Below are 57,671 nucleotides of genomic sequence, written 5' to 3' on the forward strand. Positions count from 1 at the left end.
CTTGTAATAACCGCTGATGATCGACCGACACCTCAACGTCGTGGGTAGGGGCAATCAATTCGTAGCTCACTCCATATTGCTGCGCAAAAGCGGCATTAGCTTCAACAGCTTGCTGAAGCAAAGGCAACAACAGTTGTGGCTGCAGATCAAAATGCATTTTACCGGCGACTAATTTTTCCATGTCGAGCAAATCGTTGACTAAATAAATCAACCGCTGGGCATTATTGTGTGCAATTTGAATCATGCGCGCCGATGACTCCGGCAGACTACCGGCAAAACCATTTACTAGAATACCCAAGGCTCCGCTAATAGCCGTGAGCGGTGTGCGCAGCTCGTGGCTGACGGTGGAAATAAATTCTGTTTTCATTTGGTCGATACGTTTTATTTCGCTGATATCACGCGCTATTCCCAAATAACCTGTGACATCGCCCTCGGCGTCGCGCAGCGCTGATACGGTGAGCAGTACCGGAAATTGACTGCCATCTTTGCGCACATAGTGCCATTCATTTTCATCAATCCCCCCTTCGCGAGCTTTGGCAATAAACGCTTCAAAGCCGGGCTGCACCTCATAACCCAATTCCCGTGTTAGCTGCTGCGCACGCGCAGTAACTTCATCAGGCAGATGAATCAGCGCGGGCGTTTGTTTATCGATCAGTTCATCGGCGCTGTACTCCAACATCATCTCTGCACCGTGATTGAAGGTTTTGATTGTGCCGTCTTTGTCGGTCGAGATAATCGCCACACTGGCCGCATCGAGAATGGCTTTGCGCAGCGCATTGGTTTCTTTGAGCTGCTGTTCGGTTTGTTTTAATGCGGTGATATCTGACACATAGCCATTCCATAACACGCTACCGTCATCCAGTTTTTCTGGCGTGGATTCTATGTGAGTCCAGATCATGCCGCGCAGGGGATTATTGACTCGCACCGTGGCTACCCAAGGCGTGAGGTGGGCGGCCGAGTAGGAGACACTTTCGCCTACCCAACCGGCATCTTCTGGGTGAATCACTGCAAATACCTTATCGGCACTGAGCGCAGCATCTTCCTGACTGACATCGTAAATATTTTTTATGCCGGGGCTGGCATAGGGGAAAAACGAACTGCCATCAGGGCGCAACTGAAACTGATACAAAAACCCTGGCAGACGCTCACTGAGTTTTTGGAAGCGCTGCAGAATAATTTTTTTCTCGGTGTCTTGCTGCCAGCGCTCCACAACGGAGCTGATCCAACGCGCCAATAGACGAACAAAATCCCGGTCGAGCGAATCGTATTGGTGATGCCGGCTTTTACGTGAATTAAAACTGAGCGTGCCGTAAATTTCCCCGCCGATCCACAGCGGGACACCTATGTAAGTCTCTATCTGGCTGAGCAGATAAGCGGGATGCTGGCGATATTGGCTGGCGGGAATATCATCTTCTGCTACTACTTCCTGACGCTTGAGGGTGAGGCTGCAATAGGTTTTGCTCAGCGGGCTGACGCTGGCCGCAGTGTGCTGCCCCTGAGCGGAAAATTGCACATGAACCCTGTACTCCTCGCCGTTGATCTGACTGATGACACCATTACTCAAACCGAGATAGCGGGCACCCAAACTGAGCGCGCGGTGCAATTGATCATCTGGATCGACCGCAGAGAGCGAGGCAATTTCATTGAGCGAGTGCAGTGCAGCCTGCTGGCGAATACTGATCAGCTCGGTATTTTTGCGCTCGGTGATATCGGTATACACCCCCACCATCAACGCCGCTTTACCCTCCGCCGTCCACTCCACCACCTTGCCGCGGGTAAGTATCCACTTGTAGCTACCATCGTGGATTTTGAGCCGGTATTCGTTTTCGTACATGAGGGTTTCGCCTTTGATATGGCGAATAATGTCGCTGTAGCTGGTGCGTTTATCGGCGGGGTGGACGCGGCTCATCCATTCATCCAAATCGAGTGAGCTGGGCGACTCTGCACCTATGCCGCAGAGTTGGCGCCATTCAGGTGAAAAACTGGCTTTGTCGTGGGCTATATCCCACTCCCAAAAACCGGAATCACTGGAGCGCAGTGCCAGCGCTAACCGCTGCAACGCCTGTTCACTCACCGCGTGCTCTTCACGCATCTGCTCGCCGTGTTGTTCGATCAGGCTGCGCAAGTAAGCGCGATAAAGACGGATAAACACCAGCAATAATAGCTGCGCGCATATCAGGGCAGTCAGCCATTTGGCAATGACCCGCTGGCGAATGGATACATAGTCTTTGTAGACCGGGGTTATATCGGTCCATACCAGCATTGCCAAGCTCGATTCCTGCAAAGGCAAGTCCCACTGTTGCAACGGCCACCATGAGGCTATGTAGGTCTTTCCCTCGGTGTGCACCAATTGCCCCTGCTGGTTGATTGGCACCAGACCCTGCTTCCACCAGCTATGCAGCTGAGGATCAGTTGTATTCTCCAGTCGCCAGTCATCCACCGTTGTTGGATTTTGCTGATTAAGCTGTTGCCGGGTTTGCTCCCACAGTATTTGTTCAACCGCCGCCTTGCGTAAAAACACCGCCATCTGCATAGACGCCACTTGCTCATCCGCTTGTTGTGGCAGTGTTGACATGCCGACTTCCAAAACGGCTATTACGCCACCAGTTTGGTTGTCGTTAGCGGTGATAGGTAGCAGGGCACGATAACCACTCCCTTGACGAGCAACATCGATGCCCCAAGTGGGCACGCCCGAACTGAAGGCATTGGCGAGCAGAGGGCGCAAACCGCTGAGGCTATCGCCATAGCGATCCGGGCGGTGCATGCGCAGAAAGTTAACTGCACCCGGGGCGAAATACACACTTAAATAGCGCCCTCCCAGCACTTCCATACCGCCCCAATAGTCTTGTAATTGCGCCTGTAATGCTTGACGCTGCGCCCGCAAGTGCTCAGCTCCGCCCGTGCCATCCTCTGCGATAAATACCTTATGTGCGGCACGTACCCTATCCAGCACTGCATGATCGCGGCCAATCAATTGCGCCAACAGCATAGCCTGCTGGGTCAGGTCGCGGGCTGAATCATCAAGCTCGTTTTTTTGCGTCTGGGTATTCCAGCTCAGGCGTTCATGCCATACCTGCTCGTGCACCTTTAAATCGGCACACATAAACAACACAAATACTACCGCCAGCACCATGGCGGAAAGCCAGGGCAACCAGCGGTAAAGGCGTTTGTAATTCAGCGACATGCAGTCTCTCGGGCGTGTTGTTATAGCGCTTGCCGACAACCAGCAAAAACACAGTATTACCCCAGTGTAGTGCAAATTTTTAGCGGAGTAGGTTCGCGGTGTTACTGGGCATGATTGAACTGCAACACCGCGCGACAATAAGAGAGATGAAGGGAGAGGATCAGACTATTGCCAAGTGCCTGTTAAGCAGCGGCGCTAGGCTAGCTCGTGGCATCGGGTTTGGCGCTCTCGGTTTTTTCCGCGCGTTTGCGCCGCGCGTCTTTAGGGTCTGCCGCAAGTGGGCGATAGATTTCGACGCGATCGCCGGCGTGCAGGATGTGTTTGTCGGCACTCTCCATGCCCTTGGTGCCGAGCGATTGGCCAAAGATCCCCATTTTGGCACTGGCGATATCCAGATCGGGAAAGTGATCGGTAATTTTGGAGCGCTGTACCGCGGCGAGCGCGGTAGTGCCCGGCTCGACCAAGAGTGCGATGATTTTTTGTTTTTGCGGCAATGCGTAAGCGACTTCTACGCGGATTAAATCAAAATCGGCCATGCTATTTTTCCACCAAAAATAAATGAGCTATCAACGTCATCCCCGCGTGCGGGGATCCATAGGTTTTAACCTCAAGAGCTGGACTCCCGCAGGCGGGAGTGACGAGAAAAATTTTAGTTTCCTACAAAAATGCTACTGATAAATCTGTTTGGCACGTGCGCAGAGCGCATCCACCTGTTTGTTACTCACCGCTTCAAACAACTTGCCCACCGCCATGCCCAGCAAGCGGTTTTGCAATTCAAACTCCAGTTCGAAGGTCACTTTGCAGGCCTGTTCGCTCAGCGCCGTAAAGCGCCACACACCGCGCAGGTAGTTAAACGGACCATCGACCAGATTCATACTCATGCTGTGCGGCGGCTGCAGTTGGTTGCGGGTGACAAAACTCTGGCTCACCCCCGCTTTGCTCAACTCCAGCCGCGCCTCCAGCCAGTCATCGCCGCGGGCGAGAATTTTCGCCCCACTGCAGCCATCCATAAACTGCGGATAGGCTTCAATATCGTTAATCAAATCAAACATTTGCGCCGCCGAATAATGTACCAGCGCCGATCTCTCTACTCGATGAGCCACGTTTTACTCCACAAACACCTTGCGCAATACCGGAAAAATCCCGTTGATCAAGATCACCAACACCGCCACGGGGGAGATATAACGCAAAATCGGCCGCCAGACTTTTAACAGCAGCGAGGATTCAAATTTTAATTCATGCAGCAAGTGTTCATCGCGCAGTTTCCAGCCGACAAACAGCGCGATCAACATGCCACCGAGGGGCAACATAATATTGGTGGCGATAAAATCCATGCTGTCGAAATAGGATTTGCCCCACAGGAATTGTTTATCGGACCAATCATTAAACGACCAGACCGAACCCAGCCCCAGCAGCCAAGCAATCACACCCAGCAGCACACTCGCACCTATCCGGCTCAGACCAAAACGCTCGTTGAGATAGGCTACCCCAGGCTCCAGCAGCGAAATCGTTGAGGTCCACGCGGCGAGCATTACCATCACAAAAAATACCGAGCCAATCACCAAACCCGCGCTCATATTGCCAAAAGCAACTGGCAGGGTGACAAACATCAAACCCGGGCCACTGCCGACTGCGATGCCCGGAGTGGCAAATACCAAGGCAAAAATCGCGACCCCCGCGACCAGTGCAACTAGAGTGTCGAGCAGCGCGACCAACATCACCGTCTTGCCCACCGATTGAGTACTCGGCATATAAGCGCCGTAGGCCATGATCGCACCCATGCCCAAACTCAGGGTAAAAAACGAGTGCCCCATGGCGGTCAGCGCGGATTCCCAGGAGACATCCTCAATGTTAAAACTGAACATAAAACGCAGCGAGGTTACGAACTCGCCCTCAACCATCGCATAACCGAGCAGTATCAACAGCAGCACAAACAACAGCGGCATCATCCAGCGCACCGAGGCCTCCAGCCCGCGTGTCACACCCAAGGCCAGAATGGTCACGGTCATCAAGGTGAAAATGGTGTGCCATTGCAGCATTTTGCTATTGTCGGCCAGCAGGCCATCAAACAGCGCTTGCGATGTCTCGCCGGTCAGCCCGGCAAATTTACCGCTCAGGGCAGATTGCACATACTCCAGCGTCCAACCGGCGATCACGGTGTAGAACGACAAAATCACCAAACCGGCGAGTGCACCCATCCAGCCAATCACCGTCCAACCTTTGCTGGCGCCCGAGGTTTCGCACAATTCAGCGGTCGCCATAATCGGATTGGCGCGGGCGCGGCGCCCCATCAAAATTTCCGCCATCATGATCGGAATACCAATCACCGCAATCCACAGCAGATACATCAACACAAACGCACCGCCGCCGTTCTCGCCGGTGATGTAGGGAAACTTCCAAATATTGCCCAGCCCTACCGCCGAGCCGGTCGCGGCCAGAATAAAACTGCCGCGCAATCCCCAAATAGTATGTTGCTTCAGTGGCTTCACGCGCTGCTCCTCTGTTGAGCCTCAATAGCGAGGTAATTATTCTTAGCCAAGCACAGATCGCACCAAACATAGCGCGCAACAATGACTTACAAAATGACGTTCAAGATTGACCAAATGGCCGTTGATATTGAATTGTACCTAGATTGCCCCAAGGGTATAAGCCCACACACCACCCTATATCAAGACAGGGCGTGGACTTTGCCGATATAATGCCCGCCCGTTTGATGACACACCCTGAGTAGCTACAAGTTCATGGCCAAAAAAGCGCAAAAAAACCAAGGCAATACCATTGCCCTCAATAAAAAAGCCAAATTCGATTACGAATTACACGATCGTTTTGAAGCGGGCGTAGCCTTTCTCGGCTGGGAAATTAAGAGCATGCGCGCCGGCAAAGCCAATATCACCGATTGCTACGTGATCTTCAAAAACAATGAAGCCTGGCTGCAAGCTGCACAGATTCAACCGCTGGTGAGCGCTTCAACGCATTTTGTCACCGACCCTTTCCGCAACCGCAAATTGCTGCTCAACCGCCGCGAAATTAATCGCCTGCAAGAAGCAGTCAATCAAAAAGGCTACACCGTGGTGCCCACCGCACTCTATTGGAAAGATCATTTGATCAAATTAGAGATCGCCATCGCCAAGGGTAAGCAATTACACGACAAACGCGAAACCGAAAAAGAGCGCGACTGGGCGCGGGACAAACAGCGCTTGTTTCAAACCGCAAGCAAACGCGATTAATATTTCGCCTTTCTTATCGATAAAAAAAATGCCGGTACTTTTCAGCACCGGCATTTTTTTATGCGGCAAGAAACTAACGAATTAGCCTTTTGCGCGCTCTTCCAAAATCGCAACTGCAGGCAATACTTTGCCTTCTACGAATTCAAGGAAGGCACCACCGCCGGTAGATACGTAAGAAATTTGATCGGCCAAATTCCACTTGTCGATTGCGGCCAATGTATCGCCACCACCGGCAACCGAGAAAGCTTCGCTCGCAGCGATTGCGCGGGAAATCACTTCAGTGCCCTGTGCAAACGCATCAAATTCAAACACGCCACATGGGCCGTTCCACAACACGGTTTTTGCGTTTTTGATGATCTCGGCAACACGCGCAGCCGTTTCCGGGCCGTAGTCGATAATTTCTTCGTCAGCCGCAATTTCGCTTGGCTTTTTCACCGTCGCAACGGAATTGTGACTCCACTCTTTGAAACCTTCTTTGGTCACACGTACATCGGTTGCGTAAACCACTTCAGTGGTTTTGCACAAGCGCTGCGCTTCGGGGATCAAATCTTTTTCGTACAGCGAGTTGCCTACTTCAAAACCGGCAGCAGCTACGAAAGTGTTGGAGATACCACCACCAACAACCAGAATATCAGCGATTTTTGACAATGCGTCCAACACGCTCAACTTGGTCGATACTTTTGAACCACCAACGATAGCCACCAGCGGGCGCGCTGGGTTATCCAATACTTTTGCCAAGGCATCCAACTCACCTGCCAGCAATGGGCCAGCGCAAGCGATAGGAGCAAATTTCGCAACACCGTGAGTCGATGCCTGCGCGCGGTGCGCGGTGCCAAATGCGTCCATTACAAACACATCGCACAAGGCTGCCATTTTTTTGCTCAGCTCATCAGAATTCTTGCCTTCGCCCACATTAAAGCGCACATTTTCCAGCAACACCAAATCGCCTTGGTCGGCAAAACCATCCACCCAATCTTTCACCAGCGGTACATTGCGACCCAATTTCTCGCTCAAGTATTTTGCAACCGGCGCCAGCGAAGCCGCCTCGTCATAAACACCTTCATCAGGGCGACCAAGATGCGACATCACCATTACTTTTGCACCAGCAGCTAATGCCGCTTGAATGGTGGGAATAGATGCGTCGATACGCACCGCAGACGTGATGCGGCCATCCTCCAACGGCACGTTCAGATCCTGACGAATCAATACACGTTTGCCAGCGAGATCCTGGTCTTTCATTAATTTTACAGTCATGGCTTTACTCCGAATAAAAACCTAATGCCTTTAGTGAATTCTCCAGCTCTGCTTTTTGTCTTTTTAAAACCGATAAAAGTGCAAAGCGATAAAACAAAACACCCGACTCGCGCCGGGTGTTTTTGCTGAACTTAGTCTTCCAACAATTCTTCAACAGTGCTGACGATGTTATCAACAGTGAAGCCGAAGTGTTCGAGCAGTTTGTTGCCTGGCGCTGATTCACCGAAGGTGGTCATGCCGATGATGCGGCCATCAAAGCCTACGTATTTGTACCAGTAATCAGCGTGTGCAGTTTCTACTGCAACGCGCGCGGTAACATTGCTTGGCAATACGGATTCTTTGTAGGCGGCGTCTTGTTGATCAAACACAGAAGTAGAAGGCATAGATACAACACGCACGTTTTTACCTTTTGCTTTCAGCGCTTCAGCGGCTTTCACAGTCACGCCAACTTCTGAACCTGTGGCGATCAAAATTGCTTCTGGCTCGCCCACTGAATCAACCAACACATAACCACCTTTGGCGATGTCGGCGACTTGTGCTTCGCTACGCGCGAAGAAATCCAGATTTTGACGGCTGAATACCAAGGCCGCAGGGCCATCTTTACGCTCAACCGCAGACTTCCACGCAACAACAGATTCGGTGCTGTCCGCCGGGCGCCAGGTTTCCAAGTTTGGAGTCAAACGCAGAGTGCCGAGCACTTCGATTGGTTGGTGAGTCGGGCCGTCTTCGCCTTGACCGATTGAGTCGTGGGTGTACACAAACACGTTGCGCAATTTCATCAGCGCCGACATACGCACCGCGTTTGCCGCATATTGTTGGAACATCAGGAAGGTTGCACCGTAGGGGATGAAACCGCCGTGTGCCGATACACCGTTCATGATCGCGCTCATACCAAATTCGCGCACACCGTAGTACACATAGTTACCGCTTGCATCGCCCGCTTCAACGCCTTTGGATTTTTTCACCAGCGTGAGGTTGGAACCAGCGAGGTCAGCGGAGCCGCCAAGAATTTCTGGCAACCACTCAACAAACGATGCGATGGTGTTTTGCGATGCTTTACGGCTCGCAATTTTTTCGCCTTTAGCTTGAGTCTCAGCAATCAAAGCTTCTGCTTTTGCAGCGAAGTCTGCAGGCAAATCGCCTTTCACTACGCGGCGATCAAATTCAGCGGCGAGTTCTGGATAAGCAGCTTGATAAGCGGCAAATTTTTCGCCCCAGGATTTTTCTGCCGCAGCGCCTTTGGCTTTAGCATCCCAACCTTCGTACACATCAGCTGGAACCACAAATGGCTCGTATTCCCAGTTCAGGGTTTTACGCACCAATGCCACTTCTTCCAGGCCGAGTGGTGAGCCGTGGCAATCGTGCGACGCTTGTTTGTTAGGTGAACCGAAACCAATGATGGTTTTGGTGATGATCAGCGTCGGTCTGCTGGTTTCAGCGCGTGCGGTTTCGATGGCAGTTTTGATCTCTACTGCATCATGACCATCAACTGAACGAATCACTTGCCAGCCGTAGGCTTCAAAACGCTTAGCGGTGTCATCGGTAAACCAGCCTTCAACATGGCCGTCGATTGAAATGCCGTTGTCATCGTAGAAAGCAATCAGCTTGCCCAAGCCCAAGGTACCGGCCAGAGAACAAGCTTCGTGTGAAACACCTTCCATCATGCAGCCATCACCGAGGAAGCAGTAAGTGAAGTGATCAACCAAATCATGGCCGTCGCGGTTGAATTGCGCCGCAAGAACTTTTTCTGCCAGCGCCATACCGACGGCGTTAGCGATACCCTGGCCTAATGGGCCAGTGGTGGTTTCAACACCTGGGGTATAACCGCGCTCCGGGTGGCCCGGGGTGTTGGAATGCAATTGACGGAATTGCTGCAGGTCTTCCATTGAAACCGCATAGCCGCTCAGGTGCAGCAAGGAGTAAATCAGCATGGAGCCGTGGCCGTTAGACAATACAAAACGGTCGCGGTCAGCCCAGTTGGGATTTTGTGGGTTGTGTTTTAAAAAGTCATTCCACAGAACTTCGGCGATATCCGCCATGCCCATAGGGGCGCCCGGGTGGCCTGAGTTAGCTTTTTGAACGGCGTCCATGGAGAGGACACGGATTGCATTGGCAAGATGTTGACGAGTTGGCATGAAACTCAAGGCTCCTTACGTATAAGTTGATTGCTGTTGTAGGTGGGCGCTTTCGCACCTGAACCGATTAAAGTCAGGGCGCCCTGGGGTTGCAAAGCACTAATGGGCAATTGCCACTTATTTACCGGCCTCTGATGGGCTTTTGTGTCGTTGGGTTCCAGCCGCCGTCGCTGGGAGTGAATACATTCACGATCACAATCAAATGCATCCACTGACAAAATGGGCAGGCATTTTCGCCCAGCAGGCGCTGGCCGTAAAGAAATAACCGTCTGAATCGCCAGATTTAGCGAGATTTGATCAATAAAGCTGGCGCTACAGAGCGAAAAAACACCCATTCAGAACAAATCCTAACAAAAAAGCCTAAAACCTATATCAAAATATTTTGATATAGGTTTTTTTGGCTGCTAGACTGCACACCACTCACAGCCAATTGATTAAACAATGAACCAATCCCTGCAAGACCACTCCGATGCACTGCCAGTCCTGACCGATATGGTCGAACTGGAAACGCCGCTCAGCCCACTGGCCAACCTGCTAAAAGCGGCTGGTGATCCGCTGCGGCTGGAGATATTGCGGGTGCTCAGCCAGGATTCGTTTGGCGTGCTGGAGCTGTGCCGCATCTTCAATGCCAAACAATCGGGCATGAGCCATCACCTGAAAGTGTTAACCAGCGCTGGCTTGTTGAGTTCACGCCGCGAAGCGAATTCGATTTTTTATCGCCGCGCCTATTTAGCGCCCGATCATGCACTCGCCGCATTACAGCAACAATTATTTGCGACGGTGGATACATTGCCGATTGCCGAGCACTTGCGCGAGCCGATCCGCGAATTGCAATTGGAGCGCAGCCAAGCCGCACAAGCATTTTTTAGCGAGAACGCCGATAAATTTCGCGCGCAGCAAGATTTAATCGCCAGCTATCCGGTGTACGCCGAGCAGATGACCCAACTACTCAACAACACAGTGCTGCGCGATAAAAATCTCGCGTTGGAAATCGGCCCAGGTGAAGGTGAATTTTTAGCAGTGCTTGCGCAGCAATTTAATCAAGTGATCGCACTCGATAACGCCGCCAATATGCTCGACAAAGCGCGCGCCTTTGCCAGCGAAAAAAGTCTGCGCAATATCGAATTTATTTTGGGCGATACCCAAAGCCTGCCCGAACACAAAGTATTGGCCGATTGTATTTTGGTGAATATGGTGTTGCACCACACCCCCTCACCCGCCGATATTTTTCAGGATTTAAGCAATGCCTTAGCACCGGGCGGTGCGTTGCTGATCTGCGATCTCTGTCGCCACGAACAAGCTTGGGCACGCGAGGCTTGCGGCGATTTATGGCAAGGCTTTGAACCACAGGATTTTTCCCGCTGGGCGCAAGCAGCAAAACTCGACGAAGGCCAGAGTGTGTATTTCGCTTTGCGCAACGGCTTCCAAATTCAATTGCGACAATTTTTTAAACCAACGAATTTTTAATTTTTATTTGCAAGGAAAAAACCATGTCTGAATATTCCGTTTTTACCTCTGAGTCGGTTTCCGAAGGTCACCCGGATAAACTCGCCGATCAGATTTCTGATGCCGTGCTCGATGCAATTATAAAAGATGACCCCAACGCACGTGTTGCGGTTGAGACGCTAGTAAAAACCGGCATGGCAATTGTCGCCGGTGAAGTGCGCACCTCTACTTATGTTGATCTGGAAGATTTGATCCGCCAGGTTATTCTCGACATTGGTTATGACTCAAGTGATGTCGGTTTTGATGGCGCTAGCTGCGCAGTATTAAATGCAATCGGCAAACAATCGTCCGACATCGCCATGGGTGTGGATGAAGGTGATGAAAAAGATTTAGGCGCGGGCGACCAAGGTTTGATGTTTGGTTTTGCTACTAACGAAACCTCCGTATTAATGCCCGCTCCGATTTTTTATGCACACCGTTTGGTAGAAAAACAAGCTGAGCTGCGCAAAAACGGCGCTCTGCCCTGGTTGCGCCCTGATGCAAAAAGCCAAGTCACTCTGCGCTACGAAAACGGCAAGCCAGTGGCGGTAGATGCGGTGGTACTCTCAACCCAACACAGCCCTAGCGTTCACCAAAGTGAAATTCACGATGCAGTGCGCGAGCTGATTATTAAACAAGTTTTACCAGCGGAGTGGCTGCACAAAGACACCAAGTACCACATCAACCCCACCGGCCAATTTATTATCGGCGGCCCAGTGGGCGATTGCGGCTTAACCGGCCGCAAAATTATCGTGGACACCTACGGCGGTATGGCGCGTCACGGCGGCGGCGCCTTCTCTGGTAAAGATCCATCTAAAGTAGACCGCTCTGCCGCTTACGCTGGCCGTTACGTTGCCAAAAATATTGTCGCAGCGGGTTTGGCGGACAAATGTGAAATTCAAGTGAGCTACGCGATTGGCGTTGCTGAACCCACATCAATTTCAATCAACACTTTTGGCACCGGCAAAATTTCTGACGATGCGATCATTAATTTAGTGCGCGAGAATTTTGATTTGCGCCCACGCGGCCTGATTCAAATGCTGGATTTGAAACGCCCGATCTATCGCCAAACTGCGGCCTACGGTCACTTTGGTCGCGAGCTTCCCGATTTCACTTGGGAAAAAACCGATAAGGCTGATGCGCTGAAAAAAGTGCTTTAATTTTTATACACTGATTAAAATTAGTTACATATCCGTCGTCATCCTCGCGTAGCGGGGATCCAGCAGTTGATTAGATTTTTATAAGAGCTGGATTCCCGCTGCGCGAGAATGACGTAAATAAAAACAACGAAAAATTTCGTTGAATGAAAGGAAAAAATTATGAGCTTCACCGACTATAAAGTTGCCGATATGTCCCTCGCTAACTGGGGCCGCAAAGAAATTGAAATCGCCGAAGGTGAAATGCCTGCACTCATGGCGCTGCGTCGCAAATATGCCGCGAGTAAACCACTGGCCGATGCAAAAATTATCGGTTGCATTCACATGACCATTCAAACTGCGGTATTGATTGAAACGCTGGTGGATTTGGGCGCAGAAGTGCGCTGGTCATCGTGCAATATTTTCTCTACGCAAGATCACGCCGCTGCCGCTATCGCCGCTGCGGGCATTCCAGTTTTTGCCTGGAAAGGTGAAACCGAAGAAGAATTCTGGTGGTGTATCGAGCAGACCATCAATAAAGATGGCAAGCCTTGGGATGCCAATATGATTCTCGATGACGGCGGCGATGTAACCCAAATCGTGCACGAAAAATATCCACAGATGCTCGACAAAATTCACGGCATCTCTGAAGAAACCACCACCGGTGTGCATCGCCTGCTCGACATGTTGAAAAAAGGCCAATTAAAAGTGCCAGCAATCAACGTAAACGATGCGGTAACCAAAAGTAAAAACGACAACAAATACGGTTGCCGTCACAGCCTGAGCGATGCGATCAAGCGCGGTACTGACCATTTGTTAATGGGCAAAAAAGCCTTGGTTGTCGGTTACGGTGATGTGGGTAAAGGCTCCGCAGCATCACTGCGCCAAGAGGGTATGATTGTAAAAATTACCGAGATAGATCCAATCTGCGCCATGCAAGCCTGTATGGATGGTTTTGAAGTAGTGTCGCCTTACAATGACGGCATCAACACCGGCAAATACGAAGACATCAATCACATCGTATTGGGCACTACTGATTTGGTGGTCACCACCACCGGTAACGTCAACGTGTGTGACTCCGCTATGTTGCGCGCATTAAAGAAAAGCGCCGTGGTATGTAACATCGGCCACTTCGATAGCGAAATCGACACTGCATTTATGCGCAAAAATTGGGAGTGGGAAGAAGTTAAACCACAAGTGCATAAAATCTATCGCGACAAAGCGACCAATGATCATTTGATTCTGTTGTCAGAAGGTCGCCTGGTAAACCTCGGCAATGCAACTGGTCACCCATCACGCATTATGGATGGCTCCTTCGCCAACCAAGTACTGGCACAAATGTATTTGTACGAACGCAAATTTGCCGATTTGCCTGCGGAACAAAAAGCCGAGCATTTGTATGTGCGTGTACTGCCGAAAAAACTCGACGAAGAAGTCGCTAAAGATATGGTGGAAGGTTTTGGTGGTGTAATCACCAAACTCACCGCGCAACAGGCAGAATATATTGGTGTGGAAGTAGAAGGCCCATTTAAACCAGAATCTTACAAGTATTAATTGATGCGGATTGTGGCAGCTCATGTAGGTTGGGGTGAGGAACGAACCCCAACATGCCAAACTCTCCACACACGATAAAGTCAATTCAAATAACCGAATCGACCTTATCGTTTTAACCGTATTTATTCTCGTTAATTGTGTTGGGGTTCGTTCCTCACCCCAACCTACTAGAGCACTTTTTTTGAGATAAAAAGATGAACGACTCACAACCGCGTTTAAGTTTTGAATTCTTTCCGCCTAAAACGCCGGAAGGAAAAGAAAAACTCATCAAAGTACGCAACGAATTAAATCAGTTTGCGCCGGACTTTTTTTCGGTCACCTATGGCGCTGGCGGCTCAACTCGCGACAACACCAAAGGCATAGTCACCCAATTTAAAAACGATGGCATCAGCATAGCGCCGCACCTGTCTTTTGGTGGTGATGATGAAGACACCATCAAAACCTTAATTCAGGAATACAAAGATGCGGGCGTCGATCGCATTGTTGCATTGCGCGGCGATATGCCCTCTGGTGTGGGCGGCTCTTATCAATTGGTGTACGCCAATGAGCTAGTGGCGTTTATTCGCAAACATTTTGGCGAGCATTTTCATTTGGAAGTAGCAGCCTATCCGGAAATTCATCCGCAAGCAAAAAGCTACAGCGATGATATTCGCTATTTGAAAGGCAAGTTTGATGCGGGCGCTAACAGCGCGATCACGCAATACTTTTTCAATCCGGATTCGTATTTTTATTTTGTCGATCAATGCCAAAAAGCGGGCATCACCCAACCGATTTACCCCGGCATTATGCCGATCATTAACTACAAAAATTTAACCCGTTTTTCCGATGCCTGCGGCGCCGAAATTCCGCGCTGGTTGCGCAAAGCGCTGGAAAATTACGGCGATGATGAAGCCAGCTTAAAAGCCTTCGGCGTAGAGTTGGTGACAGAACTGTGTGAAGTCATGCTGGATAATGAAGCGCCCGGTTTGCATTTTTACACCATGAACCAAACCGAGCCGACCGCACAGATTGTGAAAAATTTGGGGTTGATTCCAAACGAATAAATTCCGTTTTGAATCCCTCCCCAGCCCTCCCTTTTTCAAAGGGAGGGAGTTGAAATTCACTCCGCAAATAGTTCTGGGTGAATTTAATTCCCCCCTTTGAAAAAGGGGGCCAGGGGGATTAAAAATTATTCAGCCAACGCCTGCTGCTGCAATTCATTCAACTGGACAATACCCTTCTTCGCCAAACTCAACATGGCTGCAAATTCTGCTTCGGTAAATGGCTCAGCTTCGGCAGTGCCTTGAATTTCGATAATGCCGCCGTCATTGCCCATCACCACATTCATATCGGTATCGGCAGAAGAGTCTTCGGGATAATCCAAATCCAATACCGGTACGCCTTGATAAATGCCCACCGAGATAGACGCAATCGCACGCTTAAGCGGTTCACCCGTAACCTTACCTTGCGCCTTCAAAAAGCTAATCGCATCCGCCAGCGCAACCCATGCACCGGTGATAGATGCGGTGCGAGTGCCGCCATCGGCCTGAATAACGTCACAATCGATATGTATGGTGTTTTCGCCTAACGCGGTCAAATCAACCGCGGCGCGCAGTGAGCGGCCAATTAAACGCTGAATCTCCACCGTGCGACCTTGCTGTTTGCCGCGCGCGGCTTCACGATCCATACGGGTGCCCGTGGAGCGCGGTAGCATGCCGTATTCGGCGGTGAGCCAGCCCTGCCCTTGGCCACGCAAAAAAGGTGGAACAGAATTGACCACACTCGCGGTGCAGATGACTTTGGTGTCGCCAAACTCTACCAACACCGAACCTTCGGCGTGTTTGGTATAGCGACGAGTGATACGAATAGGACGTAATTGATCGGGGTTGCGACCGCTGGGACGTTGCATAAAAGGAATCCTTACTGCTGGAAATGGATCTGCGGGAAGGTGTGATACCATCCCAATCTATTGATAAATGTTAATTTGCGAGGGAACTCTACCAGCTCTAGCGCGTAGACGTAACCGCCAATATTGAGGAGTATTTATGCCACGTAGTATGACTGGATTTGCCCGTCGTGAAGCCAAACTCCCCTGGGGGACACTGGTGTGGGAAATCCGCAGTGTGAACCATCGCTACCTCGAACCCAGTTTCCGCCTGCCGGAAGACTTCCGCGAAATTGAACCCCACCTGCGCGACGCCATGCGCAAAGCCCTGCAGCGCGGCAAAGTAGAAGCCAGCCTGAGCGTGCAATGGGAGCAAGAAGGCGAAGCAGAAATGGGCGTTAACCTCGCCAAAGTCGCCCAGCTCACCAAAGCCACGCAACAAATTAACGGATTGCTCGGCACTGCCGCCGCACCGGTGAATGCGTTGGATATTTTGCGCTGGCCGGGTGTGTTGCAAAAACAAGAATTGGATCGTGAAGCTCTACACAAAGCCGCTCTGGAATTATTTGATCTCGCCATTGAAGGATTAATTGAACACCGCTCGCGCGAAGGCGCAGAGTTAGAACAACTGATCATTAATCGTTTAGATAACGTTTCAGTGCAAGTCGCCGATGTACGCGCCCGCATGCCGGAAATCCTCGCTGCACAACGCGAAAAACTGCACGTCAAACTCGCCGCATTACAAATCGATCTTGACCCGGAACGCCTAGAACAAGAAATCGTCCTGCTCGCACACAAAGCCGATGTCGATGAAGAATTAGATCGTTTGGACACGCACGTGATCGAAGTAAAACGCAGCCTGAAACAAACCGATTCCCTCGGCCGCCGGTTAGATTTTTTAATGCAGGAATTAAATCGCGAAGCCAATACCCTCTCATCAAAATCGATAGTGAGTGAAACGACACAAGCAGCGGTTGAATTGAAGGTGTTGATTGAGCAGATGAGAGAACAGATTCAGAATATTGAGTAGCACCTTCGGGTTGATTCCTCCTCTACGCTTTTCACTGTGTAATTAATTAGAATGGAAATTCTTGATGACGATCAAAAAATTATACATTGAGAATGTTCGCGGTATTCGTCAACTAACGATTGAAGATCCAATTCTTAAAAACCGGCCAACGATACTAGTCGCACCAAATGGATTTGGTAAAACTTCAATTGCAACAGCATTTAAATCGGCTATCGAAAAAACATCAATACAGATCAGAGATGAGGATCGCTACAAACACAATCCATTAGCTAAAGCAAAAATTGAACTGACTCACGAAGAGAATCAAGTCGCATCAGTTTTTAAAGTGGAAGAAAAAGCCCATTCCAATGATATCCGCAAACACTTCGATATAAACGTCATATGTGACTTAAGAATAATAAAAGCTACCACACCATGGACACCGACTGGTCAAGCAAAGCCCAAAGGTAAATCGGCTATCGAACCAATAACTATATGCCCCATCACAAGAAAAAAGCCAAGCCCATTTACAAAAACAATGTTTCATGCGGAGATGGGAAAGCACAAAGGCGTATTACCAGATATTAATGCTGAAATTTTTGGGTGTCGTGACTTTGTTATGAGAGCTGTTGATTTTATCGAACATGCCAATGCTATTTTGGCGCAAAATAAGTATAAAAAGATTGAAAATATTAAAAATCAACTAACATCCCATACTGGTACAACTGAAGACGCAGTATCGAGCATTTCAAGCCAAATTGAAGCATTGGCTGGTGAGGATGGCTATCGTCAGTTATTTGAAATCATTCAAAAAACAACCCTCATCCGAAGCGCTCATTCTTTCCTTGCAATTTGGCAGATATTGACGCTACTTAAAACCTCATCAGAATCATTGATAGATCATTTGCAATGGCGTCGTTACTCAGAAATAAAGAAATCTCTAGAAGACGGTCTTAAAAAGCTATCTTTAAGTTCATGGAAAGCACCATCCACCAAAGAAACCAAGGGAAGTTTAGTTGTTGAGCTGCCCGATCCCACTTATATTTCAAATGGTCAACGTGATATTTTGGTACTGCTATCTCTGCTTCACATAGCTAGATACAACGCCACAAAATCAAAATCAATTCTGATCATAGATGAAGTTTTTGATTATCTGGATGATGCAAATATCACCGTAGCTCAATATTACCTATCGCAACTTATCGAGGACTACAATCAACAAGGAAGGTCAATTTATGTACTTCTACTTACTCATCTCAACCCGTCATTTTTCAGAAATTATGTTTTTAGTACTCAAAAAGTTGTTTATCTCGATAATGGCGCCACATATAAAGCCACTAACGCCATGAAGAAGCTTCTAAATGCTCGTAAAGACGATAAATACACGCAAGACTTAAAGAGTCAGATAGCTAAATATTTAGTCCATTATCATATCGATCAATATGATTTTTCGCAGGAGTTGGCAGTTGTTTCTGGAACAAAATCAAGCTGGGGGAAAGCTGGAAAATTTCAGGAGTTCATACATGATGAGTATAAAAAATATTACAACGATCAACCGTATGACCCGTTAGCGATTTGTGCAATCACAAGGCGCAGGATAGAAGAAAAAGCATTTACACAAATTTCCAAAACCTTGGATGCCAATAAATTTTTCACGACGCATATGACTGCACCGAAACTAGATTTTGCGACGCAACAAGGTGCAGTTGTCCCAGAAAGCCATTATCTATTGAGGGTGATTTTTGATGATGGGCTTCATTGGAATGAGGGCAGGGATAACATGATTCCGATTGTTGCAAAACTGTCACACCCAATTATAAAAAGCATGATCACAGAAGCAGTAGGAGAGCCTAGTTAATTCCGCAAGAGCCCTCCTAATCTCATCGCTGTACCCCTATAAATTCAGCTTTGATAATCGCACACATGAGAGTAACCTATGCATATTGCATTAATTACATAGACTTGTCTCACATGATACCCCTTCAGCCTCACGCCACCCTAGACAAAGGAAAGGTTCACCCGACTAGCGACCTTATTAGCCGCCTTGGGCTAAGCCATGCCCAAGCTTTTAGGGTGCTGCAACGGTGGCAGCAAGAGGGGGTTGTGGTGAAGGTTGGACGTGGGCTCTACCAGTTGGCGGAAGACAACCAGCACCAGAACCCTTGGCTCGCTGCGCAGTATCTGGTGCCTAATGGGGTGATCTGCCTTGTATCGGCGCTGGCTTTTCACGAGTTGGGCACTCAATCACCACCAGCGGTATGGATGGCGGTTGCAAGCAATGCCTGGCGCAAGCAAAGCGATTATCCGCCCCTTGAGTGGGTTCATATGGGAGAAGAGGCGCTAAACAATGGAGTGGAGGTGCATGCGGTTGAAGGCGGTGAGTTGCGCGTGTTCTCCATAGAAAAAACCATCGCGGATTGCTTTAAGTTCCGTAACCGTGTTGGGCTGGATGTCGCGCTGGAAGCTTTGAGAGATGCTTGGGCCAGCAACCGACTGGATCTTACCGAGCTGGACGCAATGGCCAAAATTTGCAGGGTGCAGAAGGTGCTAAAGCCTTATGTTGAGGCATTGATCGTATGACGAAAAATATTGGCAATCTGGCTGCTTCCATTCGGCAAAAGCTACTCAATTTTTCCAAGGCGCACAACGAACCCTTTCAACAGGTGTTAGTCAATTTTGCACTTGAACGGTTGCTCTACCGACTCTCCATTTCCAGCTATTCTGATCGATTCGTGCTTAAAGGTGCGTTGCTGTTCAGGCTCTGGTTTGATTTGCCACAGCGTCCTACGCGGGATATAGATTTCCTTGGTTTCGGTGACGCCGACCCAGAACAAATCAAAATTATTTTTGCGCAACTGATAGAGATCGATGTCCAAGACGGTCTGATTTTTTCAGCTGATTCCATCACCGCAGAACCGATTAGAAAAGCTGCGGGCTATCCAGGTATTCGCGTTCAATTACAAGCGAGCGTGGATAACGCTCGGATACCCATCCAATGCGATATTGGGTTTGGTGATGCGATAACGCCCTCAGCTGTCTCCAGCGAATTTCCAACACTATTGGATCTACCTGCGCCTGTATTGCGCGTCTATCCATTAGAGACAGTGGTAGCAGAAAAGCTGGAAGCGATGGTTAAATTGGCCAGTTTCAATACCCGCTTGAAAGATTATTTTGATTTGTGGGTGTTATCGACCGCGGAACAAATCGACCATGCTGTTTTACCGAAGGCAATTGCCGCTACCTTCGAGCGACGGCAAACATCCTTACCCGCTACAATCCCGGTCGGGCTCACGGGAAGTTACGCAACCGAAAAGGCTCACCAGTGGAATGCGTTTTTAAAGCGAAGTCATCTTCACGCGCCGCCTCTAGCTGAAGTCGTTAAAGAATTGGCAGCTATTTATTTGCCGTTGTTGGAAAAATCTAATCGCCATTAATTTGGTGGCAGAAGTGGTGGCAGGAAGACCATATTCGGGCAATTAACCTTACTTAATTAATTGATTTATATGAATTTATTAAATACACACAACAAACAAATTCAGAACATCGAATAAATTCCCAATAAAAAAGGAGGCAATCGCCTCCTTTTTTATCACTTTAAAAAAATATTACTTCTTAATACCTTCTACTTCCAGCGCCAACTCCACGGTTTGCGATGCTGGGCCCAGATCCATTTTTACGTTGAAGTCTTTCAGGTTGATGGTGGTTTCGCCGGAGAAGCCAGCGCGGTAGCCGCCCCATGGGTCTTTGCCTTCACCTACTTTATCGACTGCGATAGTCACGCTTTTGGTAACACCATTCAGGGTGAGATCACCAACAATATCGAACTCGTCTTTACTCTCACCCACTAGAATTTTAGTACTGGTAAACGTGGCTTTAGGAAATTTTTCTACGTTTAAAAAATCTGGGCTGCGCAAATGTTTGTCGCGCTCAGCATGGTTGGAATTTACGCTGCCGGTGTCGATAGATACGTTAACCGTGCTCGCTTCAGGCTTGGCGGGATCGTAAGTAAAATCGCCAGAGAAGGTGTCAAAGCGGCCGGTCAATACACTGTAGCCCAAATGTTTTATAGCAAAATTAATGGAGGCGTGTGCGCCCTTGGTATCAATAACATAAGTATCAGCCAAGGTTGGCAAACTCATGAAACCAATACTACTCAGCGTTACCGCGAGCAAAGATTTTTTAAGTAGGGATTGTTTTAACATAAATGAACTCCTTTGAGATTAACCAGCGTGGTGAAAAATAAATATTCATTTTTTTGCATCAATCAGATTTTTTTACCGGTTTTAGCATTCGCACCAAGGTGCGATCGCGAATAATAAAATGATGGAACAAGGCGCCTAGCACATGCAATGCAACCAGTAGGACAATGCCCCAGGCAAAATATTCATGTAGCTCGCCAGCGAGATCGACATTTTGTGAACTCAATTCAATCAATACCGGAAAATGAATGAGATTAAACATACTGGCCGGTTGGCCTTCGGCGGTAGTAATTAAATAGCCGCTAATTAATACCACAAAGATAAAACCGTAAAGCCCGAGTTTAACCAGTTTTGCCGCGAGGTTCTGTACTCGTTTGGCAGAAAGCTCAACCGGTGTTGGATTAACTATGCGCCAAACAACACGCAGCAACATTAACAGCAGCACAACCAAACCTAAGCTGATATGTAATTCAGGGCCTTTGTGATACCAGTCATCGTAGTAGCCCAAATCCACCATGTAGATGCCAAGGCCAAACAAAAATAAAATTAATATCGCACTGATCCAATGAATCGCGATAGACACTAAACCGTAGCCGCTGCGGGAATCCTTCAACATGCATCGCCTCTGAATTAAAAATATAAATGAACGCAATCGACTGCGCTCTGGACAAGGTGAACGAACCATAGCAGCAATGCGTATAAATTACAGTAGCGCTCAAGTCTAACGCGACGGAGATGAAAAAACCGAACACCGGAAGTAAAGAAAGGTTTAATAGAATATTTTTTTATTTTTCAGCGGCTTATAAAAAATAATGGCGTTTCTGTGCCAGCCGCACAAAACCAACCAATCTACTTTTTCGTTGCTTATGATCAATTTTTCAGTCGCTTTAACAGGCGACATTAAACAGAGATGGAGGGGTTATTTAATACAGGTCGCTTGTGCCCCTGCTCATCCAGCGCGACGTAAACATACTCGCCCTGGGTGACTTGAATGATTTGATGGGTGAGAAAATCTTTAATCCACACTTCGACTTTGACGCGTATCGATGTATTGCCGATACGCAAGGTACTGGTGTAACAACTGATAATGGCGCCTACCGGCACCGGCCGCATAAACACCATGCTCCCTACCGCTACTGTAGTCACCCTCCCTTGCGACACTTCATTGGCATGGATCGCGCCAGCGAGATCCATCTGTGCCATGACCCAGCCGCCGAAAATATCACCAAAGGGATTGGTATCGGCGGGCATGGTGATGGTTTGCAGGGCGATAGTGCCGGTGGGGGTAGCGTTAAACGTTTGCATAAGCTAATTCCAAAAGGCGGATTAAGCTCAGAGTATAGACCTACATCTGCTCCGGCAACCAAGTCACCAACCCCGGCCACAGGGCCATAGCGCAGAGCACCAATAATTGCAGGGCGATAAAGGGAATCACGCCGCGATATATCTCACTGGTTTTAATGCTCGCGGGCGCTACGCCGCGCAAATAAAACAGGGCAAAACCAAACGGAGGGGTGAGGAATGAGGTTTGTAAATTGACGGCGATCATAATGCCCAGCCAGATTGGATCCACCCCCATGGCGAGCAATACTGGGCCGACAATGGGCACCACTACAAAAATAATTTCGATAAAATCGAGAATAAAACCCAGCACAAACATCACCAGCATAACGAGCAATACAGCAGTGAAAACACCACCGGGCAACTGACTGAAAAAGCTGTGCACTAACTCTTCACCGCCGAAGCCGCGAAACACTAATGAGAACAGTGATGCGCCGATTAATATCATAAAAATCATGGCGCTAATTTGCAGGGTTGAGCGAGAGACTTCACGCAAGCGTTTAAGACAAAATTGTTTTTTGCTGATAGCTAATAAACAAGCACCCAAAGCGCCGACACCGGCGGCCTCTGTTGGTGTTGCCGCACCAATTAAAATGGAACCAAGCACCAAGCCAATTAATAACAAAACCGGCAGCAAGCTCAGCAATACTTTTACAAAAGATACTTGTTGCTCGTCATCGTTGATCACCACACGCGGAATAATATGCGGGCGGAAAAACGCGGTGAAAAAAACATAGAGCATATAGAGTGCAACCAGCAACAAACCGGGCACTAAGGCGGCAACAAATAAATCGCCAACGGAAATCGTTTTTGGGTTAAACACACCGAGTTTTAATTGCGCTTGTTGATACGCACTCGACAACACATCGCCCAGCAATACCAATGCAATTGAGGGCGGAATAATTTGCCCGAGAGTTCCGGTTGCACAAATAGTGCCGCAAGCAAAACTGGGCGCGTAGCCGCGTTTGATCATCAGCGGCAGCGACATCAAACCCATAGTCACCACGGTTGCGCCAACAATGCCGGTGCTCGCTGCCAACATGGCGCCAACGGCAATCACTGAAATACCCAAACCGCCCGGCAAACGCCCACAGGCTTTGGCCATATTTTCTAACAGATCTTCTGCAAGGCGCGATTTTTCCAACACCGTACCCATAAATACAAACAGCGGCACGGCAACTAGCGTGTAGTTGTTCATGATGCCGTACAGGCGCGAGGGAAAACTTTTTAATAAATTTGGATCAAAAACACCGCCAACAATGCCCATACCGGCACATGCCAGAGCAACGCCACCGAGGGTAAACGCAACGGGATAACCCAGCATTAGAAAAATACAAATGGCGGCAAACATAAACAGCGGAATCAATTCAATTAGCATGATGATTCCTCCTGCGCAACAAACTCACTCTCAGGAATTATATTCATCAATAGCAACAAACTGCGCAGCAATTCGGCGATGGCTTGCAAACTCACACTCAGCGCCATCAGTGGCAGTAAACTTTTTAACAAATACACACCGCCCATGCCCCCGGAATTTGCCGAGCCTTCGTTTATTCGCCAACTTTCCTGCACAAATTCCCAGCTGCCCCAGCCGATAAAAATCATTAGCGGCAAGGTAAACAACAAACTGCCCAATACATCCACCCAGGCGCGTTTACGCACTGACATGCGGCGATAAACAATATCGACCCGCACATGTCCGCCGCGCTTTAGGGTGTAAGCCGCGCCCAGCATAAACACCAGCGCATGCATATAAGTGACTGACTCTTGCAGGGCGATGGAGCCTATGCCCAACAGATGACGCAAGCCAACCACTATGCAGGCGATGATCACCATAATGCCGGTGAGCCAAGCCGTGGTATTGCCAGTGAATTCGGCGATGGCATCGAGCCAGCGAAGCAGAAAAAATGAGGACGCAGGTGCTGAGGTGTGATTCATGAGTTAGATTTTTTATCAGAATGGTGTGGCGGCGATTATACGTAACGCCATAATCGCCGCCGTGTTTTTATTGTTGTGTTACAGGTTGCCAGGCAAAAACTTACTGCAATTTACCCAACTTGCCCTTCGCCGCTTCGCCAATATCACCACCGCCTTGCGCAGCTTGCTGGTAATACTGTGCCGCTTGCGCGCGGTTGCCTTTGGCCATGTTGACCTCACCTAAATAGTAAGCCGCAATTTGAGTGGGCAAATAACGCTGGCTCACCAGCAGATCTTTTTCTGCCATGTCGTTTTTACCCAACTGGCTATAGGCGATTCCGCGAAACACATAGGGTTTAAAATACTGCGGATTGGCTTGCACGGCGCGATCCAGCGCGGCTACTGCGTCGCTGGTTTTATCCTGCTGCAATAACAACTGACCTTTCATCTCCCAGAATAAATTTTCTTTCGGCTGTTGGGCGATAGATTGTTCGACATAACTCATCGCATCAATATATTTTTTCTCTCCCGCCAGTTTTTGCGCTTTTTGATAATTGGCGTAGGCTTTCTTGTCTTTGCTCACTTGCGCCATAGCACGCTGAAACGCTTCTTTGTTGCGCACACCACCGGGATATTTAACTGCATTAGCGCGGTTGCGTGCGACACGCTCCTGTGAGGGGGGATGGCTGGCAAACAGGCCTTCGATAAACCCGGAATTACGCCCTTCCGATAACTTCACAAAGATTTCCTGCAATTCAACGGCGGCTTGTGCATCGTAACCGGCTTTGGCCATGTACTTCATACCCACTTCGTCGGATTGCAACTCGTGGTCGCGACCGTATTTGGCTTGCCATGCCTGTGAGCCCACCGCCAAAGCGCCCACTCCCAAAGCACCGTACTCGGGTTTTTTCTCGGCAATCGCCACACCGGCAATCAACACACCCGCACCCATCAATACATTTTGGGTTTGCTGTTGCGCACCGTGGCGCGCGGCGGCGTGCACAATTTCGTGCCCCATCACTGCCGCCAGCTGGGCCTCATCTTGCAGGTACACCAATAGGCCACGGTTGATGGCGAGTTTGCCGCCGGGCATCGCCCAAGCATTGGGCACATCGTTATTGAGCACCACAAATTCGTAAGGCAGATCGGGGCGATCACTCACTGCGGCGAGTTTTTTGCCCACCCGCTGTACATAGGCGGTTAGGCCTGGGTCAACTACATATTGGCCGCCCTGGGATTGCTGCGCGGGCACATAGTTTTGCGCGCCGGTCGCCACCTCTTGCTCGGGCGACATCAGTGAGATCTGGCTTTTGCCAGTCACCGGGTTAACCACACAGCCAGTCAGCGACCATGCCAGCACACTGACGGCGAGAATCGGGGAAAGTATTTTCATAGTAAGACTCCTTGAGACAGAGGCGGGTATAATGCCACATCTTTTACCACACGATTTTTAATACAAGGTGAATCCCTGCCAATGAAATCCCTGCAAGTGATCGAACTCTTTGCCGGTATCGGCGCCGATGGCAAGCCGATTGTCGAACAACTCCATGTGCGCGAGCTGGAAGATGGCAACTTCCAACTGGTGCAATCGCCCGCCTTTGCCAAGGGTTTAGCCAGTGGCGATGTGGTCAAAATGCTGCCCGATACCCGCGAGTTTGATTTGGTTCAGCGCAGCGGCAATCTGAGTGTGCGTGTCTTCAGCCGCAACGATATTCAAGCGCTGGGCGATGTGCTCACCGCCGAATTGGAAAAACTCGGCGGTGAACTGGACCGCGAGACACCGCGTATGTTGGTTTACTCCATCCACGTGAGCTGCGGCTTCAGTGCGATTGAAAACATACTCAACGAATTTGTCGGCCGCGACGGCCAAAGCGCCTGGATGTACGGCAATGTCTACGACCCAACCGACGGCGAAACACCGCTCAACTGGTGGCTGGATCTGCTTAAACCTGAATAATCTTTTCACTCCGCTGCTGGTATCGACTCTCGCTTATGTTGCATCTCATTTCGCCTGCAAAAACCCTGGATTTTGAAACGCCACCCAAAACCGCCGAATTCACCCAGCCGCAATTCCTCGACCATTCGCAGGAATTGATTAACGACCTGCGCCAGCTCACGCCGCCGCAGGTGTCCAAGCTGATGTCGATCAGCGAAAAACTGGGTGAACTAAATGCCCAGCGTTTTCTGGAATGGCAATTACCCTTTACGCCAAGCAATGCCAAACAAGCCGTACTAGCCTTTAAAGGCGATGTGTATACCGGTATGGAGGCTGACAAATTCTCCAAAGCCAATTTCACCTTTGCGCAACAACACTTACGTATTCTCTCGGGTTTATACGGTTTATTGCGTCCGCTCGATTTAATCCAACCTTATCGATTAGAAATGGGCACCAGCTTCGCCAATGCGCGCGGCAAAAACCTGTATCACTTCTGGGGCGATATCATCACCGAGCAACTCAATAAGGAGTTGGATACGCAACAAGAGCGGGTAGTGGTGAACCTCGCGTCTAACGAATACTGGAGTGCAGTGAACACTAAAAAGCTACACGCCGAAGTAATTACGCCGGTGTTCAAAGATTGCAAAAACGGTCAGTACAAGATCATCAGCTTTTTTGCCAAAAAAGCGCGCGGCATGATGAGTGCCTTCATCATCCACAACAAGCTGAAAAAAGCCGAGCAGATCAAAGGCTTTGATACGGCGGGCTACCGCTACGACGAGGCCAGCTCATCGCCAAAAGAGTGGGTGTTTTTACGGGATGAAATGCACTGAGCAGCAGCCTAATCGCAATATAAATAAAAATTTTCAGCAGCAACCTTCATATAGTTAAAAACTCAACTATCCTCATTTTGGCATCGAAAACGGTCTTAACAGACCGTTGCAAATGGATGCGCAGCTCCCTACAGTTTTGGGGGTTTTGAAGAACAAATAATAGCCACGATAGGAAATCGCCCGATGAACCTCAGCCATGCGTATCTCGATCGCATTATCGCCCGCTTGTCGCAAGTGGCCGAGGTTTCCTACCGCCGGATTTTTAACGGTGTCGGGCTCTATTATCGCGGCGTACAGTTCGCCATTATCATCAACGATCACCTCTACCTTCGTGCCGACGAACACTCGCGCCCGCTCTACCAACAAAAAGGTATGACCGCCTTCCAACCGCGCGCCGCCGTCAATGTTGAATCCTGCTTTTTTGAATTGCCCAATGAAGTGCTCGATCACCCCGCCGAACTCCGCTATTGGCTACGCATTGCGGTAGAAGCCGCACAAATTGGCGATTTCCGCGACGACGAAACTACCCTCGACACCCCCATCCGCCATCTGCAGGCTCGCGCAAATTATTAAAGCTGGTCTAGGCTAAAAGGATAATTGTTAGAGGGATGACCTATGGGCATTCGTATTCTGGTGGTGGACGATGCCACATTTATTCGCGATATGATCAAAAAACAGCTGCGCGATAAGATTCCCGGCGTAGAAGTATTTGATGCCCCCGATGGCGCACGGGCGCTGGCACAACTCAAAGGCCAAGCGGTGGATCTAATTCTCTCTGACTGGGAAATGCCCAATATGACCGGCGCCGAATTGCTCACCGCAGTGCGCGCCATGCCCAACGCGGGCGCTATTCCCTTTGTAATGATCTCCAGCCGCGGCGACCGCAACCACATAGTCAAAGCCATTGAGCTGGGGGTATCGGATTATTTAACCAAGCCCTTTTCCGCCGAAGAACTACTAAAAAAAGTCTTCAAACAGCTCAAGCTCGCGGGCAAAACGCCCGTACAACAGGTGCGCACCGCCTCTACCCAAGGGATCGCCTTTGCCTCGGTTGATGTACTGACGGGAGGCGCCGCACCCATCTCTACCGCCCCCAAAGCCCCTAACCCGTTTGCCAATAACAGCGCTGGTGTTCTGGGAGCCAGCCCCAGTGCGCCCACAACACCGGCAGTAAAAGCAGTTGCGGCAAACAAATCCGCCAAAGGCAAAGCACAATTGCGCTTCTCTAACAACCGCACCTTTGGTTGCGTGATCCGTGAAATGTCACTGCAAATGATGAGCTGTTTAATGCAGCGGGCAGATGATTTACCCACGATTTTCGAACAGGCAGTAGTGGATATAGAAACGGGCGACGGCGATAGCCTCGCCCGCGTCAACGGCTATGTTCATAGCATTCAAGCCGGTGAAAGCCGCCCCGATACCAACGTGGTCAAAATTGTTATCCGCTTTGTTGATAACGATGCCGACAAGTTTGAAACCCTCTCCAAATACATCGCCCAGATGTAGCTTTTTTAACGTCGCGGCAGCAATCCAACACTCAATGACTATACTCAGTCCATATTGATCGACTGATCGCTGCCCGATTCGCAGGTACCTCTATTTATGTTTTGTATCACGCGCTATTGCCAATCAATTCCCCTTCTGGCGCTGCTGACTATTGCCGCTGTTGCACAGGCGGATGTTGAGCATCGCTTTTCAGGATTTGCCACGCTTGGGCTAGTTACTAGCGACAACCCTAAACTCGCCTTTCGCCGCGATATTTCCCAGGGCGATGGCTCTTATGATGACTCCCTTGAATGGCGCACCGATAGCTTGATTGGCGGCCAGTGGGACAGCAGTTGGTCATCCAACTTCGACACCACTGTGCAGCTGGTCGCCAAAGATCGCCACGAGAACAACCTCAATAATTCCGTCGAATGGGCCTTTGTCCGCTATCGCCCGGTCGATGGTTTTGACCTGCGCTTGGGGCGTTTGGGTACCGATATTTTTATGTTGTCGGATTACCGTCAGGTCGGTTATGCCTTCCCCTGGGTGCGCCCGCCCCACGACTATTACACCCTGCTGTCGCTCTACCATTTTGATGGCATTGATCTGAATAAACGCCTCAATTTGCGCCAGGGTACACTCAACCTGAAAGTGTTTTATGGCAACTCCGATCAAAAGTTCCCTACCGGTTTGCGCTCCAGCGATACAACTCGCCTGGATTTTGATGTGAGTGGTGCAAGTGTGGTGTGGGAGCAAAATGATTGGAAGCTGCGCTATAGCTACGCCAACGTAGCCATCAATAACAATGTGGCTCAACCACTGATTGATGCACTTGATGCAGCTGTTCCGCTCTGGCCCGAAGCGGCAGATTGGGCTGGAATGACGGCCACCAAGGGGCGTAACTTTAGCTATCACGAAGTGGGCTTTGGCTACGACAACAATCACTGGTGGGCACAGGCAGAGGCGACACAATTGCGCAGTGCAACGGCCATAGTGCCCCAAAGTGACCACGCCTATCTCAGTATTGGCCGCCGCTTCGAACAATTCTCGCTCTATGCCCTCGGCGGTGTGGCTCGCCCCACACGCGAGGCAACTATTGTTACTGCACCAGCGGGCTACCCCAGCCCCATTGCTGAACAGTTGACGCAACTGGCAGCCGCCACCGCGCGCAATCTCAATGGTGTGCGCATCCATCAAAAAAGCCTAGGCCTGGGCGTGCGCTGGGATTTTGCCGCCAAAATGGCACTTAAAGTGCAACTTGAAGAATTTAGAATCGACCGACAAGGCACCAACTTATGGCTGCGAACCCAATCCGGGCAAGCCATTACCGAGAATCAAAAATCACAGGTAACAAGCGTTTCACTGGATGTATTGTTCTAATGATGAAACTGTTGATATCGATCATTTTGCTGGGTTTTAGCAACTTGCTCCAAGCTGACACCTTGGTAATCGTCAATGCGCAAAACCCCATCAGCCGCATGGAACACAAACAAGTGGTCGATCTATTCATGGGGCGCAGCTCGGTTTTTCCCGATCGACAACCTGCCCAAACTCTGGATTTGAAGGCCGGTACACCGGTGCGTGCCAGCTTCTACAAAACCCTGACCGGCAAAAGCGAGGCGCAGGTGGATGCCTATTGGGCAACATTGGTCTTTGCCGGGCGTATGTCGCCCCCCAAACAATTAACCGATGAACAACAAGTGATTGCGGAAGTCGCCGCCAACCCCAGTGCGATCGCCTATGTCAATCGCCAGCCGCTGCCCGCTAGTGTAAAAATTGTGATGGAGCTAAACACCCCCGAATGAATATCAAAAGCCTTCACATCAAAGTATCCCTGAGCGTTGCCGCCGCCGCGCTTTTTGTGGTGATGCTGTCATCGCAGTTTTTTTACAAAAGCAGCTATGAAAGCTCGTTTAGCGATAGTGAGCGCTCAGTGCAGCAGCTATTGGAAACTGTGCAGACCACGGCAGCGATTGCCGCCTATGTCGGCAATCGTGAACTCGCCCAGCAAGTGGTCACCGGTTTGACGCAAAACGATATTGTGGTGGGCGCACAAATTATCGCCAATAACGAAATCATCGGGCAGGACGGCAAAACCAGCAGTGATGCCAAGCAAACACTCATCTCCATCCCGTTGATTGCCCCCTTTGACGACAAAGAAAAAGTAGGGCAACTGGCAGTCACTCCCAACATTGCACTCATTGCCCTACGCGCCCGCGACTCCGCCATGGCCACCACCATTGGCCTCGCCGCCCAAGGTGCGGTAGTAGCACTACTGGTGTTGATATTGGTTTACTGGATGATGACGCGGCCACTCTCCTATTTATCTGGCAACCTGCACCGCATCACCCCGGGCGATGGCAAACGACTCGATGTTAATAGCCTGCACCGCGGCGACGAAATTGGCCTGCTTGCCGGCGACATCAACGCATTGCTACACACAGTTGAAAAGATGCTTGAAGAGGAGCGGCAGTTACGCCACCGGGTAGAGCTATTGGAGACACGCTTTCGCGGTATTTTTGAAGACAGCAGCGCGGGCATTTTTTTAGTGCGGGAGTTGGGCGCACTGGTTACCGCCAACCCAGCCTTTTTCCGCCTGACCGGTTTAGCGGAACAGCAGAGCGCCAACGTCGCCAACAACGATATTATTGCGCGGGTATTTCTCGATCACGAACAGGCCCGAGCGCTGATTCAGCTCGCCTTGGCCAGCCAGTTGCCGCAAGCTGCTGATCTGCGCATCCGCACCGGCAGCGAAGTCAATCTGCGCTGGGTGCACTGCATTTTTTCACCGGCCGACAACGAACAGCAAGGCACCACCGTAGAAGGCGTGATGTACGACGTCACCCAGCGCAAATTTTCCGAGGAGCGCATTCGCGAACTCGCCGAAAAAGACAGCCTCACCGGTTTGAGTAATCGCCAAGCCGCGGAAAGCGCGCTGGTGGAATTAATTCACCAAACCCCGATCAACAGCAGCGAATTTGCGGTGATGATGATCGACCTCGATCGCTTCAAGTTCATCAACGATACCTACGGCCACGATGCAGGCGATAAGGTATTAGTCACGGTCGCCACCCGTTTACGCAAAATGGTACGCGACTCGGATATTGTCGCGCGCTTGGGCGGCGACGAATTTTTATTGATCCTCAACCATGCAGGCAACATCGGCATGATTGAACGCATCGCGCAAAAAATACTGGACGCGCAGCAAGCCCCAATTGAAGTACAGCCGGGGTTGATGGAAAAAATCGGTATGAGTATCGGCATCGCCCTCTACCCGCAGCACGGTGACAACTCCCTCAGCCTGCGCAAACATGCCGATCAGGCGATGTATTCGGTCAAACGCGAAAGTAAAAATAACTACGCCATTTATAACCCAGACGAAAAAGCCACAACCTAAACAGGACTCAATGACACCCAATAAATGTATACGGTTACATTTTTAATAACCGCAAAAATGAAACGTTTACACATCATTTTCAGCATTAATTAGGATTTATTTTCTACAAAAAACCATTTTTAAGCAAAATAAAACCACTCAGCTATTGCCCGATTTCATTCCCCTGTGTAGCATTTTCACTATCAAAGGTCGCGTTTACTGGCGTGTCGCGGCTAGTCCATGGCGCCGCCTAATCCGCGCCAATTCTTTTTTGAGCCAACACCATGAAACAGCGTAAACCTATAGTCATCGCCAACTGGAAACTGAACGGCGGTCTGGATCTAATCTGCACCTCCGTGGCGTCGTTTATCGGCAAACACTTCGCTGCACAAATCGCCATCTGCCCGCCCTATTTGTACATGCGCGACATGATGACCTTTTTGCAGTATTCAGAATTGCAGATTGGCAGTCAGAACGTCAGCCGCTATGAATCCGGCGCCTACACCGGCGAGACCTCCGCGCAGATGCTTAAACAAGCGGGCTGCTCGCTGTGTTTGATCGGCCACTCGGAACGCCGCGCCATGTTTGCGGAGAATAACGAGGGCTGCCAGATCAAAGTACGCACCGCATTGAATCAAGGTTTACTGCCCGTGCTCTGTGTTGGCGAAAACAAGCAGCAGCGCGAGAGCAATATCACCGAGGAAATTCTGCGCGAACAATTGCGCGGCGGCCTTACCGGCATTGACCTTTCCGGCAAAGATCTGTGTGTAGCCTATGAACCGGTATGGGCCATTGGCACCGGCCTTGCAGCAACACCGGCAATTGCACAGCAAGTCCACCAATTTATTCGCGCCGAACTCACGCAGATTTTTGACGCAGACACAGCAAACCGCGTGCGTATTCTTTACGGCGGCAGCGTGACCAAAAGCAACGCGCGGGATTTATTGCAGCAAACCGATATCGACGGCCTACTCGTTGGCGGCGCCAGTCTGGACCCGGGCCATTTCCGCGCGATTTGCGAACAGGCATCCGAACTTGCAGAGATTGATGATTAATTTATGTTGTTGTCGTCACTCCCGCACGCGGGAGTCCAGCTTTTGATGTTACGTTAAAACCTATGGATCCCCGCTAAGTGGGGGCGCCTAGCTGAGGATGACGACTCCCTTTTAAAAGACGAGTTGCTACTCCAATAAAACAATCAAAAAGAAAAACTAAAAAAACTAATCGGCGAACAACACGGTCATCACAAAAAAATCAACCACAGCTCAGGATTTGATGATGAACAGTCTCGCTAACCTTGTTGCCCCCGGCGTTGCCACTGGCGATGCCGTAAAAACCCTATTCAATGCTGCCAAAGCCGGCGGTTTTGCCTACCCAGCCGTAAACGCAGCCAACACCAATACGATTAATGCCACGCTCGAAGCAGCTAGCAAAGTCAATTCACCGGTGATTGTGCAATTGTCGCAGGGCGGCTCTGCTTTTTTTCTCGGTAAAAGCATCAAACTCGAAGGCCAGGGCAGTTCTATACTCGGCTCCATTGCCGCCGCGCACTATGTACATACAGTTGCCGAAGCCTATGGCGTACCGGTGATTTTGCACACTGACCACGCCGCGAAAAAATTATTGCCCTGGATCGATGGCCTGCTCGATGCCAGCGAAAAACATTTTGCCGCAACCGGTGCGCCGCTGTTCAGCTCACACATGATCGATTTGTCGGAAGAGTCGCTGCAAGAAAATATCGAAATTTCTGCCGCCTATTTGGCGCGTATGCACAAAATGGGCATCACGCTGGAAATCGAACTGGGTTGCACTGGTGGTGAAGAAGATGGCGTAGACAATAGCCATCTGGATAATTCCGCGCTCTACACCCAACCAGAAGATGTCGCCTACGCATACGAAAAATTGCGCCCGATCAGCGACAAATTTTCCATCGCCGCCTCCTTCGGCAATGTGCACGGTGTTTACAAACCCGGCAATGTAAAACTCACCCCGGAAATTTTGCGCAATTCACAAGCCTATGTGAGCGAAAAATTTGGTGTACCCTATAACAGTTTGGATTTTGTGTTTCACGGCGGTTCAGGTTCGGAAGCAGCCGATATCACTCAGGCAATCCAATACGGTGTGGTGAAAATGAATATAGACACCGACACCCAATGGGCGTTTTGGGAGGGCACTATGAGCTTCTACAAAAACAATGCCGATTATTTACAAGGCCAGATCGGCAACCCCGATGGCGATGAAAAACCCAATAAAAAATATTACGACCCCCGCGTTTGGTTGCGCCAAAGTGAAGAGCATATGGTGAAGCGCCTTGAGCAATCCTTTGCGGATTTAAATTGCCTTAACCGTTACGTCTAAATAATGCAGGTATGTGCATGAAAAAATTATTGAATGTGTTGCGCAGCGATGAAATTGATACAGATTTAATTCAAGTCATTGAAACACTGATTGATGCCAGCAAAGAAATAGCGTTTCGCGTGCGCCAGGGAGCGCTCGCGGGCGTGCTCGGCTCCTCACAAGAGGAAAATGTTCAAGGCGAAACCCAAAAGTATTTGGATATTATTTCCAATCAACTGATGAAAGATCTATTGCTCGCCTGTGAACCGGTTGCCGCACTCGCGTCAGAAGAAGAGGACACAGTCGTCGCTGCGAATGCAACAGGGAAATACCTGGTTGCATTCGACCCATTAGACGGCTCTTCCAATATCGACATCAATGGCCAGATCGGAACTATTTTCAGTATTTATCGCGCGCTCGATTCAATACCCCATCACAGCGAATTGCAATTTAGTCAAAAAGGTTCACAACAAGTCTGCGCCGGTTACGTGCTCTATGGCCCGTCGACACTCTTGGCCATTACGACCGGCAATGGCACGCGCTGTTTTACGCTCGATTCACGGCAGGGCGATTTTTTACTGACCAGCGACAAGATTCAAATCGCCAAAGACACGCAGGAATTTGCCATCAACATGAGCAACTCGCGTTTTTGGAATGAGGCAATGAAAAGCTACATTAATGATCTTGTTCTAGGCGAAACCGGCCCGCGCGCAAAACGGTTTAACATGCGCTGGAATGCCGCGATGGTGGGCGATGTACATAGAGTATTAACCCGCGGTGGAATATTTTTGTACCCATCCGACAGTCGCAATGCCAAACAACCAGCCAAATTGCGTTTACTCTATGAAGCGAATCCAATGGCGATGCTAATTGAAAATGCCGGCGGCAAAGCACACAGCGAAACCCAGCGTATTTTGGACATTCAACCGCAGCAATTGCATGAAAGGGTAGCGGTGATTTTGGGCTCGGCGAATGAGGTTAGTGAGTGTTTGGCTTATTTATAAACACGAGTGTCACGATGGTGCTGTTACTGCTATTTACGCGCAAACTTCAACACCTTGGCTGCCGACATCACTTTGTTGGCCAAAGCATTTTGTTGCTCGGCACCTTCCGCTAAACGCGCAATCGCAATATCCGTTTCATTAATGCCGGTAACAAGATTGATTAAACGGCCGCGCATAGCCAATGCGCGGCTGCTTTCATCCTGCGCTCTGCTATTAATTTGTTGCGCAAGTTCACTCGCATCTGCTACTGATTGCTGCACGCTGCTCAGTGAATTCTGGGTGGCTTGAGTTTCTTGCAAACAGGTCTGCGCGGTTTTTTGCTCCGCATCCAAACCTTCGGAGATTTGCTGCACAGTCGTGCGCAAATGAGCAATCATGGTATTGATTTCACCGGTCGCTTTTTGTGTATCAAACGACAGGCGGCGCACTTCTTCGGCGACTACGGCAAAACCACGCCCGTGTTCTCCCGCACGTGCCGCTTCAATCGCTGCATTTAGTGCGAGCAAATTAGTTTGCTCGGCGACGCTGTGAATCGTATCCAATACCGAGCCGATATTATCGGTTGCGGTGCGCAGCTCCCCCAGAGTTGAACAGGAATGGCCAACCTGTTCGGCCAATGTTTGCATTTGCGCAACGACTGTAAGTACACGGGATTTTCCATCGCTCGCGGCAATCATGGCCTGATTCACTTTATGACTCACTGCATCCAAACGATCAGTCATATCCGCCATGGATTTCACTACCGCTTCCGTCTCCGCACCAACCTGATTCATCTCGTGTCGCTGGCGTGCAGTTTCATCGCGACACTGGCGAGTCGTGGTGACATTCTCCAGCGCGCCCAGCAAACTCTGTTCACTGGATTGATTCACTTGGGTTAACACGCTATTTAATTCTGAAAATAAAAAATTCAACGACCGACTCATCTCGCCAATTTCATCCTGACCCTGCGCAGGGAATTGGCTGGCAAGATTTTTTTCTTGCGCAGCCTGTTTAATGGTCTGCGCCAAACGCGCCAGTGGATTGCCAATATATTGCGCAAAAATATAGGCAACACCGGCGGCAATCAGCGACAACAACACACAGGCGATTATCACGCTGCGCCACACGGTTTGCTCCAGATTATTAAGCGAGGCAAATACTTCTTTGGGTGACTGCTGTGCGACCAAAGCAAAGCGTTGATTGTGAATTTGCAACGGCTGCCAACTCATCAATACTGTATGTTGCGTAATATCCTGCTGCTCGCCCAGACCACTTTTACCCGCCAACGCTTGCGCGACAGCATCGATATTGATAGGCAACTGCGTATCGGATAATTCCTCTTGTGCGCGCAACCCGGTAATCAGTGAGCGATTCGAATCCACCAAATAAATATCACCGGTTTCACCCAACCCCAACGTGCGCCACTGTTGATTGGCGCTAATAATATTACTCAAGCGTGCCGCCGGAATTTCCGCAATTAAAAAACCAATCGCTTTGGTGGGGCTTTGCACATCGTGAAAAACCGGCACACCTAAATACACCAGATGTTCGCCAAACCGCCACTCACTGTGATGGAATTCCGACAAGAGCAATTGATCGGCCTGCGCATTTTGCAATTGTGTGGCGAGCGCAGCTAAAGCAGATTTGGCAAAGGGGCCATCTTTTAAAGAGCTACCCAGCACCGGCGTTTTAGCGACTGAATAAATCACCGCAAGGCTTTGGCTATCCACCATCAATAAATCCGTAAAACCAAAACGTTTCACCAAATCGCGAAAACTACTTTGGTAGCGGCGATGCTGCTGCCCATAAATAGTCGCATCGGCGGCATCATCCATTAACGCCAATTGCGCGATAGGCTGTGAATTTTTTTGCAGATAGTGATGCTGAATTAACAGCGCCTCCAGCGACAACTGCTGCACCCAGTGTTTAACATCCGGCGCCGCCGCGCGATTGATAAGGCGGTCGTGCGGCAAATAGGTTTGTTCATACCAATCGTTCAATTGCGCGGGCAATTCTTCAACCGGTGCCGCGCTCACTTCATAGCGATAAGAGGCAAACGGGCGCACCAAAGCGTACACCGCCTCCTGCGTCATACGCCCGTGTGAGAGCGATAACAACAAATCGGAATAACTGGAGAACTGGGAATTAATCGCCTGCGCGCGACTTTGCGCCAAGGCTTGGAATTGCTGCTCCAAATTGTGCGACAAAGCTTGTTTGGACTCTTTAAGAGCCAACCAACCAGTTGCACCCGCCGCCAATACCACGGCAATGCCAGTCATGGGATGGCACCTAACATTAAACGCGCTGAGATTTTCATAGACGCACTAAATTGAAAGAATAAGGACTCTTCAATCTAGGCAGATAAGATGACATTTTAATGACAAAAAAATCTACGCGAAAATTAATACACAAAAAAACAAATAGAAGAAATTATAGTTTTAAGGATTTTAATAAAATTGCAAAAATGTTATCAATAAAGACTGCGACAATCTTGCACAGCCTTTCCCGCTAAATATCTTCAATTATTTGCCTATGGATAGCCTAAGACTCAAGGAATAATAGTTAAATAAACCCCCTTAACATTTTGCGTTCTCACCTCAACAGTGCTCGCATGTTGGCCGGGTTTAAATTCGATGGCGGCGTAGCCGTTTGCCATTTCAATAATACTGCTGCCGGTGGGTGTTCCTTGATTTTCAAGTAGCTGGCCGTTTTCATCTAAGGTAGAAAAATAAGCGCGCTCGGAAAAATCCAAGACGCGATTGCCGTTGACATCCACTGCTTCTGCTTCAATTAATACTCGCTGCTTATCAATTGCTGTTGAGCTTAATTTTAATGTTGCAAACGGCCCATGATGCCCAATCAGATAGGTGACATTTAACGTGTCTTCTACTTGCACCTGATCGCTGCGGCCAGTAACTCTCAATTCGTTAACACCGGCAATAAAGGGCACTTGCCACACCAGTCCGCCCGCCGGAAATTCTGCTGGTTTTCGCTCTTTCGCCCCCAAACTTTTTCCGTTTAAAAATAATTCAGCACTGTTGGTGTTGCAAAACGCTTTTACCGGGCGCCCTTCTTTTGGCCCTTCGCGATGAGTCCAACTTTTAGATTCTATATAGCAGAATGGTTTTTTTGACCAATAGCTGGCAAAAACATAATAGGCATCTTTTGGTTTTCCGTTGCGATCTACCAACCCTTTTTGATTCATATAGGGCAGCGGATTTTCCGGGCGCAAGGGCGTAGCAAAATCTTTAAACGCCCACTGGGCATTACCGGAAAAATTGGGTGTTGACTCAGAAATATGTAAATGCCAATCAAATAAATTAACGATGTAATTTTCATTCCAGTCGCTATTTTTCGCCGGGTTGGCCACTACTGCCTGATTCATAGCCTCCTCCACTGAAACCTGCGCGCCTTCAATGCCTTTAATGCCAATTGGATTTTCCGAGTGGCGCCCGACATGGCTGGAGCCGCCGTATTCCATATGCAAAAACGCGGGATAATCCTTCATGGCCATAGTGATGGCCTCTTCATATTGCCCATAAGCGCCGCCATACCAGCCTGCCCAAATCGAAGGCGAAAACGCATCGACAATAGTTGCCGCAGGATAAAATTTTCGCAGCGTGGTTAAACGCGAAGTATCCTGCTGTTTAACCAATGCATTTAATTTTTTTATATAATTGGCAACCACTTGATCATCGCCACCGCCGGGAAAATCTTCTTCCCAATACATTTCGTTGCCGAGCGACCAGAAGGCGATGCTGGGGTGATTATAATTTTGCGCAATTTGCCGAGTGAGATAAGACTCGGTATTTTGTTCCCAAACTTCGCCGCCTTTGCCGCCGCGACACCAAGGCAGCTCGTCCCACAGAATTAAACCCAACTCATCCGCGGCGCGATAGACTTCCGGGTCTTGCGGGTAGTGCGCCAAGCGCACAAAATTTGCGCCCATATCTTTAATCATTTGCATATCGCGACGGTGCATTTCATTTGGAAGCGCCGCTCCCACTCCCGCCGACTCTTCATGGCGATGGGTGCCGCGAATTAACATGCGTTCACCATTTACAAAAAAACCTTGATGCGGACGCATTTCAAACCAGCGATAGCCAAAGCGATCACTCAGTTCATGCTGCACTGCGCCGGATTTATCCAATAACTGCACATTGATGGCATAGAGATTAGGTGTATCCACTGACCACAATTCGGGTTGCGCTAATTCATCAAAAATAATTTTTGCGGCTGTGTTGTCGCCATTTACGGGCACTAGTTTTTCTTGCAGCACATCACCTTGGGGCGATAGCAATTTCGCTCGCAATTGCAATTCATTTGCAGCGCCCGCTGGCAGTTGTTTAGCTAATTGATTGAGCTGCACATCAACAAACGTTTGTGCAGCTTCATGGCTGACAATGGGAGTATTAATCGCCAGCCGCTCGATAAAAGTATCTGGCAGTGTTTTTAACCAGACATCACGAATAATGCCGCCATGAATAAAAAAGTCAGCTTTTTGCGAGGGAATTAAATTGGGATTATAGGCATTACTCACGCGCACCAATAATTCATTTAATTGGCCACGCTTGAGGTGAGGAGTTAAATCAATCGTAAAACCGATATAGCCACCCACATTTTTTCCCGCCAGTTCACCATTGAGATAAACCTCGGTTTCCATATTGGCGCCTTCAAAATACAACAACTGACGCAATTGCTGTGCACCGGTAAATTGTTTTTTATACCAGCTGGCACTGCGCCGGTAACCCGGTGCAGCATCAACCGTATCGGTTGCGTTCCAGGTATGGGGCAATTGCACAGTTTGCCATTCTGGTTCAGCGGCAACCGCCTTGACATCGGTCAGGGCTTTTTCAAGGTACAACCAATTATCATTAAATAATTGCGTCTGCACTTGTTCCGGCGGCAATTGATTTTTGTTTTGCGGGGTTTCTGCTTGCTCGGGTGAGCAAGCGCTTAACAATATAACCAAGCTGATTAACCTAGCTATAACAAGAGTTTTAACGGTTGTTAAACAAAGAGATGAGTGATTGTATCTGGTCATGACAAAACCTGAGCAATAAGCGCCGCAAAAAACAAACCCGTTTTAAATGAGATAGGGTTTATTTTTGGCTGGCACTGTAATTGAAATACATGAGTTAAATTATGTTGTGCACTGTATCAATAGGCACAGAATGAGAATTTTTTCGCGTTATTATCACTTGGTTTTTTATTGGGCGAGGGAAAACTTGAGCCCAGCAATAAATTGCATTGTGACCACTGCGAACTCGCAGGCGCTATATCAGCATAAGCGCTAGGAGATAGTTTATAGCGGCGGATATACTCGGGTAACAAAGGCACGATAATATCGGCTTCAATTTCCAGCTCTTCAGTTCCGCCCCAATTTTTTTCCTGCCGCATCCGTGTCAACAAATAATCCATACCCTGTTTGATATTGGATTGTTTGGTGGAAGGGTATTGCCATAAATCTACACCAATACTTTCTGCTATATGGGCGACACCAAAAAACGCCTGTAGATTAAATACGCTGTAATGGAAAGGGCGTGTGCGCGCCAATTCAAGTTTTTGTTTCCCCTGGTGGTCAAAATGCGCTTTCATGCGAGACTGGGTGCGAGCAATGGTTTCGCGCACCACATCATCACGCCCCACATAGCGGGCAATAGCCGCAACTTGAAAATCATAAAAAGTACCGTGATTGTTGAGCGTGTTTCGCTCCTCAATACCCAGTGGACTTTCCAGTAACCAATCGAGATAAGTATTAAACCACTGTTGTAACCCAGCCGATTCTTTAGCGCTGATTTGGCCTGAAGGCTGCACCAACAAAATGCTATCTAATACGCGATAAAATAATCGGGTGTCGATAATACCTATGCCGCGCCCAGTAAATTTTCCCGGAATTGCCTGAGCGTATTGCAAATGCGGATTCATTTTTGTGGCTTCATCCAAAAACCAAACCCGCACCAGCTCCGCGGTTTTTTGTGCATAGGCTTTATTGCCGGTAAAAAAATACGCAGTACTTAGAATATGAGTGGCATCTACAAGGCCGTTAAAGGAAACTTTATCGGAAAATTTATCGCGTGATGCCGGATTTATTTTTCCATCCAATTGAATCCAGGGCATGCCGTCTTTAGTTTCAGGATTGGGCCACCAGTAGGGAGCAAAACTAAAATAATCATGGGCGTTGCCGCTGGCAGGTAATACTTTTTTATTCACCACACTAAAAGGTTTTATCTTCAGTAACTTTTTTGCCTCCGCATCCAACTGCGCAACGGCTGCACCTACAGCAGTATCACCCGCTTGCAAACGAGCCCGTGCTGCCACCAATTGTTCATAGGGTAAACGTACCGTTTCTGTTATGACTACTTTCGCGGAAGCATCTGCTGGGGCAGCAAGGCTATGCCCCACAATACTATTGCCAACAACCAGAACACATAACAGTGCCCATGCACCCAGTGAACAGCGCGGTTTCGTTTTCATTTTTCTCTCACCTTTTGTGCTAATTATTTTTTATGTTTTTTTACAGTATCGTTATCAATGCCAGATTATTGCTGCCCGGCTAATTTGTAGACTTCTGTCGCCGCTAACAGAAAAGCACCGGCGCCATAGAGCTCGGTATCTTTTTTGGTAGCGCTGCCCGGTGCAAACCCAACTTGTTGCACCCAACCCATGCGGCCGTTTTTATCCACACTGCGCACCAGTGATTGCCAGCCTTTTTCAATTACCGGCATATAAGTCGCGTGATCCAGATAACCATTATTTACGCCCCAGGCCAATCCAAATACCAACAAGCCGGTGCCGCTCGATTCAGGTGTTGCTTTGGCAGATGTGTCCAACAGTGATGAAGGCCAGCTGCCATCGGCATTTTGCGCCGCGCGAATATGCTTGCTCATATTCGAAAATAATTCGATGTAATCAGCACGCTTGGCAAAATCTTTAGGCAAATGCGGAATAGTGCGCGCTATACCTGCCAGTACCCAGCCATTGCCGCGCCCCCAATATATCGCTTTGCCATTTTTGTCGCGCTGAGTGAAGAAGCGACTGTCGCGCAGAAAAAGGTGCTCTTCTTTGTTGTAGAGATAGTCGGTGGCGAACCAAAACTCTTTATCCATAAATTCCAAATAACGTTTATCACCGGTGATTTGACTAAGCTCTGCCCAGACTGGCGGCGCCATAAAAAGTGCGTCAGCCCAACACCAGCGCTGTGTACACCAGGGGTCTTCAAAGCGGCGATTAGCCGTATTCATTACTTCCATTTCCGGCGCTTCGAACTCAAGTGTGCGCTCACTCGGATGTGCCAACACCCAATTAAAGGTTTGCTGTAAATTGGCAATCATGTGTTTGTCGCCGTAACGTTGATACAAGTCCATGTAGACCTGCCCCATGGCATGATCGTCGGCGTGATAAAAACGCGGGCCAAGTTTCCATTCATTGACAGCGGAGATATTGCGGATCGCTTGAATGTAAGCCTGATCATTGCGGGTTTCACCCCACATCAACAGGCCGATGTTAAAGGTGGCGTAAATCCAGCCCTGCGGAATGGCACTGGCGCGCTCTTCCGGGCGCATTTGATTGGAGCGGATGTCGTAGCGGCTGAGTTGCCAATCGGCCACTTGGTTAGCGATGGCGGCGATGCTGTCTTGCTGCAACTGCGCACTGAAACGCTGCGCTTGAGTACCGGGCGCCTGATAGGGAACTGGCTCCAGCCATTTTTCAGTGGAGTAGGCAGGCTCTTCGGCCAACGCATTAACCACCGAACAACCCACCAGCGCCAAGATTAAATGTGCAGACTTCATACTCAACCCTCTCTTATCTTTTAAAGTGGTAATGTGGCATTACCAATTATCCTATAGTATATTGCCTTAAATACAAACTTATTTGCATCTTTTTACCTTCAACAATAAGGCGCGGTAATGATGAACAATATCGGTTATAGCTTGATCCTAACTGGCCTATGCCTGAGCCAATTAACGCTTGGCGATACACTGCAAACTAGCGACAGAGTTGCCCGCAGCCTATGGCTGGAGGCGCACAACCCGCTGCCGAGCGAGCGCAACAATGCCGCCACACTGATCCCGCTGAGCCTGCTCAAACCGCTGCTGGGCGATAAACCAAATGCCCCATTGCTTACCGAGATCAATCATCAGGCAGTCGCCAACCAGTGGCTCGACACTGATCACAACGGCAAGCCAGACACCCTATTAGTCATAGCGGACTATCGCGCAAATGCCAGCATTCGCATTCAGATCAGCCTTCCTCTGCACGGCCAATTGGCGCTGCAATACCCCCAACTCACCCAAGCGGAAATGGGCTTACGGCTTGGTGGCACGGCCAATGCGGAAGGTGTTTACAGCGGCGGCAACTATTACCCTGTGCAGCAAATGACACTGCCGCCAGCGCATAAAATTGGCGACAAACTGTTTAAATATGAAGGCTTTGGCTGGGAGTCAGACCGCATCGCTTACCGTTTTTATTTTGATCAGCGCGGTTTGGTCGATATTTTTGGCAAGCGCATTCCGGAGTTGGTACTAGGCCGCGTCGGACTGGACAAGGGTGATTATCACACCCTTAGCGATTGGGGCATGGATGTACTCAAAGTCGGCCCCTCACTCGGTTTAGGCGGGGTGGCGGGGTGGCGCAATGGCGAGGCACAACACCCAGCGCCCGCAACCCAGCAAGTGCACCTCAAGAGCGGCCCACTAGCATCATCAGCGCACCTGACCCAAGCAGGCTGGAAACTGGGCAAAGATACTGTGGCTCTAACCCGCAATTTCAGTATTCAAGCTCACTCCTACCTAACGCACACCCAAGTCAACAGCAGCAAGCCCTTGAAGCAAGTGGCGATTGGCATAGTGAAGCACAACGTCAGCAAGCTGGAATATCTTAAGGCTGACAGCGAATGGAATTATCTGGCGACCTTTGGTCAACAAAGTTTGGGCAATGATGGCTTGGGCATGATGCTGTTCTTTCGCCATAATGACCTGCAACAAACCAGCAGCGATGAGTTTAATGAACTGGTCATTCTTAAGATGGATAAAAGCCAGGATTATTATTTTGGCGCCCGCTGGGAGGGCGAAGCCCCTACGGCTCTCACCGCCACCGCCTTTTCAGCATTTTTAGAGCAAACCCGCGCTGAACTTAACAATCCCATCACGATAAGCCCATTACAGTAAGCCCATTGCAACAGCCCATCAAACCAAGCCTATCAAACTGGGGCCGCGCACTGGCCCCATCAACGCGCACTGGCCCCATCAAAACAAACCTTACCAAGTAGACATAGACGCGAATTTTTATGCCAATTTGATTACATCTCAAACCGGTAAGGCCACTTGACAGCAAGATATTAATACCTGAGTATAGTAAAACACTCGTCGAGTTTGTTTTCTGAGCACAGCGACGATGGATGAAAAACCAGAGCAAGCAATAATCAATAACTAGAACCTGTAATCTCCAAGGGTAATCACATGAAACAAAACACGTCACACCTGACTACACCCCTGTTTACCAAAACCCTGTTAAGCGCGCTTATCGCCCTAAGCGCTAGCGGTGCTTACGCGCAAGACAACACTGCGCCAGGTGCCGTCGAAGAGGTATTGGTCACCGGGCAATTCCAGCGCAACTTGCAAAACGCGCTGGATATCAAACGCAACTCAACCACGATTGTCGACGGTGTTTCTGCCGATGATATCGGCAGCTTGCCCGCTCTCGATATGGGTGAAGCCCTGCAAGCAGTAGCCGGTGTACAACTCAACCGCGAAGGTGAGCGCCGCGAATCCAGTGTGAACTTGCGCGGCCTGCCTGCAGGCTTTGTGTTGACTACCGTTAACGGTCAGCAAATGGCAACGCCGACCCGCGTGAACAACCTCGAGTCCAGCCCCTTTGGCGCCGCCTCACCACTGGGCGCATTTGACCCGGCTGTATTCAGCGGCATTCAAGTGATCAAGACCACTACCGCAAACATGATTGAAGGCGGTATTTCCGGCACCATCAATCAAGCCGTAGGTGGTGCGCTCAAACAGCGCGATGGCAAATATGTAGTCTCCATCGCCAACCGCTACGAAGATTTGGAAGAATCAAACGATCCGGAAATTGTACTGAGCGCGTCCAAACACCTAATTGCAGATACCTTGGCAGCCACAGCTACCTTTGCCACCTCTGACCAAACCTTCCGTCGCGACACCATTAAAATCAACCAATACAACGATTTAACCACTGGCAATTTCCGCGGTGCCAACGGTGAAACACTGGCGGCCTGGAAAACTGCAAATGGCTTAAACGCCAATGACACAGTGCAAATTCCCGGCGAATTGCGCCAGGGTTCAGAAATCAGCGAAGGTAGCCGCACCTCTTTCTCTGGTGGCCTCGAGTGGCAAACCACTGACGCCCTGAAGCTGGGCTACAACCTGATGTATACCAATCGCGATATGGATCAGAACACCCAGCAAGAACTGGATCTGCGCCCGCGCACTTCTGGCACTCGCATCACCCCCCTGTCAGCGCCATTTGCGACCGGTAAAGATGCTACTTCAGGCGGTAAACTCTACAGTGTCAGCGACATCGCTTTTACTAATGTGCAGTACGGCGCAACCTCGCGCATTTATGATCTTCAGGAGGAATCCGTCGCTCATATTTTTGATGCTGTCTGGGAGCTTGACCGTTGGACATTGGATGCAAAAGCGACACTTTCCAACTCGGAAAGTGTGCAAAGTGAAGTTTTCTTTTCGCCCACCTACCGTGTAGCAAGCGGCGCCAATGGCAACAATGGCATTAGCGGCACGCTGATGACCGGACGCGGCGAAATAGGCAATTTTGATGTGTCACTTACCGGTGCCGGCAAGAGTGCCAGCGACTCGCTCAGCCTGGATCAAGCCTGGGTAAACAGCAATGCACTCTCAACCGGTGCGGACGTGGCATCTGCTGCCCCCAACTTAATCAGAACCACCCTCACTGGTTCCTATCGCAAGCTGGAACTGGAAAACAATGCCGCCGAAGCCAATGCCAAATACATGATTGAAATGGGTCCATTGGAAAGCGTTCAATTTGGCGGCCGCTACTCAACCGAGTCGCAAGACTTTGTTAACTTGAGAAACTCACCTGCGGGCATTAATTTCAGTGGTATTTACAACAACTCGGTAAAAACCAATCCGCACTACTACAGCAATGGCGCCAGCAGCTTTTTTGGCGGCGAAGCACCCGGTTTTGCCGGCCCGGATCAAGGCTGGTTTGCAATTGATGTCGATAAATTACTGCCGCAATTGACGGCGACTATCGATATCAGCAAGGTCGCCCCACTGAATGGTGAACAACCTGTGATAGTACCTGGCACCGGTTTGGTACAACGCGCCGGTCAGCAAACTGCATTCCCCGCTTACCAAGCGGATATAGACACAGTTGCGCTCTACGCCATGTCTGATTTTAAATTCGAGATGGGTAATATTCCGGTTGCATTGAATGTTGGTGCGCGCTGGTTGACCTCCGATGTAAGCTCACGCGGATTGCTGTTTAAAGTCGGTCAGCCAATAGATCAATCAACAGAAGTTGAAAACAAAGACGACTACAACTTCTTATTGCCTAGCCTGAACGCCGGTTTCGATTTAACCGACGATTTAAAACTGCGTTTAGCTTACAACCAAACCATCGTGCGCCCGAACATCGCCACCGTAAGCCCGTTGACCACTGTACGTGAACTCGACGGCGCCACCGGTTCAATTGATGTGCGTCTGTCCGGTGCGCAACTCGAACCACTGCAAGCAGAGTCGTTTGATTTGTCATTAGAGTGGTACAACCGCGAAGGCAGCTCCGTTAGCCTTGCACTGTTCCGCAAAGATATCGATGGCTACTTTGCCAATGTGAATTTCTGTAACGAACCTATCTTGCGTAAATACGGCATAGATTCAGAAACCGTGGGTGCATTGACCTACTCTAACGGCGAATGTACCACCCCGGAACTAACCCCCGGCTTGCCAACAACAGGTCAACCAAAGCCAGTTACCATTAATCAGCTGCAAAACTCTGATGAAACCTCTGTGCTGACCGGCGCTGAATTGTCGATCCAACAAAACCTGAGCTTCCTGCCTTATCCATGGGATGGTTTGGGTGGTGTGATTAACTACTCGCGTATTAATCAGGACGACGACGAACTGACCACCAATAAAATTGTGGGCATTTCTGAAGGCACTACCAACCTGATTGTTTACTTCGAACAGGGTGATGCAGGTGTGCGCCTCTCCTACAACTACAGAACCGAATACGATCTGGAAAGCACCAACGCAATTGCCGGTGTTGGCACAGGCTTTAACGGTGCAGGCGATAAAAGTGTGAAAGCAGCAGGCCGTTTGGATTTGTCTGCCTACTACAAAATCACCGATGACTTAACCATCAACTTTAAAGCCTACAACCTGACCGATACGTTGTATGAAGAGTATCAAGATACTGAATACCAACCACGCGCAACCCACTACGATGGCAAAACCTACGTATTGCAAGCGAAGTATCAGTTCTAATTAGTAAGTTATAAAAGCAAAAGCCCCATAGTATTTACGTACTATGGGGCTTTTTGTTATCTATTAAAAAATGGGCAACTAAGGTGCAGGGGTAAACCACAATTTTTTATTCTTCAGTAACGAATAATCATTAAACGATGGATTATTAATTTCAATAATCGTGCGCCCACTCAACTTTGCCTTAGCGATATCATCGGCGTAATGGCGATTAAATAGCGCTTCCAAATCACCATTCTCCACCATTTTTGTTAAGCCAGCCTCAAGCCGACGCGCCAAGCGCGGTTCAGCAGGCGATACATAAGTGTAAGTAGGCATGATCATATACAACGCCAAATTCGGCTCCACTACAACATCTGGAGCCACCGCCTTGCGCACTGCCAACTCATCATAAATTTCATGAATACCGCGCGGAATATAATGAAAGCGGCGATTTTCCAACATCAGAAACAAACCATCGTAAGTTTGCGCACGCCGTATTTTAAAACCAGCATCGGCCATTATTGCCGTGGTTATCCATTCATTTTGCAAACCCGCCGTCAGCTTTTTTAAATCTTCGGCAGTTTTTACCTTGGCAAACAGCGGAATATCGGCCTGATGAATTAACAGCAGGCGATAACTAAGAATGCCGCGGCGAATAGGTATTTTAATCGGGATAGTATTTTTATTGAGATTTTCGCTGGCTGGAGAAAAATACACATTAATCAAAGTGCCAGTGTGCAGAGCGGCCTGTGCGCGATTGCGCATCATAGGCGTGCCAATCATCTGAATCTCAAACTCACCATACTCCTCAACCGTCAGCGTTAAGGCGCGCTCCAGTAATTCATTTTTATAATTAAAACGTACATCCAGCTCGGATTGAGTTTGTGGCAATTTTACGACATCAAGCGCAAAACTGGCCGCAGACTCAATCAAAGTAGCGATTATTAAACCGAAACACAAAAACTGGCGCATAAATTTATTGGCCGCAAGAAATCAAAAGCATCACCTCGAATACTTGATTATATACAGAAGCAGCCCGCGCAACGCAAAATGAAAAAACCCGCGACAGCATGCTGTGGCGGGTGAAAATTAAGAGCTACGGTCATTACTCTTAATATAGATGGGAACATCTATGCTACTAATGCGCTCGAAACCTAACTAAGCCCGAACAAACCAGCACCATAGAAGCCAAGATACAGCAATATAATTGGTAAGGCAACCCTACCACTTATATTTATTTACTTTTTCGCCAAAAAAGAGGTTTTTTAGTGAATGCAGCCGATTTTAGGGAAAAAAATTGAATGAAACCCGTTCCAACACCTAACAATTTCACTTGCATACAAGTATATTTGACTTATCACTTGAAAAAATTAAGCCGATGAGTTTTAATTGGCTAAGTGGTAATGCCAGTTTTGCTCTAGTTGAATTGGCAAGCTACCGCCGGGCAAAAGCCGCTGCGCAATAGACGCTATAACCGCTACTCCAGCCCAGGCAGATACAATGCGTTATATTTATTGAATTCCACTTTAGGGTAGGTAATAGCCATGCAAGAAACCTGGCGCTGGTTTGGCCCCAACGACTCCATCTCGTTAGAGAAAATTATTCAAGCCGGTGCGTCCGGCATTGTCAGCTCATTGCATGAGATTCCAACTGGCGAAGCTTGGCCATTGGACGCTATTCAAGCGCGCAAAAAAATCATTGAAGATGCGGGTCTTGAGTGGTCAGTGATCGAAAGTATTCCGATGCACAATGACATCAAAACCCGCACCCGCAATTTCCAGCGCTATATCGACAATTACAAAGAATCGATTCTCAATGCGGGCAAAGCGGGCGTTAAAGTGGTGTGCTACAACTTTATGCCAGTGGTGGATTGGACGCGCACCAACCTCATGTATTTGCTGCCCAATGCCAGCCACGCACTGCGTTTTGAGATGACTGACTTTGCCGCTTACGATGTCTACCTGCTACAACGCGCAGGTGCAGAGGCAGATTATTCGCCACAGGTTATGGCGCGCGCTAAAGAGCGCTTTGATGCCATGAGCGATGAAGAAAAAATCTTGCTGGAAAAAAATATTATTGCCGGTTTGCCCGGCGGTGAAGGTTCTTACACGCGCGATACTATACGCGCCGCCATCCAACAATTTATCGACCTCGGTACCGAGGGCATGCGCGAACACCTGTTCCAATTTTTACGCGAAATTATTCCGGTGGCCGAAAGTGTCGGCGTGAAAATGTGTATTCACCCGGATGATCCGCCGTTCTCTCTCTTCGGCTTGCCACGCGTAGTCTCTACCGCTGATGACGCGCGTAAAATTTTGCAAGCAGTGCCCAGTGAGTCCAACGGTTTAACCCTCTGCGCTGGCTCCTATGGAGCACGTGGTGATAATGACCTAGTTGCTATGGCCAATGAATTTGGCCCGCGCATTTACTTCGTGCACTTGCGCAATGTCACTCGTGAAGAAGATGGTTCGTTTTTCGAAGCGGAACATTTGAATGGCGATAACGATATGGTTGGTCTAGTGAATGCTTTGCTGTGTGAAGAACGCCGTCGTAACAAAGCAGGTGAAAGTAATTTTTGCATTCCCATGCGCCCCGATCATGGCCATTTAATGGGTGATGAAATAGGCAAAGCCGATGTTAAACCAGGTTACTCCTATGCAGGCCGCATGAAAGGTTTGGCAGAGTTGCGCGGTGTTATCCACACACTGGAAACCTTGCAAAAAAGAAACTCTCTGGCCCTGTAACGGTAAAAGCGGTCTTGTTCCACCAATAGAAAGCCCCGCCATTGCGCGGGGTTTTTTTGTTACATTTTCAATTGCAAATCAAATTTATTGCGCGCGAATTTTTAGAAACTTACAACCATTCGATGGCTCAATTTTTACTTTAGTGCCGGTGATATTGGTTGCCGCCTCATAGTTATCCGGCACATTCAACACACCACTACCATCGATAGAAATGACATTCCCTCTGAAATCACATGCACTATTAGCATCGCTATCCCACACCGCCAGAGTTTTTCCGGCAAGGCTTGCATCAAATTGCACGCAGTTGGTATTGGTGATATTAACTTCGTGAGCTGTACCCGTCGTTAAGGCCAAACACTGGCTACTGGTCGCACTTGAGCTGGAACTCGAACTACTCGTTGAACCTACTTGCCCGCTCATGCCGATGGATTTAGTGGAGACAATAAAATCATCAAAGCTGGCGTATACATCTTTTTTCGGTTGCCATTGAGCCTGTGGTGCACTTGAACCGCCAAAGAAAGTAGAGAAAAACAAGTGATTAATTTTGGTAGCGCTTTGGCCTGCAGCACGCACACCAGAGTTATCGGAATCGTCACACACCAATTGACCGTCCAACCAACCTTGTAAAACTCCGTCACGCTTGCCAGGTGAGTTTAATTTTTGCCGAATTTCAATGTGATGCCATTTACCGGTAGTCACACTCGCGTGGTAGCCTGCGGTGTCCCAAAATACACGATAAGGTTCAGCACCACTGCTGTTGTTGATTTGGTAACCGTGTAGATAAAATTCCAACTTGCCGTTTTCACGCCACATCAAACGAGTACTAAACCCGCTGCTGCCATAGGGAAAATCGGTACTACCACCCAAGCCAGGTAATTTACCGCCTTTAACAAAATCAAAACCGTTTTCAAATTTAACCCAATAAGACATATAAAGCTCATCGCCACGGTAGCCAATATCGGTTTCCCAGGTGGCACCGCTCGGTGTAGATTGATTACCAAAGGCAGGGTATTTGATTGTCGCCGCCTTGCCTGTGTGGCCACCGGCAATTATTTTTACTCGCCCATCATCTGGGCCCTTGGCGTAGCGTGTACTCCAGCTTGTTTTTATATCTTGATCACTAGCATTACCGAGCGCCAAACCTTCAAACCCATTGGAATAAATAACCTGCGCGCTTACCAGACTTGCAGTAGAAAATAACACGCCAAGCATGACGGAAATACTGTTGCTGAAATAGCTATTTTTCATTGTTACCCTCTCAGAATAGATTAGAACTACCTGACCACAGCCGAGATTCAAGTAGTTCTATTTATGATTAATAGATTCTAACTTTAATGAATTTGCATGAGTTACCAGTTGCGTTAATCAATTTTATATCCGTTCCCTTCAATGAATTAGTCGAAACATAGTTCTCGGTAATGGTAATAAAACCTGAACCGGCAACCTCTGTAGCCGCGCCGCGAAAATCACAGTCATTTTGGTCGCTATCCCACAACTGCAATGTTTTACCTGACAAATTTTGAGCAAAACGCAAACATGAATCTTTTGTTAATGCCACCTCGGTGCGCACATTAAATGGAATGTTAATAAATGATGCACAATGATTAGCGGATGGCGCAGAACTATTGCTAACACTAGACGCGGGAGCAGATGACAAGGGGGCCTTAACATTGACTGAGCGCGTGTCGGATGTTACTTGGGTACCGTCCTGCGCAATCAACAGAGCATCAATGACATAGCTACCCGTTTGTGTCGGTATCCATTCAACAGAGTAAGGCGCATCACTGTCTTGTTTTAAAAATTGTCCGTTAACACGGAAAACAATTCTATTGATACCTATTAAGTTGGTAAAAGCATTTGCAGTTAAGGTTACCGGATTGTTTAATTGAAGCTGGCTGTTATTCACAGGCGTACTCATTGATACAGATAACTGCGGCGCAACCACACTCACTGTACGTGAATCAGATATCAGCCGGGTGCCATCATTGGTAATTAACACTGAGTCAATCGTATAGCTACCAGCTTGCTCTGGACGCCATTGCGCACTGTAAGGCGCCGAACTATCTTGTGACAAATATTGTCCATTGATACGAAAGTTAACCTGAGCAATATTGTTTTTACTACTAGAGGCGTTTGCAGTCAAAGTAACATCCTGCCCCAACACAAACTGACTATTGTTGCTTGGTGAACTTATGGCAATCGAAAGAATCGGGGCGGTGACTGCAACTGATTTTGTGTAACATTTTTTTGCTGTTTTGGGTGAAGGATCACCAAAGGTTATATTATTGCATGTGACGTCACTGGTCTGCTCATAGAGATAATTGAAAAGGCCTTTTGCACCATAGGCAACATTCATAACACCAGAGACTTTTACTGTTTCATTTTCATTAGCCGCAAATGAATAGCCTTCTGGGGCTTGATCAATGTCGCCCAATCCTAAATCAATAATCTGTACATGCAAGGGTAATTTTGTGCTATCGCCTTTATCTTGCAAATAGTAGTACACCTTACCCTGATGAATTGTTAATACTCCATGATCAAATTGAGGCCCTTTGGTATCTTCATAAACAGTGTTGAAATTATTAGTGCCCCCCTTTCCTTTTTCGATAAAAGGTCTTCCGTTTTTTAGTCCGATCAGATAAACACTGTCTCCATAGGTATAAAGATTATGCCCGCCTGTAAATTCTGTAGTGTGGATAAAATCTGAAGCGCCTGCTGGCTTATAAGAATGTAAGTTTTTAGTTACATTAAACTCTTTGTCTTTGACAGTGCTAACAATATGAACATCGCCATTTTCAGTCACTGTAAAATCAAAGCCGCCAACAATATAGACCTGATTAGGTTTTGTAGTTTTAACCAAATCACCTGGTTCATATATTTTTAATGGTTGAGGATTTGCAAACGGAATGGTAATCCCTTGGCCTTTATGGTTTTTCCATTGGGTCTTGCCTGATTGGTCATCAGAGTAAGCGTAATAAATTCCATTTTGATATTCGAATTTATCATTGTTATCTGCGCTGCGAACTTGAAATGCGGTACGTAATTTTCCATTGACGTATTTCATTTCACCGTAAAGACCCCAGTTGTGCTCTGGTCCACCTGGTTTTTGGCTAGAATTAATATGGTTAAATTGGGTCATATTTGCCCATTTTCCGGTTGCCGAGTTGTAGCTGGTAAACACATAGCCACCATTATTATTTCCACCCGTTCGCATGAAAAATAATAAATCGTTATTTTCATTCAAAAAAAATGTTGGATAGGTTAGATCTGAGAATTGACTGGGATCATTCTGACCATTCAAGTTATTGTGGCCATAATCATTGGGTTCATCTGCGACAAATATATCTAAGGTAAAATCTTTATCTGAAACTGTCGCCGCATTAGTTTTGGTATAAGCGTAACGGAAATAGTCATTATTAAACTGCGAATTACTGTATGAGTGCATATCATACAGAATATGAATTTTTCCATCTTTTGGTGATATGCCCACCGCAGCAGTATTGTGCGATTCACCAATCCACGACTGACCGTTGTAACCGGTATGTCTATGGGGGAACTCAATAGTTTTTACTACACCAGTTTTAGTATTGTAGCGCGACAACATTAAGTTCCGCTCACCCTTACCGCCCTTATACCAAGTTGTAAAAATAAAATCCTCATGAACTTTAATCGCATCGCCATGCGCAGAAATAGACCTACCAAATGCATAATCCATGACATTGGGGTTGTTTTGATTGGGAGAATCGCTCTTGCGTTGAATACCATTAAAGTAAAGACCAACATCACTGACTTTGTATTGCTGCTCAAAAGTTACTGCAGCGTTTACCTCTGTCAATGAAAAAAACATCGCAATCAATGTCAGCATAGAAAGCCATCGATTTGGAAAAATCTTCGTTTGTATTGTCATAATTTCCTCTATTCATTTTAATAAGCTAACAAAACCCAAGTGAACGGCAGAGTTCATCTACTAAGCAGCAGAAATTGCTAAAGGTTATTTTTTAAAATTGAAAAATCTGGGGCGCTTAACGCCCCAGAAAAAACGCCACCACAAGTTAATTGAACTTTGCGCCAGTGACATACAGAGTAGTGGTACCGTCATGTTTATCGTCATCAGCTTCTTGACGATAAAGACCCCAGCGCCAACCATAAACAGAAGCATTACTTTCTAATGTAGGTTGAGGATGATCTTCTGCAATAACTCGTGTGCAGTTGTACCACACCTCGAATTTAAACCCGTTTGATCTAACCCGTAAGTTAAAGGGCTTACGCATCATGCCGGTATCGAGCTCAATGGTTCCTTTTCCTCTACGAGCAATTTCAAGTGAACCATCTACAGCGATAAGCCCCTGAATAATAAAGTTACTGGCATCATTGGTTTTTATTTGAAATATCGCGTATCGCTGCGCTTTATCCCAACCACTCAAATAATAATTTGCACTAAATTCATGCCAGGTAGACCCATTTGCACTGCGAGTCCAAGGCGTTGCATAAGCTTCTACCCGTGGGCGTAATATTGACGAGGTAGTATTTTGATTGCCTTCATGCAATTGAAAGCGCTGGGTATTTCCACTTTCGGTGTACCACTCAGCAAAATCAGGGAAATCAGGGCGCTCAATCGATTTATCTAAAATGGTGTGAATTTTAATGTTTTGCGGAATACCATTATCTGCATTGCTGCAGCTAGATGGAGGCTGAGGAACATCACTATTGCTTTTGGCTAGATCAATGTAATCAATGTTGGTTGCACCATCGACAAACTCGACCGTTAATCGCGTATTGGAAGCAATATTTATACTGCTAATTTTTAATAATTCCCAACTGCTCCAACCGCCGCCACTAGTCGTAACCGTGCCCAATAATTTTCCATCGGCCAGTAGTTTAATGCGTTTTCCGGCATCGCGACTGGCCACTCGTAAACTCACATCGTAGCGCCCATCAGCATTGCCGATTGCATAGTCCAAGGTTTCTCCAGCACTGGTCCAGCCAACCAAACAACCGTCCGCATTAGCGGCAACATCAACATCTAAACCGTAATAAGTACATGCAAAAGGATCAGGATTGGAATTCCCTGGGCTTAAATCATAAGCGTTGTTGTATTTTTCTGCTTCAATACGACCAGGCAGATTAAACCGGCCGGTATAACCAGTGGGTGCAAGGCTTGATCGAGAGCTGCTCGATAGTGCCACACTGGATTTGGAACTACTGGAAGGTGCCACGCTGGATTTGGAACTGGAACTGGTAGCTGTTGCGCCGCACACGCCACCACTTAGAATTGGCGTTTCTACTGCACCACCATTTTTAAGACCTTTGTACCCAAAAGAAACTGAACCGCCTGCTGCAATATTGCTGTTGTAGCTGACATTTGTCGCGGTGTATGGATTACTGCCTGTAATTGTGGCGCTATAAAAACTCGCAATGGTGTTGGTTGCATACTTAATAGATAGCGACCAACCATTAATATTTGTTGCGCCATTATTGGTAATAGTCACTGTCGCGTTGTAACCGCTCGACCATTCTTTATCAACTGTGTAGCTACAAATTGCCGCAGAAGCTTGCACAGATGAAAAACTCAAAAGAGATAACACAGAAAAAAATACTGCCTTGTATAGTTTAAGCATAAAATTTTCCTCGCAACGTTATTGGGCATGTGAATTGATCGCGCAATCTAACCAAGCACCCAACAAAAACAGCGCTGTCAAATACTTGGTTATTACTGACCAGCAGGAATTTTTTCGTATTAATAGGCGCGTACTTTTACATACTTGCAGGAATTTCCGGCCGCGTTAGTCAACTTAATATCAGTGCCAGTAAAACCAGTGCCCGATACATAGTTTGAAGTGATGCTCAAACTACCTGATCCACCAACCGCAGTTGCGGTACCGCGATAATCGCAAGATGTATTGGTATCGCTATCCCAAACTTGTAAGGTTTTACCGCTCAGGTTTTGACTAAAGCGTAAGCAAGCACCAGCAGACAAAGTCACTTCAGTGCGCGTATCAAATGCAACAGGAATATAACTTGCACAGCTCCCTGTTGCTGGTGCTGAAGATGAGCTTGAACTGCGCACAGAGCTTTGTGCTGAACTAGGAGTCGAGCTGCGTACCGAGCTTGCAACAGAGGATGAACTACGCGAAGAAGTAGTTCCTGCCACTGGCCAATTGCTGATGATATTTTTTGCTAATGCACCTGAAGCAGTTAATTGGTTAGATGGCCAACTGCCATTAGCACTTGCGCCGGGAACTAACGCAGATGCGCCTTCAGATTTATCATTCAATGCCCAGTTTGCATTGCTGATTTTATTGTCTTTCATAAACTGCACCCAGGCATTGGTTTCGCTATTTGCGACACTGCCATTGCCATCGGCATTTACTGAACCCCATTCAGTCACAAATAATGCAATGCCATTATTTAATGCTGTCTGTGCTTTATCGCGTAAATATTGCGTGTGAGTACCGGCGTAAAAATGCAAGGTGTAAGCAATATTGCTGTAGCCGGTAATCGGGTCACGGGATGCAACATCGACATCCTGAGACCAGGTTGGGCTGCCCACAATAATTAAATTATCTGGATCAATACGGCGAATAGCGGCAATAACACGTTCAGCATAGGGCTTTACCTTTCCTGCCCAGGTCACATCATTTTTGGGCTCGTTAAATATCTCGTAAATCACGTGATTTTTATTGCCATAGGTGCGCGCCATATCTTCAAAAAAAGCAATAGCTTGCGCTTCATAGTTATGTGCGTAGTGCGAGTGCCAATCAATAATCACATACATGTCATTGGCGATAGCAGCATCCACCACGGTTTTTACTCGGGTTTTGTTCGACGCATCAGAAATATATCCGCCGTTTTCTTCAACCCCCATAGCGGCGCGAACCAGTGTGGCATTCCAGTCGTTTTTCAGCCACGCAATAGCATTAGCGTTGTAATACTTTTCGCCACCCCAGCCTGTGTTGCTCCAGAATAAACTCATCCCGGAAAAACTGGCGACCTGACCATTTGCCAAAATTTTTGTGCCGCTCACCGACAAGGGCGCAACATCAGCATTTACCGAACCCACAAAACCACCGAATAACATCGCCGATACTAAACATGCACTGCGAGCTTTGCTCATAATTGTTTTCATTTTTTACTCTCCTGCGAGAAAAATTATTCTTAGTAACATTCATGACTCAACTAAGAGCCTATTAATA

45 protein-coding genes (2 of these 45 cut by a window edge) are annotated in these 57,671 nt (G+C 48.4%); 22 read left to right on the forward strand and 23 right to left on the reverse strand.

The features are described 5' to 3' along the window. The 4 genes from AWU77_RS10225 to AWU77_RS10240 all read right to left on the reverse strand — a co-directional run. Positions 1-3,184, reverse strand: partial view of a PAS domain S-box protein gene (locus AWU77_RS10225; protein WP_062062749.1) — the 5' portion only. Its footprint begins 767 nt before the window's first position; only the first 3,184 of its 3,951 coding nucleotides appear in the window; its start codon is at positions 3,182-3,184; the stop codon falls past the left edge of the window. A 200-nt stretch (positions 3,185-3,384) separates the two neighbouring features. Then, the gene (locus tag AWU77_RS10230) at positions 3,385-3,720 is read right to left on the reverse strand and encodes an RnfH family protein (RefSeq protein ID WP_062062752.1); all 336 of its coding nucleotides are present in this window, start codon (positions 3,718-3,720) and stop codon (positions 3,385-3,387) included. A 132-nt stretch (positions 3,721-3,852) separates the two neighbouring features. Beyond that, positions 3,853-4,287 (reverse strand): type II toxin-antitoxin system RatA family toxin, encoded by a 435-nt coding sequence (locus tag AWU77_RS10235; RefSeq protein ID WP_062062755.1) that lies wholly within the window; start codon positions 4,285-4,287, stop codon positions 3,853-3,855. Positions 4,288-4,290: 3 nt separating this feature from the next. Further along, complete coding sequence (locus AWU77_RS10240) at positions 4,291-5,673, reverse strand: sodium-dependent transporter (RefSeq protein ID WP_062062764.1); 1,383 nt, start codon at positions 5,671-5,673, stop codon at positions 4,291-4,293. 252 nt (positions 5,674-5,925) lie between these two features. On the opposite strand from AWU77_RS10240, the gene smpB reads away from it, so the two are divergent. Then, positions 5,926-6,411: an SsrA-binding protein SmpB gene (gene smpB / locus AWU77_RS10245; protein WP_062062767.1), complete on the forward strand. Its 486-nt coding sequence runs from the start codon at positions 5,926-5,928 to the stop codon at positions 6,409-6,411. Between the two features lie 81 nt (positions 6,412-6,492). Here smpB and AWU77_RS10250 read toward each other — a convergent pair whose 3' ends face one another. Both AWU77_RS10250 and tkt read right to left on the reverse strand, forming a co-directional pair. Next, a complete protein-coding gene (locus AWU77_RS10250; protein ID WP_062062771.1) occupies positions 6,493-7,665 on the reverse strand; it encodes a phosphoglycerate kinase in 1,173 nt (390 codons plus the stop codon). 131 nt (positions 7,666-7,796) lie between these two features. Next, positions 7,797-9,800, reverse strand: coding sequence for a transketolase (gene tkt, locus AWU77_RS10255; protein ID WP_062062780.1), 2,004 nt, complete (start codon positions 9,798-9,800; stop codon positions 7,797-7,799). A gap of 441 nt (positions 9,801-10,241) precedes the next feature. Here tkt and AWU77_RS10265 point away from each other — a divergent pair, with 441 nt between their 5' ends. From AWU77_RS10265 to metF, 4 genes are all read left to right on the forward strand, one after another. Then, entirely contained in the window at positions 10,242-11,267 is a 1,026-nt protein-coding gene (locus tag AWU77_RS10265) for a metalloregulator ArsR/SmtB family transcription factor (RefSeq protein WP_062062788.1), read from the forward strand. Between the two features lie 23 nt (positions 11,268-11,290). Next, complete coding sequence (gene metK / locus AWU77_RS10270; RefSeq protein WP_062062791.1) at positions 11,291-12,445, forward strand: methionine adenosyltransferase; 1,155 nt, start codon at positions 11,291-11,293, stop codon at positions 12,443-12,445. Positions 12,446-12,604: 159 nt separating this feature from the next. Further along, positions 12,605-13,975 (forward strand): adenosylhomocysteinase, encoded by a 1,371-nt coding sequence (gene ahcY / locus AWU77_RS10275; protein WP_062062800.1) that lies wholly within the window; start codon positions 12,605-12,607, stop codon positions 13,973-13,975. 194 nt (positions 13,976-14,169) lie between these two features. After that, positions 14,170-15,018 carry a methylenetetrahydrofolate reductase [NAD(P)H] gene (gene metF, locus AWU77_RS10280; RefSeq protein WP_062062806.1) on the forward strand — a complete coding sequence of 283 codons (849 nt, stop codon included), beginning with the start codon at positions 14,170-14,172 and terminating at the stop codon, positions 15,016-15,018. A 125-nt stretch (positions 15,019-15,143) separates the two neighbouring features. On the opposite strand, the gene rph is transcribed toward metF, so the two are convergent. Beyond that, positions 15,144-15,863 (reverse strand): ribonuclease PH, encoded by a 720-nt coding sequence (gene rph / locus AWU77_RS10285; RefSeq protein WP_062062812.1) that lies wholly within the window; start codon positions 15,861-15,863, stop codon positions 15,144-15,146. Positions 15,864-15,999: 136 nt separating this feature from the next. Here rph and AWU77_RS10290 point away from each other — a divergent pair, with 136 nt between their 5' ends. The 4 genes from AWU77_RS10290 (at position 16,000) to AWU77_RS10305 (ending at position 20,282) form a co-directional block, all read left to right on the forward strand. Further along, entirely contained in the window at positions 16,000-16,869 is an 870-nt protein-coding gene (locus AWU77_RS10290; RefSeq protein WP_062062817.1) for a YicC/YloC family endoribonuclease, read from the forward strand. Between the two features lie 64 nt (positions 16,870-16,933). Further along, positions 16,934-18,706 (forward strand): ATP-binding protein, encoded by a 1,773-nt coding sequence (locus tag AWU77_RS10295; protein ID WP_062062824.1) that lies wholly within the window; start codon positions 16,934-16,936, stop codon positions 18,704-18,706. 248 nt (positions 18,707-18,954) lie between these two features. Then, complete coding sequence (locus AWU77_RS10300) at positions 18,955-19,428, forward strand: transcriptional regulator (RefSeq protein WP_152625328.1); 474 nt, start codon at positions 18,955-18,957, stop codon at positions 19,426-19,428. Continuing rightward, positions 19,425-20,282 (forward strand): nucleotidyl transferase AbiEii/AbiGii toxin family protein, encoded by an 858-nt coding sequence (locus AWU77_RS10305; RefSeq protein WP_062062832.1) that lies wholly within the window; start codon positions 19,425-19,427, stop codon positions 20,280-20,282. Before AWU77_RS10300 ends, AWU77_RS10305 begins: the two co-directional genes overlap by 4 nt. Before the next feature lie 171 nt (positions 20,283-20,453). Here AWU77_RS10305 and AWU77_RS10310 read toward each other — a convergent pair whose 3' ends face one another. The 6 genes from AWU77_RS10310 to AWU77_RS10335 all read right to left on the reverse strand — a co-directional run bounded on the left by AWU77_RS10310 (position 20,454) and on the right by AWU77_RS10335 (position 25,698). Further along, the gene (locus tag AWU77_RS10310; protein WP_062062835.1) at positions 20,454-21,050 is read right to left on the reverse strand and encodes a YceI family protein; all 597 of its coding nucleotides are present in this window, start codon (positions 21,048-21,050) and stop codon (positions 20,454-20,456) included. 58 nt (positions 21,051-21,108) lie between these two features. Continuing rightward, positions 21,109-21,663 (reverse strand): cytochrome b, encoded by a 555-nt coding sequence (locus tag AWU77_RS10315; RefSeq protein ID WP_062062840.1) that lies wholly within the window; start codon positions 21,661-21,663, stop codon positions 21,109-21,111. Positions 21,664-21,947: 284 nt separating this feature from the next. Continuing rightward, the gene (locus tag AWU77_RS10320) at positions 21,948-22,352 is read right to left on the reverse strand and encodes an acyl-CoA thioesterase (protein WP_062062847.1); all 405 of its coding nucleotides are present in this window, start codon (positions 22,350-22,352) and stop codon (positions 21,948-21,950) included. Between the two features lie 40 nt (positions 22,353-22,392). Continuing rightward, a complete protein-coding gene (locus AWU77_RS10325; RefSeq protein ID WP_062062852.1) occupies positions 22,393-23,766 on the reverse strand; it encodes a TRAP transporter large permease subunit in 1,374 nt (457 codons plus the stop codon). Beyond that, positions 23,760-24,326, reverse strand: coding sequence for a TRAP transporter small permease subunit (locus AWU77_RS10330; RefSeq protein ID WP_062062857.1), 567 nt, complete (start codon positions 24,324-24,326; stop codon positions 23,760-23,762). Before AWU77_RS10330 ends, AWU77_RS10325 begins: the two co-directional genes overlap by 7 nt. A gap of 100 nt (positions 24,327-24,426) precedes the next feature. Then, positions 24,427-25,698: a M48 family metalloprotease gene (locus tag AWU77_RS10335; protein WP_062062864.1), complete on the reverse strand. Its 1,272-nt coding sequence runs from the start codon at positions 25,696-25,698 to the stop codon at positions 24,427-24,429. A gap of 75 nt (positions 25,699-25,773) precedes the next feature. On the opposite strand from AWU77_RS10335, the gene AWU77_RS10340 reads away from it, so the two are divergent. The 10 genes from AWU77_RS10340 (at position 25,774) to AWU77_RS10385 (ending at position 35,276) form a co-directional block, all read left to right on the forward strand. After that, positions 25,774-26,262, forward strand: a complete 489-nt coding sequence (locus AWU77_RS10340) for a DUF4265 domain-containing protein (RefSeq protein ID WP_152625329.1) — start codon at positions 25,774-25,776, stop codon at positions 26,260-26,262. 35 nt (positions 26,263-26,297) lie between these two features. Next, positions 26,298-27,074, forward strand: a complete 777-nt coding sequence (gene yaaA / locus AWU77_RS10345) for a peroxide stress protein YaaA (RefSeq protein ID WP_062062872.1) — start codon at positions 26,298-26,300, stop codon at positions 27,072-27,074. Between the two features lie 183 nt (positions 27,075-27,257). After that, entirely contained in the window at positions 27,258-27,647 is a 390-nt protein-coding gene (locus AWU77_RS10350; RefSeq protein ID WP_062062877.1) for a TfoX/Sxy family protein, read from the forward strand. 42 nt (positions 27,648-27,689) lie between these two features. After that, a complete protein-coding gene (locus tag AWU77_RS10355; protein ID WP_062062883.1) occupies positions 27,690-28,580 on the forward strand; it encodes a response regulator in 891 nt (296 codons plus the stop codon). 96 nt (positions 28,581-28,676) lie between these two features. Beyond that, positions 28,677-29,939 carry a hypothetical protein gene (locus AWU77_RS10360; protein ID WP_238582373.1) on the forward strand — a complete coding sequence of 421 codons (1,263 nt, stop codon included), beginning with the start codon at positions 28,677-28,679 and terminating at the stop codon, positions 29,937-29,939. Beyond that, the gene (locus AWU77_RS10365) at positions 29,939-30,364 is read left to right on the forward strand and encodes a hypothetical protein (RefSeq protein WP_238582374.1); all 426 of its coding nucleotides are present in this window, start codon (positions 29,939-29,941) and stop codon (positions 30,362-30,364) included. Before AWU77_RS10360 ends, AWU77_RS10365 begins: the two co-directional genes overlap by 1 nt. After that, on the forward strand, positions 30,361-31,956 hold the full coding sequence (locus AWU77_RS10370; protein ID WP_062062890.1) for a diguanylate cyclase domain-containing protein: 1,596 nt from the start codon (positions 30,361-30,363) through the stop codon (positions 31,954-31,956). The genes AWU77_RS10365 and AWU77_RS10370 overlap by 4 nt, the downstream gene beginning before the upstream one ends. Before the next feature lie 263 nt (positions 31,957-32,219). Next, the gene (gene tpiA / locus AWU77_RS10375; RefSeq protein ID WP_062062898.1) at positions 32,220-32,990 is read left to right on the forward strand and encodes a triose-phosphate isomerase; all 771 of its coding nucleotides are present in this window, start codon (positions 32,220-32,222) and stop codon (positions 32,988-32,990) included. A 223-nt stretch (positions 32,991-33,213) separates the two neighbouring features. Further along, on the forward strand, positions 33,214-34,293 hold the full coding sequence (fbaA, locus tag AWU77_RS10380) for a class II fructose-bisphosphate aldolase (RefSeq protein ID WP_062062900.1): 1,080 nt from the start codon (positions 33,214-33,216) through the stop codon (positions 34,291-34,293). Between the two features lie 17 nt (positions 34,294-34,310). Next, a complete protein-coding gene (locus AWU77_RS10385; RefSeq protein WP_062062906.1) occupies positions 34,311-35,276 on the forward strand; it encodes a class 1 fructose-bisphosphatase in 966 nt (321 codons plus the stop codon). 29 nt (positions 35,277-35,305) lie between these two features. Here AWU77_RS10385 and AWU77_RS10390 read toward each other — a convergent pair whose 3' ends face one another. The 4 genes from AWU77_RS10390 to AWU77_RS10405 form a co-directional block, all read right to left on the reverse strand. Then, positions 35,306-37,534 (reverse strand): methyl-accepting chemotaxis protein, encoded by a 2,229-nt coding sequence (locus AWU77_RS10390; RefSeq protein ID WP_238582375.1) that lies wholly within the window; start codon positions 37,532-37,534, stop codon positions 35,306-35,308. A gap of 269 nt (positions 37,535-37,803) precedes the next feature. Beyond that, positions 37,804-40,227 carry a glycoside hydrolase family 2 TIM barrel-domain containing protein gene (locus AWU77_RS10395; protein WP_238582376.1) on the reverse strand — a complete coding sequence of 808 codons (2,424 nt, stop codon included), beginning with the start codon at positions 40,225-40,227 and terminating at the stop codon, positions 37,804-37,806. Between the two features lie 188 nt (positions 40,228-40,415). Next, complete coding sequence (locus AWU77_RS10400; protein ID WP_062062913.1) at positions 40,416-41,732, reverse strand: alginate lyase family protein; 1,317 nt, start codon at positions 41,730-41,732, stop codon at positions 40,416-40,418. 65 nt (positions 41,733-41,797) lie between these two features. Continuing rightward, entirely contained in the window at positions 41,798-43,048 is a 1,251-nt protein-coding gene (locus AWU77_RS10405; protein ID WP_062062917.1) for a glycoside hydrolase family 105 protein, read from the reverse strand. Between the two features lie 117 nt (positions 43,049-43,165). Here AWU77_RS10405 and AWU77_RS10410 point away from each other — a divergent pair, with 117 nt between their 5' ends. Beyond that, positions 43,166-44,425 carry a DUF4861 domain-containing protein gene (locus tag AWU77_RS10410; protein WP_084618266.1) on the forward strand — a complete coding sequence of 420 codons (1,260 nt, stop codon included), beginning with the start codon at positions 43,166-43,168 and terminating at the stop codon, positions 44,423-44,425. A 291-nt stretch (positions 44,426-44,716) separates the two neighbouring features. Next, positions 44,717-47,755: a TonB-dependent receptor gene (locus AWU77_RS10415; protein ID WP_062062930.1), complete on the forward strand. Its 3,039-nt coding sequence runs from the start codon at positions 44,717-44,719 to the stop codon at positions 47,753-47,755. A 78-nt stretch (positions 47,756-47,833) separates the two neighbouring features. On the opposite strand, the gene AWU77_RS10420 is transcribed toward AWU77_RS10415, so the two are convergent. Continuing rightward, positions 47,834-48,706 (reverse strand): hypothetical protein, encoded by an 873-nt coding sequence (locus AWU77_RS10420; protein WP_062062933.1) that lies wholly within the window; start codon positions 48,704-48,706, stop codon positions 47,834-47,836. A gap of 572 nt (positions 48,707-49,278) precedes the next feature. Between AWU77_RS10420 and uxuA the strand changes: the two genes are divergently transcribed. Continuing rightward, on the forward strand, positions 49,279-50,478 hold the full coding sequence (gene uxuA, locus AWU77_RS10425; protein WP_062062936.1) for a mannonate dehydratase: 1,200 nt from the start codon (positions 49,279-49,281) through the stop codon (positions 50,476-50,478). Between the two features lie 84 nt (positions 50,479-50,562). Here the strand turns inward: uxuA and AWU77_RS10430 are convergent, their stop codons facing one another. From AWU77_RS10430 to AWU77_RS10450, 5 genes are all read right to left on the reverse strand, one after another. Further along, positions 50,563-51,726, reverse strand: coding sequence for a polysaccharide lyase (locus AWU77_RS10430; RefSeq protein ID WP_062062940.1), 1,164 nt, complete (start codon positions 51,724-51,726; stop codon positions 50,563-50,565). Positions 51,727-51,793: 67 nt separating this feature from the next. Continuing rightward, positions 51,794-54,385, reverse strand: a complete 2,592-nt coding sequence (locus AWU77_RS10435; RefSeq protein WP_084618268.1) for an Ig-like domain-containing protein — start codon at positions 54,383-54,385, stop codon at positions 51,794-51,796. 145 nt (positions 54,386-54,530) lie between these two features. Next, positions 54,531-56,096 (reverse strand): cellulose binding domain-containing protein, encoded by a 1,566-nt coding sequence (locus AWU77_RS10440; protein WP_062062948.1) that lies wholly within the window; start codon positions 56,094-56,096, stop codon positions 54,531-54,533. Positions 56,097-56,215: 119 nt separating this feature from the next. Next, a complete protein-coding gene (locus tag AWU77_RS10445) occupies positions 56,216-57,604 on the reverse strand; it encodes a glycoside hydrolase family 5 protein (protein ID WP_062062951.1) in 1,389 nt (462 codons plus the stop codon). 61 nt (positions 57,605-57,665) lie between these two features. Then, positions 57,666-57,671, reverse strand: partial view of a hypothetical protein gene (locus AWU77_RS10450; RefSeq protein WP_062062954.1) — the 3' portion only. Its footprint extends 2,319 nt past the window's final position; only the last 6 of its 2,325 coding nucleotides appear in the window; its start codon lies beyond the right edge, outside the window; its stop codon occupies positions 57,666-57,668.

The sequence above is a fragment of the Cellvibrio sp. OA-2007 genome (assembly GCF_000953825.1).
Classification (GTDB): Bacteria; Pseudomonadota; Gammaproteobacteria; order Pseudomonadales; family Cellvibrionaceae; genus Cellvibrio.

What these genes read in the sequence shown, in the direction of transcription:
- AWU77_RS10230 (WP_062062752.1), bottom strand. Translation starts at nt 3,720, where the DNA reads ATGGCCGATTTTGATTTAATCCGCGTAGAAGTCGCTTACGCATTGCCG.
- smpB (WP_062062767.1), top strand. Translation starts at nt 5,926, where the DNA reads ATGGCCAAAAAAGCGCAAAAAAACCAAGGCAATACCATTGCCCTCAAT.
- AWU77_RS10250 (WP_062062771.1), bottom strand. Translation starts at nt 7,665, where the DNA reads ATGACTGTAAAATTAATGAAAGACCAGGATCTCGCTGGCAAACGTGTA.
- tkt (WP_062062780.1), bottom strand. Translation starts at nt 9,800, where the DNA reads ATGCCAACTCGTCAACATCTTGCCAATGCAATCCGTGTCCTCTCCATG.
- AWU77_RS10265 (WP_062062788.1), top strand. Translation starts at nt 10,242, where the DNA reads ATGAACCAATCCCTGCAAGACCACTCCGATGCACTGCCAGTCCTGACC.
- metK (WP_062062791.1), top strand. Translation starts at nt 11,291, where the DNA reads ATGTCTGAATATTCCGTTTTTACCTCTGAGTCGGTTTCCGAAGGTCAC.
- ahcY (WP_062062800.1), top strand. Translation starts at nt 12,605, where the DNA reads ATGAGCTTCACCGACTATAAAGTTGCCGATATGTCCCTCGCTAACTGG.
- metF (WP_062062806.1), top strand. Translation starts at nt 14,170, where the DNA reads ATGAACGACTCACAACCGCGTTTAAGTTTTGAATTCTTTCCGCCTAAA.
- rph (WP_062062812.1), bottom strand. Translation starts at nt 15,863, where the DNA reads ATGCAACGTCCCAGCGGTCGCAACCCCGATCAATTACGTCCTATTCGT.
- AWU77_RS10290 (WP_062062817.1), top strand. Translation starts at nt 16,000, where the DNA reads ATGCCACGTAGTATGACTGGATTTGCCCGTCGTGAAGCCAAACTCCCC.
- AWU77_RS10295 (WP_062062824.1), top strand. Translation starts at nt 16,934, where the DNA reads ATGACGATCAAAAAATTATACATTGAGAATGTTCGCGGTATTCGTCAA.
- AWU77_RS10305 (WP_062062832.1), top strand. Translation starts at nt 19,425, where the DNA reads ATGACGAAAAATATTGGCAATCTGGCTGCTTCCATTCGGCAAAAGCTA.
- AWU77_RS10310 (WP_062062835.1), bottom strand. Translation starts at nt 21,050, where the DNA reads ATGTTAAAACAATCCCTACTTAAAAAATCTTTGCTCGCGGTAACGCTG.
- AWU77_RS10315 (WP_062062840.1), bottom strand. Translation starts at nt 21,663, where the DNA reads ATGTTGAAGGATTCCCGCAGCGGCTACGGTTTAGTGTCTATCGCGATT.
- AWU77_RS10320 (WP_062062847.1), bottom strand. Translation starts at nt 22,352, where the DNA reads ATGCAAACGTTTAACGCTACCCCCACCGGCACTATCGCCCTGCAAACC.
- AWU77_RS10325 (WP_062062852.1), bottom strand. Translation starts at nt 23,766, where the DNA reads ATGCTAATTGAATTGATTCCGCTGTTTATGTTTGCCGCCATTTGTATT.
- AWU77_RS10330 (WP_062062857.1), bottom strand. Translation starts at nt 24,326, where the DNA reads ATGAATCACACCTCAGCACCTGCGTCCTCATTTTTTCTGCTTCGCTGG.
- AWU77_RS10335 (WP_062062864.1), bottom strand. Translation starts at nt 25,698, where the DNA reads ATGAAAATACTTTCCCCGATTCTCGCCGTCAGTGTGCTGGCATGGTCG.
- yaaA (WP_062062872.1), top strand. Translation starts at nt 26,298, where the DNA reads ATGTTGCATCTCATTTCGCCTGCAAAAACCCTGGATTTTGAAACGCCA.
- AWU77_RS10350 (WP_062062877.1), top strand. Translation starts at nt 27,258, where the DNA reads ATGAACCTCAGCCATGCGTATCTCGATCGCATTATCGCCCGCTTGTCG.
- AWU77_RS10355 (WP_062062883.1), top strand. Translation starts at nt 27,690, where the DNA reads ATGGGCATTCGTATTCTGGTGGTGGACGATGCCACATTTATTCGCGAT.
- AWU77_RS10360 (WP_238582373.1), top strand. Translation starts at nt 28,677, where the DNA reads ATGTTTTGTATCACGCGCTATTGCCAATCAATTCCCCTTCTGGCGCTG.
- AWU77_RS10365 (WP_238582374.1), top strand. Translation starts at nt 29,939, where the DNA reads ATGATGAAACTGTTGATATCGATCATTTTGCTGGGTTTTAGCAACTTG.
- AWU77_RS10370 (WP_062062890.1), top strand. Translation starts at nt 30,361, where the DNA reads ATGAATATCAAAAGCCTTCACATCAAAGTATCCCTGAGCGTTGCCGCC.
- tpiA (WP_062062898.1), top strand. Translation starts at nt 32,220, where the DNA reads ATGAAACAGCGTAAACCTATAGTCATCGCCAACTGGAAACTGAACGGC.
- fbaA (WP_062062900.1), top strand. Translation starts at nt 33,214, where the DNA reads ATGAACAGTCTCGCTAACCTTGTTGCCCCCGGCGTTGCCACTGGCGAT.
- AWU77_RS10385 (WP_062062906.1), top strand. Translation starts at nt 34,311, where the DNA reads ATGAAAAAATTATTGAATGTGTTGCGCAGCGATGAAATTGATACAGAT.
- AWU77_RS10390 (WP_238582375.1), bottom strand. Translation starts at nt 37,534, where the DNA reads ATGACTGGCATTGCCGTGGTATTGGCGGCGGGTGCAACTGGTTGGTTG.
- AWU77_RS10400 (WP_062062913.1), bottom strand. Translation starts at nt 41,732, where the DNA reads ATGAAAACGAAACCGCGCTGTTCACTGGGTGCATGGGCACTGTTATGT.
- AWU77_RS10405 (WP_062062917.1), bottom strand. Translation starts at nt 43,048, where the DNA reads ATGAAGTCTGCACATTTAATCTTGGCGCTGGTGGGTTGTTCGGTGGTT.
- AWU77_RS10410 (WP_084618266.1), top strand. Translation starts at nt 43,166, where the DNA reads ATGATGAACAATATCGGTTATAGCTTGATCCTAACTGGCCTATGCCTG.
- AWU77_RS10415 (WP_062062930.1), top strand. Translation starts at nt 44,717, where the DNA reads ATGAAACAAAACACGTCACACCTGACTACACCCCTGTTTACCAAAACC.
- AWU77_RS10420 (WP_062062933.1), bottom strand. Translation starts at nt 48,706, where the DNA reads ATGCGCCAGTTTTTGTGTTTCGGTTTAATAATCGCTACTTTGATTGAG.
- uxuA (WP_062062936.1), top strand. Translation starts at nt 49,279, where the DNA reads ATGCAAGAAACCTGGCGCTGGTTTGGCCCCAACGACTCCATCTCGTTA.
- AWU77_RS10430 (WP_062062940.1), bottom strand. Translation starts at nt 51,726, where the DNA reads ATGAAAAATAGCTATTTCAGCAACAGTATTTCCGTCATGCTTGGCGTG.
- AWU77_RS10435 (WP_084618268.1), bottom strand. Translation starts at nt 54,385, where the DNA reads ATGACAATACAAACGAAGATTTTTCCAAATCGATGGCTTTCTATGCTG.
- AWU77_RS10440 (WP_062062948.1), bottom strand. Translation starts at nt 56,096, where the DNA reads ATGCTTAAACTATACAAGGCAGTATTTTTTTCTGTGTTATCTCTTTTG.
- AWU77_RS10445 (WP_062062951.1), bottom strand. Translation starts at nt 57,604, where the DNA reads ATGAAAACAATTATGAGCAAAGCTCGCAGTGCATGTTTAGTATCGGCG.